The organism is Winslowiella sp. 2C04, from assembly GCF_050037805.1.
Taxonomy (GTDB): Bacteria; Pseudomonadota; Gammaproteobacteria; order Enterobacterales; family Enterobacteriaceae; genus Erwinia; species Erwinia toletana_A.
On record NZ_CP188300.1, the window covers coordinates 4,086,371 to 4,144,041 of the forward strand.

At 51.6% G+C, this 57,671-nt stretch carries 50 protein-coding genes, 3 tRNA genes and 1 pseudogene (2 of these 54 running past the window's edge); 15 read left to right on the forward strand and 39 right to left on the reverse strand.

What is annotated here, in order from left to right; genetic code table 11:
- From tssI to ACP3TC_RS18660, 28 genes are all read right to left on the reverse strand, one after another.
- Nucleotides 1–2,146 carry the 5' portion of a type VI secretion system tip protein TssI/VgrG gene (gene tssI / locus ACP3TC_RS18525; protein WP_426817007.1) on the reverse strand. The gene continues 413 nt to the left of window position 1, outside the view, so 2,146 of the gene's 2,559 nt are visible here — the first part of the coding sequence; the start codon lies at nucleotides 2,144–2,146; its stop codon lies off the left edge, out of view.
- Between the two features lie 40 nt (nucleotides 2,147–2,186).
- On the reverse strand, nucleotides 2,187–3,605 hold the full coding sequence (locus ACP3TC_RS18530; RefSeq protein ID WP_313855528.1) for a serine/threonine protein kinase: 1,419 nt from the start codon (nucleotides 3,603–3,605) through the stop codon (nucleotides 2,187–2,189).
- Between the two features lie 29 nt (nucleotides 3,606–3,634).
- On the reverse strand, nucleotides 3,635–6,244 hold the full coding sequence (gene tssH / locus ACP3TC_RS18535; RefSeq protein WP_426817008.1) for a type VI secretion system ATPase TssH: 2,610 nt from the start codon (nucleotides 6,242–6,244) through the stop codon (nucleotides 3,635–3,637).
- A 79-nt stretch (nucleotides 6,245–6,323) separates the two neighbouring features.
- Nucleotides 6,324–7,379, reverse strand: a complete 1,056-nt coding sequence (gene tssG / locus ACP3TC_RS18540) for a type VI secretion system baseplate subunit TssG (RefSeq protein ID WP_426817009.1) — start codon at nucleotides 7,377–7,379, stop codon at nucleotides 6,324–6,326.
- A complete protein-coding gene (gene tssF, locus ACP3TC_RS18545) occupies nucleotides 7,376–9,250 on the reverse strand; it encodes a type VI secretion system baseplate subunit TssF (protein ID WP_426817010.1) in 1,875 nt (624 codons plus the stop codon). The genes tssG and tssF overlap by 4 nt, the downstream gene beginning before the upstream one ends.
- Before the next feature lie 2 nt (nucleotides 9,251–9,252).
- On the reverse strand, nucleotides 9,253–9,834 hold the full coding sequence (gene tssE, locus ACP3TC_RS18550) for a type VI secretion system baseplate subunit TssE (RefSeq protein ID WP_426817011.1): 582 nt from the start codon (nucleotides 9,832–9,834) through the stop codon (nucleotides 9,253–9,255).
- Nucleotides 9,835–9,858: 24 nt separating this feature from the next.
- On the reverse strand, nucleotides 9,859–10,830 hold the full coding sequence (locus tag ACP3TC_RS18555) for a hypothetical protein (protein ID WP_426817012.1): 972 nt from the start codon (nucleotides 10,828–10,830) through the stop codon (nucleotides 9,859–9,861).
- A 13-nt stretch (nucleotides 10,831–10,843) separates the two neighbouring features.
- Nucleotides 10,844–11,638, reverse strand: coding sequence for a PP2C family protein-serine/threonine phosphatase (locus ACP3TC_RS18560; protein WP_426818301.1), 795 nt, complete (start codon nucleotides 11,636–11,638; stop codon nucleotides 10,844–10,846).
- Nucleotides 11,638–13,266: a type VI secretion system-associated FHA domain protein TagH gene (gene tagH / locus ACP3TC_RS18565; protein WP_426817013.1), complete on the reverse strand. Its 1,629-nt coding sequence runs from the start codon at nucleotides 13,264–13,266 to the stop codon at nucleotides 11,638–11,640. Before tagH ends, ACP3TC_RS18560 begins: the two co-directional genes overlap by 1 nt.
- 79 nt (nucleotides 13,267–13,345) lie before the next feature.
- Nucleotides 13,346–13,714, reverse strand: coding sequence for a hypothetical protein (locus ACP3TC_RS18570; RefSeq protein ID WP_426817014.1), 369 nt, complete (start codon nucleotides 13,712–13,714; stop codon nucleotides 13,346–13,348).
- A 244-nt stretch (nucleotides 13,715–13,958) separates the two neighbouring features.
- Nucleotides 13,959–14,333, reverse strand: coding sequence for a T6SS amidase immunity protein Tai4 family protein (locus ACP3TC_RS18575; RefSeq protein WP_426817015.1), 375 nt, complete (start codon nucleotides 14,331–14,333; stop codon nucleotides 13,959–13,961).
- A gap of 71 nt (nucleotides 14,334–14,404) precedes the next feature.
- Nucleotides 14,405–14,731: a T6SS amidase immunity protein Tai4 family protein gene (locus ACP3TC_RS18580; RefSeq protein ID WP_313857572.1), complete on the reverse strand. Its 327-nt coding sequence runs from the start codon at nucleotides 14,729–14,731 to the stop codon at nucleotides 14,405–14,407.
- Nucleotides 14,732–14,751: 20 nt separating this feature from the next.
- Nucleotides 14,752–15,228, reverse strand: a complete 477-nt coding sequence (locus ACP3TC_RS18585) for a type VI secretion system amidase effector protein Tae4 (RefSeq protein WP_313855518.1) — start codon at nucleotides 15,226–15,228, stop codon at nucleotides 14,752–14,754.
- A 144-nt stretch (nucleotides 15,229–15,372) separates the two neighbouring features.
- On the reverse strand, nucleotides 15,373–15,843 hold the full coding sequence (locus tag ACP3TC_RS18590) for an Hcp family type VI secretion system effector (RefSeq protein WP_313855517.1): 471 nt from the start codon (nucleotides 15,841–15,843) through the stop codon (nucleotides 15,373–15,375).
- A 17-nt stretch (nucleotides 15,844–15,860) separates the two neighbouring features.
- On the reverse strand, nucleotides 15,861–15,983 hold the full coding sequence (locus ACP3TC_RS18595; RefSeq protein WP_426817016.1) for a hypothetical protein: 123 nt from the start codon (nucleotides 15,981–15,983) through the stop codon (nucleotides 15,861–15,863).
- Nucleotides 15,984–16,066: 83 nt separating this feature from the next.
- Nucleotides 16,067–16,504, reverse strand: coding sequence for a T6SS amidase immunity protein Tai4 family protein (locus ACP3TC_RS18600; RefSeq protein ID WP_426817017.1), 438 nt, complete (start codon nucleotides 16,502–16,504; stop codon nucleotides 16,067–16,069).
- Nucleotides 16,505–16,587: 83 nt separating this feature from the next.
- Complete coding sequence (gene tssC, locus ACP3TC_RS18605; protein ID WP_426817018.1) at nucleotides 16,588–18,081, reverse strand: type VI secretion system contractile sheath large subunit; 1,494 nt, start codon at nucleotides 18,079–18,081, stop codon at nucleotides 16,588–16,590.
- A gap of 3 nt (nucleotides 18,082–18,084) precedes the next feature.
- Nucleotides 18,085–18,633, reverse strand: coding sequence for a type VI secretion system contractile sheath small subunit (gene tssB / locus ACP3TC_RS18610; protein ID WP_390902496.1), 549 nt, complete (start codon nucleotides 18,631–18,633; stop codon nucleotides 18,085–18,087).
- Between the two features lie 47 nt (nucleotides 18,634–18,680).
- Complete coding sequence (gene tssA, locus ACP3TC_RS18615; protein WP_426817019.1) at nucleotides 18,681–19,697, reverse strand: type VI secretion system protein TssA; 1,017 nt, start codon at nucleotides 19,695–19,697, stop codon at nucleotides 18,681–18,683.
- A 20-nt stretch (nucleotides 19,698–19,717) separates the two neighbouring features.
- Nucleotides 19,718–20,428, reverse strand: a complete 711-nt coding sequence (gene tagF / locus ACP3TC_RS18620) for a type VI secretion system-associated protein TagF (RefSeq protein WP_313855507.1) — start codon at nucleotides 20,426–20,428, stop codon at nucleotides 19,718–19,720.
- 16 nt (nucleotides 20,429–20,444) lie between these two features.
- A complete protein-coding gene (tssM, locus tag ACP3TC_RS18625) occupies nucleotides 20,445–24,083 on the reverse strand; it encodes a type VI secretion system membrane subunit TssM (RefSeq protein ID WP_426817020.1) in 3,639 nt (1,212 codons plus the stop codon).
- A gap of 3 nt (nucleotides 24,084–24,086) precedes the next feature.
- Nucleotides 24,087–25,328: a DotU family type VI secretion system protein gene (locus tag ACP3TC_RS18630; protein WP_426817021.1), complete on the reverse strand. Its 1,242-nt coding sequence runs from the start codon at nucleotides 25,326–25,328 to the stop codon at nucleotides 24,087–24,089.
- Between the two features lie 20 nt (nucleotides 25,329–25,348).
- Nucleotides 25,349–26,692, reverse strand: a complete 1,344-nt coding sequence (gene tssK, locus ACP3TC_RS18635; RefSeq protein ID WP_426817022.1) for a type VI secretion system baseplate subunit TssK — start codon at nucleotides 26,690–26,692, stop codon at nucleotides 25,349–25,351.
- Between the two features lie 30 nt (nucleotides 26,693–26,722).
- Nucleotides 26,723–27,226, reverse strand: a complete 504-nt coding sequence (tssJ, locus tag ACP3TC_RS18640) for a type VI secretion system lipoprotein TssJ (RefSeq protein ID WP_426817023.1) — start codon at nucleotides 27,224–27,226, stop codon at nucleotides 26,723–26,725.
- Between the two features lie 24 nt (nucleotides 27,227–27,250).
- Nucleotides 27,251–27,754: an SH3 domain-containing protein gene (locus ACP3TC_RS18645; protein ID WP_313855500.1), complete on the reverse strand. Its 504-nt coding sequence runs from the start codon at nucleotides 27,752–27,754 to the stop codon at nucleotides 27,251–27,253.
- A gap of 849 nt (nucleotides 27,755–28,603) precedes the next feature.
- The gene (gene yjjG, locus ACP3TC_RS18650) at nucleotides 28,604–29,284 is read right to left on the reverse strand and encodes a pyrimidine 5'-nucleotidase (protein WP_313855499.1); all 681 of its coding nucleotides are present in this window, start codon (nucleotides 29,282–29,284) and stop codon (nucleotides 28,604–28,606) included.
- A 41-nt stretch (nucleotides 29,285–29,325) separates the two neighbouring features.
- A complete protein-coding gene (rimI, locus tag ACP3TC_RS18655) occupies nucleotides 29,326–29,766 on the reverse strand; it encodes a ribosomal protein S18-alanine N-acetyltransferase (RefSeq protein WP_313855497.1) in 441 nt (146 codons plus the stop codon).
- Nucleotides 29,729–30,148, reverse strand: a complete 420-nt coding sequence (locus ACP3TC_RS18660) for a DNA polymerase III subunit psi (RefSeq protein WP_426817024.1) — start codon at nucleotides 30,146–30,148, stop codon at nucleotides 29,729–29,731. The genes rimI and ACP3TC_RS18660 overlap by 38 nt, the downstream gene beginning before the upstream one ends.
- Before the next feature lie 178 nt (nucleotides 30,149–30,326).
- On the opposite strand from ACP3TC_RS18660, the gene rsmC reads away from it, so the two are divergent.
- From rsmC to ACP3TC_RS18680, 4 genes are all read left to right on the forward strand, one after another.
- Nucleotides 30,327–31,361, forward strand: coding sequence for a 16S rRNA (guanine(1207)-N(2))-methyltransferase RsmC (gene rsmC, locus ACP3TC_RS18665; protein ID WP_313855494.1), 1,035 nt, complete (start codon nucleotides 30,327–30,329; stop codon nucleotides 31,359–31,361).
- A 174-nt stretch (nucleotides 31,362–31,535) separates the two neighbouring features.
- Nucleotides 31,536–31,622: transfer RNA gene (locus ACP3TC_RS18670), tRNA-Leu, on the forward strand.
- A 27-nt stretch (nucleotides 31,623–31,649) separates the two neighbouring features.
- Nucleotides 31,650–31,736, forward strand: a tRNA-Leu gene (locus tag ACP3TC_RS18675).
- A 33-nt stretch (nucleotides 31,737–31,769) separates the two neighbouring features.
- Nucleotides 31,770–31,856, forward strand: a tRNA-Leu gene (locus ACP3TC_RS18680).
- A 68-nt stretch (nucleotides 31,857–31,924) separates the two neighbouring features.
- On the opposite strand, the gene ACP3TC_RS18685 is transcribed toward ACP3TC_RS18680, so the two are convergent.
- Entirely contained in the window at nucleotides 31,925–32,161 is a 237-nt protein-coding gene (locus ACP3TC_RS18685; RefSeq protein ID WP_313855493.1) for a DUF1435 domain-containing protein, read from the reverse strand.
- 310 nt (nucleotides 32,162–32,471) lie between these two features.
- Between ACP3TC_RS18685 and ACP3TC_RS18690 the strand changes: the two genes are divergently transcribed.
- The 5 genes and pseudogenes from ACP3TC_RS18690 (at nucleotide 32,472) to ACP3TC_RS18710 (ending at nucleotide 36,967) form a co-directional block, all read left to right on the forward strand.
- Nucleotides 32,472–33,569, forward strand: coding sequence for a GGDEF domain-containing protein (locus ACP3TC_RS18690; RefSeq protein ID WP_426817025.1), 1,098 nt, complete (start codon nucleotides 32,472–32,474; stop codon nucleotides 33,567–33,569).
- Between the two features lie 317 nt (nucleotides 33,570–33,886).
- Nucleotides 33,887–34,681 (forward strand): siderophore-iron reductase FhuF, encoded by a 795-nt coding sequence (gene fhuF / locus ACP3TC_RS18695; RefSeq protein WP_313855491.1) that lies wholly within the window; start codon nucleotides 33,887–33,889, stop codon nucleotides 34,679–34,681.
- Nucleotides 34,682–34,707: 26 nt separating this feature from the next.
- A pseudogene (locus ACP3TC_RS18700) lies at nucleotides 34,708–34,881 on the forward strand (YbaK/EbsC family protein); the annotation flags it as partial.
- A 153-nt stretch (nucleotides 34,882–35,034) separates the two neighbouring features.
- Nucleotides 35,035–35,466 carry a DUF2946 domain-containing protein gene (locus ACP3TC_RS18705; RefSeq protein WP_426817026.1) on the forward strand — a complete coding sequence of 144 codons (432 nt, stop codon included), beginning with the start codon at nucleotides 35,035–35,037 and terminating at the stop codon, nucleotides 35,464–35,466.
- Between the two features lie 73 nt (nucleotides 35,467–35,539).
- Nucleotides 35,540–36,967, forward strand: a complete 1,428-nt coding sequence (locus ACP3TC_RS18710; RefSeq protein WP_426817027.1) for a PepSY-associated TM helix domain-containing protein — start codon at nucleotides 35,540–35,542, stop codon at nucleotides 36,965–36,967.
- A 49-nt stretch (nucleotides 36,968–37,016) separates the two neighbouring features.
- Here ACP3TC_RS18710 and ACP3TC_RS18715 read toward each other — a convergent pair whose 3' ends face one another.
- The 3 genes from ACP3TC_RS18715 to ACP3TC_RS18725 all read right to left on the reverse strand — a co-directional run bounded on the left by ACP3TC_RS18715 (nucleotide 37,017) and on the right by ACP3TC_RS18725 (nucleotide 40,533).
- Nucleotides 37,017–38,003: a nucleoside hydrolase gene (locus tag ACP3TC_RS18715; protein ID WP_313855487.1), complete on the reverse strand. Its 987-nt coding sequence runs from the start codon at nucleotides 38,001–38,003 to the stop codon at nucleotides 37,017–37,019.
- A gap of 11 nt (nucleotides 38,004–38,014) precedes the next feature.
- Nucleotides 38,015–39,049: a LacI family DNA-binding transcriptional regulator gene (locus ACP3TC_RS18720; protein WP_426817028.1), complete on the reverse strand. Its 1,035-nt coding sequence runs from the start codon at nucleotides 39,047–39,049 to the stop codon at nucleotides 38,015–38,017.
- Nucleotides 39,050–39,138: 89 nt separating this feature from the next.
- Nucleotides 39,139–40,533: an MFS transporter gene (locus ACP3TC_RS18725; RefSeq protein ID WP_426817029.1), complete on the reverse strand. Its 1,395-nt coding sequence runs from the start codon at nucleotides 40,531–40,533 to the stop codon at nucleotides 39,139–39,141.
- Between the two features lie 612 nt (nucleotides 40,534–41,145).
- Here ACP3TC_RS18725 and ACP3TC_RS18730 point away from each other — a divergent pair.
- The gene (locus ACP3TC_RS18730) at nucleotides 41,146–41,700 is read left to right on the forward strand and encodes a histidine phosphatase family protein (RefSeq protein ID WP_313855483.1); all 555 of its coding nucleotides are present in this window, start codon (nucleotides 41,146–41,148) and stop codon (nucleotides 41,698–41,700) included.
- On the opposite strand, the gene ACP3TC_RS18735 is transcribed toward ACP3TC_RS18730, so the two are convergent.
- The 4 genes from ACP3TC_RS18735 to ACP3TC_RS18750 all read right to left on the reverse strand — a co-directional run bounded on the left by ACP3TC_RS18735 (nucleotide 41,697) and on the right by ACP3TC_RS18750 (nucleotide 45,388).
- Entirely contained in the window at nucleotides 41,697–42,329 is a 633-nt protein-coding gene (locus ACP3TC_RS18735) for a Vat family streptogramin A O-acetyltransferase (RefSeq protein WP_313855482.1), read from the reverse strand. The two genes, ACP3TC_RS18730 and ACP3TC_RS18735, sit on opposite strands and share 4 nt — an antisense overlap.
- A 53-nt stretch (nucleotides 42,330–42,382) precedes the next feature.
- Nucleotides 42,383–43,417: a tartrate dehydrogenase gene (locus ACP3TC_RS18740; RefSeq protein ID WP_426817030.1), complete on the reverse strand. Its 1,035-nt coding sequence runs from the start codon at nucleotides 43,415–43,417 to the stop codon at nucleotides 42,383–42,385.
- 20 nt (nucleotides 43,418–43,437) lie between these two features.
- Nucleotides 43,438–44,388 carry a WD40 repeat domain-containing protein gene (locus tag ACP3TC_RS18745; protein ID WP_313855480.1) on the reverse strand — a complete coding sequence of 317 codons (951 nt, stop codon included), beginning with the start codon at nucleotides 44,386–44,388 and terminating at the stop codon, nucleotides 43,438–43,440.
- A 73-nt stretch (nucleotides 44,389–44,461) separates the two neighbouring features.
- The gene (locus tag ACP3TC_RS18750) at nucleotides 44,462–45,388 is read right to left on the reverse strand and encodes a LysR family transcriptional regulator (RefSeq protein WP_426817031.1); all 927 of its coding nucleotides are present in this window, start codon (nucleotides 45,386–45,388) and stop codon (nucleotides 44,462–44,464) included.
- Nucleotides 45,389–45,503: 115 nt separating this feature from the next.
- Here ACP3TC_RS18750 and ACP3TC_RS18755 point away from each other — a divergent pair, with 115 nt between their 5' ends.
- The 4 genes from ACP3TC_RS18755 to ACP3TC_RS18770 all read left to right on the forward strand — a co-directional run bounded on the left by ACP3TC_RS18755 (nucleotide 45,504) and on the right by ACP3TC_RS18770 (nucleotide 50,022).
- Entirely contained in the window at nucleotides 45,504–45,893 is a 390-nt protein-coding gene (locus ACP3TC_RS18755; RefSeq protein WP_313855476.1) for a tautomerase family protein, read from the forward strand.
- Between the two features lie 196 nt (nucleotides 45,894–46,089).
- Nucleotides 46,090–48,393 carry a phosphatidylglycerol--membrane-oligosaccharide glycerophosphotransferase gene (opgB, locus tag ACP3TC_RS18760; protein ID WP_426817032.1) on the forward strand — a complete coding sequence of 768 codons (2,304 nt, stop codon included), beginning with the start codon at nucleotides 46,090–46,092 and terminating at the stop codon, nucleotides 48,391–48,393.
- A 262-nt stretch (nucleotides 48,394–48,655) separates the two neighbouring features.
- Nucleotides 48,656–49,582, forward strand: coding sequence for a peptidoglycan-binding protein (locus ACP3TC_RS18765; RefSeq protein WP_313855474.1), 927 nt, complete (start codon nucleotides 48,656–48,658; stop codon nucleotides 49,580–49,582).
- Nucleotides 49,579–50,022: a lysozyme inhibitor LprI family protein gene (locus ACP3TC_RS18770; RefSeq protein WP_426817033.1), complete on the forward strand. Its 444-nt coding sequence runs from the start codon at nucleotides 49,579–49,581 to the stop codon at nucleotides 50,020–50,022. Before ACP3TC_RS18765 ends, ACP3TC_RS18770 begins: the two co-directional genes overlap by 4 nt.
- A 256-nt stretch (nucleotides 50,023–50,278) precedes the next feature.
- Here ACP3TC_RS18770 and ACP3TC_RS18775 read toward each other — a convergent pair whose 3' ends face one another.
- On the reverse strand, nucleotides 50,279–50,953 hold the full coding sequence (locus tag ACP3TC_RS18775; RefSeq protein WP_426817034.1) for a hypothetical protein: 675 nt from the start codon (nucleotides 50,951–50,953) through the stop codon (nucleotides 50,279–50,281).
- Nucleotides 50,954–51,939: 986 nt separating this feature from the next.
- Here ACP3TC_RS18775 and ACP3TC_RS18780 point away from each other — a divergent pair.
- Nucleotides 51,940–52,269 (forward strand): hypothetical protein, encoded by a 330-nt coding sequence (locus ACP3TC_RS18780; protein WP_426818302.1) that lies wholly within the window; start codon nucleotides 51,940–51,942, stop codon nucleotides 52,267–52,269.
- A 49-nt stretch (nucleotides 52,270–52,318) separates the two neighbouring features.
- Here ACP3TC_RS18780 and ACP3TC_RS18785 read toward each other — a convergent pair whose 3' ends face one another.
- Complete coding sequence (locus tag ACP3TC_RS18785; protein ID WP_426817035.1) at nucleotides 52,319–52,798, reverse strand: hypothetical protein; 480 nt, start codon at nucleotides 52,796–52,798, stop codon at nucleotides 52,319–52,321.
- Nucleotides 52,795–57,671, reverse strand: the final stretch of a protein-coding gene (locus ACP3TC_RS18790; protein WP_426817036.1) for a hemagglutinin repeat-containing protein. The gene runs 5,704 nt beyond the window's last position; 4,877 of the gene's 10,581 nt are visible here — the last part of the coding sequence; its start codon lies beyond the right edge, outside the window; it ends in the stop codon at nucleotides 52,795–52,797. The genes ACP3TC_RS18785 and ACP3TC_RS18790 overlap by 4 nt, the downstream gene beginning before the upstream one ends.

Here is a 57,671-nt window from a genome sequence, read left to right on the forward strand (position 1 = left end):
CTTTAGCAAACTTCCTCCATGTTTTCCAGGATATTCCCTTATTGGTTGCCCCTCCAGAATCATTAGGATCATTAACATACCCACCTTCATTTTTAAAAACTACCGCGGATATTTTATGAAAAATTTCATTATCAGAAGCGACTATAATGGAGTTAACTTTATCAGAAGTTAATTTTTTATGAACTTGATTTCCTCTTAAGCTTGGCTTCCTGCTCTTCTGCTCCTTCTCCGGAAAAAACTTCTCCTCTACCGCCTGCAAAATAAGATCACGATGTCCATCGCCAGGCGCATTAATAGCCGAAATACTGCCGGCAACATTCAGCGCTAACTCACCGCCACTGGTAGTAATTTGACCATCCCCCTCAACGAAAATATTAAATCCCGTGCCCACCAGATTAATGTTTCCCGCTGCGGTTAATTCTATCGCGCTTTTGCCACATTCCAGCCTCAGCAACCTTCCGGATGCCAGCACATGCTCGTCGACCACTGCGTCCAGCTTCGCTTTACCGGTCAATAGTTCCCTTGTGCCTTTTACCGCCTGCATCTGATTCTCTGCCACCCGCCGCTGTTCGCTGGCTCCGACAAAGTGGCTATGATTGCTGCCAATATGGTTGCTGGCGTCATGCTTAATATGCGTATCCATATTGCGCTCGGCCTGGACCCATACCTGCTCGGCACCGGCTTTGTCTTCAAAACGCAGTGCATTAGCGTTGTCTGGCGTGCCGTCTTTCGAGCGGCTGATAAATCCCATTTGCGTTGCCGCCGCCGGCAGCGACCACGGCGGCATGCTGGCTTCGTTATACACCCGGCCAATCACCATCGGGCGATCGGGATCGCCGTTGATAAAGTCAATCACCACTTCATCATTCACCCGCGGGATCTGCACGCCGCCGAACCCCTGCCCGGCCCAGGCACTGGAAACACGTACCCAACAAGAGCTGCTGTCGTCGCCCTTCGCCTGCCGATCCCAGTGGAATTTCACCTTAATGCGGCCATATTTATCCGTCCAGATCGACTCGCCTTGCGGCCCAACCACTTTCGCCGTTTGTGGCCCACAGGTTTTCGGCCATGGGCTTTTCGGCGGCGCACGAAAGGGGCAGTCAGCCGGAATGACGCTAAACGTAATCCGCTTTTCACTTAGGTTATCACTGCCGCTGGCGTAGCGATTTTCCGCAAATTGATACTCTGCTTTAATCGTCAGATATTCCCCGTTATCGCTCAGCCAGGGCGCGTTATGCAGCAGAAAGGTGTGGCCCGGCGCAATACCCAACGCCGTGCCGCTGCCGCTGATTTTCTGATGTCCGGCCTGCCAGACCTGCTGGCGAATGCGGGCATAGTTTTCACCATGCTGGTGTTCGACAAAATGTCCCGGCCAGTCATAAACATCGATTTCACCCGGCACTGGAGATACCGGATTCTGCCGGGCCTGGAACAGCCACGCATTAGGCTGGCGAAAATCATAGTCATCCAGGCTGTATATTCCCGGCGTGACGTGATCCTCAAGCGCCCACTGGCTGACTCCTTCCTCACTGGTAACGCCGCCGGAAGCAGTAACGTGGTAGGGGATAAATTCATAGCCGGGAACAGGCTGATGCTGACTCACCGTGTCCATCAGCACCATCGCATGCTGATCCTGTTGATGGCGGAAAAAGTAGTAAATACCCTCCAGTTCCATCAGGCGGCTGATAAAATTAAAGCTGCTTTCCTGGTACTGAACACAGTATTCCCACAGGCGATAGTTGCCGCTAAGTTTGTCTTCTATCGTTACGTTGTATTCCTGCAGCAAACTTTTGATAATTTGCGGCACCGTCTGGTTCTGAAAAATGCGCAGATTTCTGTCACGCTTCATCGGCCAGAGATCAGGCTCCATCGTCAGTGAATAAACCGCATAGCGCGTTCCATTCAGGTCCTCGCTGTGCACTTTTATCCGGGTGATTTTGCCATTCAGATAGCGTGTCGCCAGTAGCCCCTGGACGGGGATCGATAAGGTGATTGGTTGGCCCAACAGCGCGTGGCGCTCAATGCGCGCATCGGTGCTGAGTAAGGTCACCTGTAAAGTAAATGCCTCCGAAAGCGCCTCTTCTCCTTCAAGCTTCCAGAAAAGCAGGCCATCCATTGGCAGTGTTGCTGTAATCCTTTCAGTCATAGCTATTCCCTAAATAAGCGAATTTACGCAGTAAGTCGCATCAGAGTTGTGGGCTGAGCAGCCAGGTTCCTTCGCGATCAATATTGATTTTTTGCTCGCGCTTCTGGCCCTGATTATCAATGCTGAACTGATACTCACCTGCCGGCAGTTGCAAGCGGGCAAAACCATTGGCGGCCGGTACCAGCGCCTGCCGACTGCCGTTTAGCCATACCTCATCACCAGCCAGCAGTTTGATATAGATCTGCGCAATCGGTGGTGTTGGCTCTTTCTCTGGTTCAGGCGGCGCGGCAACGTTTTCACTGATAAGCGCCGGGGGATTCACCACCTCACTGCTTTCACCGGCCACCGCTGACGCTGGCAAGGCTGGCGGATGACTGCCGCTACCTCGGATCACTCCGCCTAATATCGCCCCCACCAGTACCCCTGCGGCAATCATGGCCGGCACCCAAAAGCGACGTGGAAGAAACCATCGCGGTTTGTCGTCTGTTGCAGACTCGATCAATGCCACCGGCAACAGCGGCGCTCCGGCAGCTTTTTCCTCCGATAACTGGGGCAACGTCTCAGGCGGCAGCACCATTATTGCCGCCATCTGTTCGGTACTCTGCGGGCGTTCTTCCGGCTTTAACGCCAGCGCGCAATCAATCGCGTGCAGCATCGGCAGCGAATAGCCAGCCGGACGCCGTTCGGTCAGTGGCTGATAGCTATCCTCAATACTGCGTACCACACTGACTGGCGGTGGTGAGCCGGTGATTAAGGTATGCAGCACCGCACCAAGCGCATAGATATCGGTCCATGGTCCCTGCTCACTCTCATTGTTGTCGCTGTACTGTTCAATTGGCGCAAAACCCGGCTTCAACATGGTTTCGGTTTCATCGGAGAGATTACTGATGGTTTTACGCGCCGAACCAAAGTCGAGTAATACTGGCGTCATATCTTCCTGAATCTGGATATTATCCAGCGAGATATCGCGATGCAGATAACCCGCCTGATGTATGGTGTTAATGGCACCAAATAGCGGAGCGAGCAGGTTGCGAATCCAGGTTTCATTAATTAATTCAGGATGCTGAGCCTGCATCTGGGAAAGGGTGGTGCCACTGTAATACTGTGTCCCCATATAAGCCGTGTCGTTCTGCACCCAAAACCTCAGCACATGCAGCAAGTTCGGATGATTAAATCGCGCCAGCAAACGCGCCTCCTGAATAAAGCTGTTAAGCCCGGCGTGGAACGTTTTACTGAAACGTTCGCTGCGCAATACCAGTTTTAACTCTTCATTACGCACCGCCAGCGAAGCTGGCATAAACTCCTTAATGGCAATGTTGCGTTTTAATTGATGGTCCCAGGCGCGGTAGACAATTCCGAAACCTCCACCGCCAAGTACCTGCTGAATTTCAAACTCATTAAAACGGTAGCCAACCGGTAACGCATGCGCGACTACCCGGTTATTATCTTGTTGCGACATAATAGATAACTCTCTGATAGCGAATAGCTTTAAACCTGAAACTGACAGTGAAACTCATCGTGTTCGAAGCCAATATGCAGACGTCGAAATTGCTCGCCGCGGGCGCAGGCAGACAGCAGTAGTTGGCTGATTTGTGGTAACAGAGTGTTGGTAAGAATGGCGTCAACCGTACGGCCCCCTGATTCCACTTCGCTGCAACGCTGCACAATCCTGGAGATAACACCGTCATCGACTTGCGAGCTGATGTTATGGTTTTGTCGCAAACGCTGCTGAATACGGCTCAGTTGCAGCTGGACGATGCTGGCCATCACCGCATCGTTTAACGGGTAATAAGGCACCACCAGTAAGCGTCCCAGCAATGCTGCCGGGAACACCTCCAGTAACGGAGCGCGCAACGCAGCACATAGCGTGTCAGGCGTGGGAGGTTGCTGCTGGTCAGCACACAGCGTGCTGATGGCGCGGCTGCCGGTATTGGAGGTTAAAATAATAATGGTGTTACGAAAGTCGATATGCCGCCCTTCGCCGTCTTCCATCCAGCCCTTATCAAAAACCTGAAAAAATATTTCATGCACGTCCGGATGCGCTTTTTCAATCTCATCCAGCAACAGCACGCTGTAAGGGCGGCGCCGTACCGCTTCAGTTAATACCCCACCCTCGCCATATCCGATATAGCCGGGTGGTGCGCCTTTCAGCGTTGAAACGCTGTGCGCCTCCTGAAACTCGCTCATATTGATGGTGATCAGGTTCTGTTCGCCACCGTACAGCGACTCTGCCAGCGCCAGTGCGGTTTCGGTTTTTCCGACGCCGGATGGGCCACACAGCAGAAAAACACCAACCGGCTTATGCGGATCATCAAGGCGCGCGCGCGAAGTTCTCACCCGTTTAGCTATCATCTCCAGCGCGTGGCGCTGACCGACCACCCGTTGGCTGAGGGTGTCGGTGAGATTCAGCACCGCTTCAATCTCGTTTTTCACCATACGGCCCAGCGGAATACCGGTCCAGTCAGAGACTACGGCGGCCACGACACTGGCATCTACTGCAGCAAACAGCAGCGGTGTATCACCCTGCATTTCGTGCAGTTGCAGTTGTATATCCGTTAGTTGCTGATGGAGTGCGCCGCTTTCAGCGATATGTTTCTGCTGCAACTGAGCGCGCAGCGCCATCAGCGTTTCGATCAGCGTACGCTCCTGCTGCCAGCGCGCAGTTAACTGCTGACATTCAACATTCAGCGCGCTGAGTTCATCATCAATGGCAGCCAGACGCGCAATATCCCCCAGTGCCACTCTGGCTTCGCGTTCGGCGATCTGTCGCTCAATCTGTAACGCCGCAATACGATGAAAACAATCCTCAAGAGGTGCCGGTCTGACCGCCTGACCGATAGCAACACGGGCGCAGGCAGTATCCAGCAGCGCTATGGCTTTATCCGGCAATTGACGGGCAGGTATATAGCGGTGCGACAACCGTACCGCCGCCTGAACGGCGTCATCCAGCAGCAGTATCCGATGATGTTTCTCCAGCGCCGCCACGGTACTGCGCAGCATCAGCACCGCCGTGCTCTCGTCCGGCTCACTCACCTGTACCGTCTGAAAACGACGCGTCAGCGCCGGGTCTTTCTCAATATATTTCTTGTACTCTGCCCAGGTGGTGGCACCGATGGTTCGCAGTTGCCCACGCGCCAGCGCCGGTTTTAATAAATTAGCCGCATCGCCAGTGCCTTGCTGTCCTCCTGCTCCCACCAGGCTATGAATTTCGTCGATAAAAAGGATAACCGGCAATGCACTAGCATGAACTTCGCCAATTAACGCCTGCAAACGCGATTCAAACTCGCCTTTTACCCCGGCTCCCGCCTGCAACCGTCCGATATCCAGCAGCCAGAGTTGCACCTGCCGCAAAGGTTCCGGTACTTCACCGGCGGCGATGCGCAGCGCCAGTCCTTCCACTACCGCGGTCTTACCCACGCCCGCTTCGCCGGTAAGTAACGGGTTGTTCTGGCGGCGACGTAACAGAATGTCGATCAGCTGGCGAATCTCGTCATCGCGCCCGACTACCGCGTCAATCTCGCCCTGACGCGCGCTGGCAGTGAGATTCTGCGCATACTGTGCCAGCGTGCTCGCACCTGCTGGCGTTGCTATCTGCCCCGGTTCGGCGTGCGTGGCAATATCCCCCTGAGTCACATCAGGAAAGATCTGCGTGAACTGTTCAATTAACGCTTCCGCACCGATGACGCTGAACTGTGGTGAAATGCTTTTTAACAGATTGGCAAGATTGAAGGTTTTCAGAATGCCGATCAGCAAATGACCGCCCCGAATCTCCGCCGCGTTAAATTTCAGTGAGGTATAAACCCAGGCGCGCTCAACGGCGCTGTCGATATGTTCAGAGAGATCGGAAACCGCACTTGCACCTCTCGGCAAGCGATCCAGCGCAGCGACGATATCGCGCATCAGGGCGGCTTCATCCAGTGAAAAATGACGGATAAGCCGCTGAAGATCGCCATCATGTTGCATCAGCTGATGCAGCCAGTGAACGATCTCAACATAAGGATTGCCGCGCAGTTTGCAAAACGCGGTAGCGCTTTCCAGCGAGGTCAATAGTGGCTTATCCAGTTTACCGAAAAGCACGGCACGGCTGATTTCTGACATAGTGTGTCCCGATAGAATAATGAGGAGAAAGGGGAAAACTGAAATAGTGAGCAGGAGGTTTAATGACTTACTGGCACGATTAGTTGATCGAGGTTTTTTGTTCCTCAGGGATAAAGATAAAATCTCCGCGTGGCTGCGCTTTGTCAGGCAGACCCAGCCAGCAGTCAAAGCCAAGACGACTTTGCCCACCCAGCGTCACACCATGCAGCGCATCCGCAGCAAGGATCAGGCGTAGTTCCCAGACAAATTCAATACCGAGATATTGCCGGACCCATGCGCTTAACTGCTGTGCGCCACGCCGATCCGGCAAAAAGTGGCGATAAGACACCAGCGTTAGCGGACCCAGTTCAATGCGAAATTTATGCTGCACATCACGCGTCGCAATCCCGAGAAAGGTACTTTTTCCGAGGCGAGGTGCCGCCCGACCCGCCGCCAGACGCGTGCGATCGCGACGATCAATCGGCTGCCAGTGAGCCACGTTTTCCACCAGCTGTACCGGGATGTCAAAGTAGTGACGTAATATTTTCACCATTCCCTGCGCATCACGGCCGTGACGGCTGAGATGACCAGCCAGCGCATAGCGTGCATGGGCATACAGCCCACCGGCATTAAGCTGAGCAGGCTGCCCCATTCCGGTCAGACTGGCGAGGTAGCGCTCGAAGTACTGGTGATCCTGCCTGTCGAGCGAAACGGTAGGTTGCGCATCAGCCCAGGCGCGATAAAACAACAGCGTCAGACGATGGTGAAACAGATCTACGAATGAGGCGAGGCCAGGATCCTGATGATGATCAATACGCTCACGGGCATATTCAGTCAGATGCAAAGGCAACGGACCATTCGGCCCGAACAGGCCAAAGCTGTAAATTGATACATCGTGCAGCGGCGAGTTTTTCCGTGCTGCCACGCCAGCCAGCGTTGATGGCGCAAATGCCAGCGAAGGCCGCTGACCAATACGCAGGGGTTCATGATGGGGAAGCGGTGCTCGTCCGAGTGGATAGCGCTCACCACCCTGGGCATCAATCCGGCGCAGCAGCTGGAACAGGTCATAGCGCCAGGGCGTAGCAATTAATAACGGCCAAAAGTCCTCAGATAAACGCCGGGACGGGCTTTGCCTGGCATCCGCTGGCTGGCTCATATCAGCGACCTTTTGCCGAGGCGCGGCGGCCAGTAACCCACTTCACCACGCTGCTGGCTGGTCAGCGTCAATTCCGTAAAGCTGTTAATTGCCACCAGACGAGAGAAGACACGCTCCAGCACACTGCCCAGCAGCCATGGGCTGGAGCCGGAAAACGCCTGCTCATCAACATTCAGCTCAATGGCGATGCCACGTGCCGAAACCATGGGCCCCGGTTGCGGCACTCGCCGGTAGACAGCCTGAAGCTGACAGTGGCGAATACCCTCGATCTGTCGGGCAACCGCGGCTTCAGCAAGATTGGCGTACAAACCCAGCAGCTGACGTAACGCCGCAGCGCCCTGCCCGTCATCACCATCCATCAGGCTGAGATAATTCATCTGTAAATGGCTGATTAACCGCCAGGTTATTTCTCCTTCCGCTAATGCCGGACGTGGTGATGTCGGCCCTTTACACAGGCTAAGCTGGCATATCGGCACCGAATCAGACATGACAAAATTTGCTTGATCCTGTTGCAGAAATAACAGGGGCAAATCACGACTGGTACAGGTGACTTCGGCAGTCAGATAGCGCAGATCCTGATGCCACGGTGAGTGATGCGCATCAACCAGTGACAGAAACACTTCGGAGCCGATATAGCCGGTGCGCGTGCCATAGCGTCCGGCATTTTCCGACAAGGTGCGTGGCTCACGGCGCAGCGAAAAATAAGCGCCATAATCACCATTATCCTGACTGAAAGTGTGCCAGAACGGGCGGAAAACTTGCTCTTCACGCTGGCTGCTACTGCTGGCAAATAACTTCTGAACTGAAAAAATTTCGTAGTCCAGTGGGCGAATATTATCGACCACCAGATGGTATTCATTGAGGCTTTCGCTGATGTTTTGCCGCTCGGTAAGTTTCGGAAAAAGATTGATCACCGGCGTACAGTGCAGCGCCAGATAACTGGTATCGACTATCCGCTCGAGGGCAATATCACTCTTATCCAGCAGGACAATAATTTCGAATCCGCGCATTCCGCTACTGCACTTCACTACCTGCTGCAGTTGGTTCACGCTGATAAACTGGTAGCGCGCCGGAAAAGCAAAATACTCCTGCAACAGACGGTAGCCGTCGAAGTTACGTAAGTCATCGGGTAACAGCGCCTGATGGGCGGCAAATCCCTCATGCACCAACGCCTCATCATCCAGTATGATGTGCTGCGGTTGCACGCCATCGATCCGGCAAAACAGGCCAACCCGATGCTGTATGACCAGCTCAAGTAATTGCTGTGCCTGAATATCCGGGCCGCTCAGGAAAAACATCAGATGGTCAAAGCTGAGGTGGCTCAGCACGACGTTATCGAAACATTCAAGCTGAATACGTAATGCACTTACGGCACCACGCTGGTTAAGCCCCAACTGACCCAGCGGAATATCTGCCGGCACGCCACCCAACTCGACATTTTTGACCCGCAGTGGCTGCAATATCACTTCCTGAGCGGTGGTATAGCTACAGGTTATCCCCTCTTTTTTCAACGTCAGGCTTTCCATCATGCTACCGCGCGGTACGCGAAACCCATTGCTGAGATCGCCCTTACGACTGTCAGGATGCAGCTGTGCAATCGCCATTGAAGGAGTCGGAGCCAGATAATTAGGGGCGATCATTTCCAGTAAATATTGGGAAAAGCGCGGGAACTGCGCATCCATTTTGAGCTGCACCCGTGAGGTCAGAAAGGCAAAACCTTCCATTAAACGCTCGACATATGGGTCAGCGACGTCAATTCCCTGCATCCCCAGCCTGCCGGCCACTTTGGGGAAGCGTTCAGCAAACTCGGCACCCATCTCACGTAAATAGGCCAGTTCACGGTTGTAATATTCGAGCAGTTTACTGTCCATAGTTAACCCACATCCTGCAGCTCGAAATGACCATTTTCCAGATCGACTTCACTGCGAAACAGAAACTCAAGCGGGTATGGCACACACCAGAGTCGACCACGAATTTCAATCGATAACTGATTATGCAATTCGCATGGCTTACCGCTGGACAGACAATCGACCAGCAGTTCCTGCGGTATTATTCTGGGTTCAAAATGCAGAATTGCCGCCGTAATTTTGCGTTGTAAATCGGGCCATTGAATATCACTCATTCGCTTGCCAGCCAGTGGCGCGAGGCCAAAATTAAAGGTGGAACGCTGAATATGGATAAAAGGATGCAGGTTAAGCTGGCTTTCACTGCTTACCGCATTAAACAGCCACTGCAAGTCGCGCAGTACGTTGCGGCGCAATTCACTTTGGGTAATCAATCGGTTGCCGGGCAATTCCTGCTGTTTGTCGGGCTGGTTATCGGTAAGTCGATCCAGTAATGAGGGTTGCATAGTGTCGCGCGCGTTCAGCGACTGCTTTTTATTACGCGCCTGATACCCCGCATACAGTATTTCGCGGCTACTCAGTGCATTACGTCCGTTGAAAAGGTCACTCATCCTGAGTCTCTTTGCTGCCGAAAGTTATTTGATGGTGCGCCAGGCACCGACGGTAGGATCTTTAAGTTGGGGCTGTAATGTCTCAACCAGCACCAGGGTCAATGCCGTCTCATCGGCAATGTGCGGCGACCAGACTTTTCGCACCTCACCGAGCAGCGCTTGCAAATGCTCTTCATCTTTAACCTCTGCCTGAGCAAGCTGAATCGCAATAGTGCCATCTGTCTGCCAGCCGCTGAGCTGGCTGATATAAGGTAAAATCATCCAGCTGTCAGGCGACTCGCTGTGATGCAGCACCATCCGTTGATTATTAACGGTGGTAATTGTCAGGTTATCGTCGATGGCCGTGCTCTTCAGTCCCTGCACCTGAAAACCTTGCAGAAAGATAGCGTTAAGATTTTTGGCCGCGCCCTGCTCAATTTGCGTCACCTGGCTCTGACCACTCAGCCAGCCATCACTGCCACATTGCGCACCCTGTTTCGCTGGCACAAACAACGCGCTGGCGGTGCTGTTTTCCCCCCAATAACCCCGAAAATGGCATCCTTCAATCAAACTAAACTGAAGCCACGGTGTGGTATCTGCAGCAACAGCCGCAGGCAGCACCTCGATTGATGGGCTCACCGGTGGGGCCGTGGTTTCGCTGGCGGTAGTCTCAACACGCAGCCCCCAGCTTTCCGCTTTCGACGCGCTTCCCTGCGCCAGCTTTTTGCCATCGCCATCATTCATTTGCCATTTCAGTTGAGTAAGAGCAGGACACTGTTTTTCCAGCAGACTGCCCACGCGCGGCAAGAAGTCATTGAGCACGGCGGGCTGTTCAGAGCCGGTAGACACAATGCGCACCGGCAGCTCTGCCGCACACCAGCCTGCCGGGCTGGTATCCGCCTGGTCGTCAATCCACACCTCCAGCTTTAATGAGGGAGAAAAGACCACGCGATAATCCTGTGCACTGACGTTAAACGCGGCCAGCAGCGTTAACATTAATAACATACTGAATTTCATAGCTTTCCTTAGCTCAATCGCGAATGGGAAAAAACTGTGCCGTCTCTGACAGCGAGTGCAGCAGCGTGGTGTCCTGTGGCGATCCTATCCAGACGGCGATGGCACTGTAGTTGTCCTGCCTGACGTCGATGCGTTCATCAGTTTTCTTTACTATCTGATGCATCAAAGTCAGCCACTCTTGCGGGGTATTCACCATATGTAATGCCTGCTGCATATGCTGCCGGGAGACTTCATGCCAGAAGCCATCCGTACAGAGCAGGAACACATCACCATCTTCAATCGGCACTACATCGCTGTAACTGGCATCGCGTTCCTCATCGCCCATGCCAAGTGCAAAATAGAGCAGATTGCTGTTAATACCCTCGGTTTGATGCCCGGCATCCTTCATCTGCTGCACCAGACTGTGATCGAGGGTGATATGAACAAGGTAACCACGGCGAAAAAGATACAGGCGGCTGTCGCCTGCGTGTGCCCAGTAAGCCAGCTGATAATCGCGGTCAATAAATAAACTGACCATAGTGGTGCCCATGCGGCAGTACTGCGGTTGTGCTTTCTGCTGCTGGCGTATCGCGTGATTAGCCTCCGTCACATACTGACGAATATGCTGGGCATCGAGATGCTGCTGGCCGTCAAAGCCATTAACCAGCGTATTGCAGGCCAGTTTTGCCGCCACCTCCCCACCGGGAAAACCCGCCACGCCGTCGCACACCACAAAGCAAGCGGAGCGCTCACCAATAATTTCTCCCGTCTGATCCTGATTAGATTCGCGATCGCCCTGATTCGACATTGATGCAACGGTGATATTCATCATTTATCCAATCGATCCTGAGAGTCTTTAAACTGGTTAACTTCCATGTCGTAGGCATGTAAGAAGGCCTCACCAAACAACGTGTGAAAGTCATCTTCGATTTCGCCGGCAATTTGCTGGTAGCGCCTGCTGTACTGCTCCCACAACGTCGCTTTCCGGCTGCGCGGAAATGACAGGCGCGACGTTATTCCCTCGCTGCGCGCCTCCTGCTCGAGCTGTTCAGGATTAAAAGATTGCAGCATTGAGGCGATGATGGCGCGGATCCCGGCGATCATGCCAAGCTGGTGCGCCTGCAGATCAACCAGCGCATCACGCACCGATTGGGTAGGCGGCATAAAACCTGGCATCCTGCTGCCGAACATCTGCATCAACACCGTTTTGCCCGACGGTAACAGCTTGAAAGGATTATTCGCTTCATCAAGGATCACCGTCATTTCTGCTTTGACACCACGCTTGAGAATTGAGCGGGAAGAGAGTAGCGCCACCGTGCCCTGTGAAAACATACTGAGCATCTGCCCGAGCTGCTCCATATTATGGGGTTCAAAACGCGGCGTCGGCTGCATATCGTTTAATCCCATACCATTTATCAATGCCTGCAATAACTCCCCTTGCAACGCTTCGCTGCTGTCCGGCTGTGACGACTGATGCGCAACATTATTTGCTACCGGGTCGATGCGCAGACGCCCTTTTGGCGCCGGCGTTACCGTCCGCGCTACCGCCTGCGGCGTGGGTAAGGTAATACCGTCATACTGCGGATCGCTGTGAGGTGGAACAACGGCAGTTGGCACCAGCGGCGATGAATTCGGCAAACCAACCGCATCATCGCTCAGCGCCGTCTCCGCCATCATCAATCCAAGCGGATCGAGGCTAAGCTGCGTCGAGCCAAATAGCGCCAGCGGATCCTGTTGCTCCTGATAGGTATTAAGTGACCGTTCAACCTTCGTTTGATCAGAGGGTTGCAGCAAAGTGCTGGGCGTGGGATCGGCAAACAGGCTGTCAGTTTGAAACAGCGGATCGTTACAGAATAACTCTTCTGGCAAGCGCTGCCGCTGTTCTGGAATCAGCGTCACGCTCTGATCTGCCAGCAGCGACAGCGGATCAAGAGGATTACGATCAATGCAGACAGGTTCGGTGAACGGATTCGCCTCTCTCTCCACTGACGATACCTTCGGGCCGGAAATGTTGCCAGCGGCTGCAAACTCCTGCACCAGATCGTCCCAAATCTCACCGGGAACAGACGTGGATGCGCATATTTTCACGGGTGGCGGCGATGCCATTGCTGGCCTGTCCGCGACAGTTACCGGCACATCCACTTTGAGATCGTTTACCTGCAAACGATAATCATCAATTCCAATAATATCGCCATCCTGCAAATCGACCTGTCGGCCGCGCTCCAGAGGAATATCGTTGAGTATGACGCGAGTAACATTACCGCGATTAGTAATACGGCAATCCCCTTCGGCAGTGATATGAACAATGGCCTGCAAACGGGATATTGTGCGCTCATCATCTGGCAGTACCAGATTATTATCGATTCCCCGGCCAATCGTGCCGCCAGGCGGCAGAAAATCACAACGGCTCTGCGGCGGCTGATGACCATTTTTGATGGTTATAATCGTAAATCGCATAACGTTTTCCTGCGGTTGAGGTGTTCACCTTTCCAGCCATAAATCCGCAACCTTCAGGTGAGAGCGGTCTTGTTAAGAACTACTTCATTATTCCGGAGTCTTCTGCCACTAACTTATTCTGATTTAATACCATCAGGTGCCAATAGTTAATATTGGTAATAGCAGGAGATAACAGATAACTATATTCACCATGATTAAAATGGTAACCAATCACAGGTTTATCACCTGATAGTTTTACCGCCCGCCCCTGCAAATAAAGCGAACCACCGGTAGCCAGGCTCACCGAGTGAAACCTGACGTTTTCACAATTTTCAGTGGTAATATCACATTGCGACTCAATCTCGATAGTAAAATGGCGACCATTAAAGATTGAGGAAATTTCCGCCATACTGTTAAAAGACGATAAAATCATAAAAATAAAAATCGATATTTTCGATAAAAACCTCATGTTAATCCCTTAATTTTGAATAATATCCTTAGTTCATTGCTGGTTTATGCAATTAATACTCTCTGTATATTGCGAAGCATAGTTTTATAGATTATCAATCTAAATGATAGATTTTTACTTGTAACGGTCAGGAAGTTATCGCGAATATATAAAAACAATACCTAAACATTTAAAAATTTAGTTAAACTGAAAAAAGCTCAAACTGCCAGATAATTAATTGACGGATACATTATCACTTGTTTAATCAGGGCATATAATATTTATCGAAAATAGAAATTGCCTCACCACTACTTAAAAGCAAGGTACACTTGAGTACGTTGTAATTACTTTTTACCGAACCGTCTAATTTTAATCTTAGATACTCCTCAATAAGAATATCACCTTCATTAAATGCCTCGACTGGCAACTTACTGAGTTCTAACCAAACTGCGGCGCTTTTAAAGGCGTCATCCATTAATTTACTTTCAGAATCAATCTTACCAATACAGCGATCAATCAACCAGTTATTAAAAATAGCTTTCTGTGACAAACCTTCAGGGGAAGGAGGAGTAACAGAAATTGCGGGTAACGAGATGGCACATAAAAAAATGATAATAAATATGTTCATTTTAAATTTCATAGCGCAGTAATCTCACTGATAAAATGCTGCGCATTGAGGTTGAGAAAATTTCCGTCATATTTTCTGATTGTCTAATTATCCTGTTTATCCCGATACTCCATAATTAAATCATTCAGTTCGCTGCTATGGAAAAAATCTAAACATTTCGCCATTGTCATCGGTTGTCCTGATTCACTTAAATAGTTTTTAGCTAAAAATTTTTTTCCCAACTCTCTGGCAGCAGTGTAAGCAGATAGTGAGTAATCGCCAAACTCCAGATAGCCTCTTGCAGCAGCAGCAGCATCATCTTTTACCTCACGACTCTTATAACCCTGAGCAATGCAGGTACTGAATGCATAGTTTTTGATATATTGCTGTGCCGAGTCGTTGATTTTTGCGGGTAGCTGAAGTGAGATCATCGAGATGAAGATCAAAATAATCAGTCTAATAACCATAATGATGCCTCACTGGATACCGGAAAGTAACATCTGTCAGAACATAATGATCCATTCCACAATGTCACGTGTCCGCTGGCATCCCGCCAACCATTAACCGAGAAAATCAATATTCCTTTTACCCCCTGAAAGTCTGCTCCTGTAGGGTATTGTATTACAATTTCTGGAGGCCCATACTCTTCAATAAGATATGCAATAAGGTCTTTTACACGATATATATACCAGTTCCTGTCAGCACCAGAAACAGTTTTCCATACACCTCTTTTTATTCTATTATTAGAGTAATTTAATGCATAACTCATTCTAATAGCGCATGCATTTGTAAAACCTGCAACAGGATCATTAACACCCAATCTTATATTTACCCCTACACTTCCACCAATTATCTCTCCAACCTTATCAACTGATACATTGATCTCACTAAACCGCTGCCAGACATTTAAAAATAAAGGTCTTTCCATATCAAATACCTCTATTACGCTTTAGAAAACCCAAACCATAGAGATTATGAATTTCTAAGATGTCATTAATATAGTCAAATAATATCAATACTGCTCAAGCCATAGTAAAATAGCAATCTCCCAATTTGAGAGATTGCCAGTTACTTACATCTCTCTGTTCCCTTTAATATCCCATCCCATACTGGTTTCCGCACCTCGACCGCCAGAGCTGGTTTGCTCCCAATACTGTTGTCTTACTCTGGCACCCTGAAAACTATAGGTGATACCAAGCGTATCGTTCTTGGTTGCACCGCTATAATCAACTGAAGTGACCAGCACATCCTCCAGCGTAATCTTCGCATATTCAACCTGTTGCCCTCCGGCTTTACACAGCGAAAGCTCAATGTTCTTCACCCTTTTTCCGTTAGAGCAAAACTGCAGTAGTGCCGTAACAGATTTATCAATCAATGTTGTAATATGAAGATTAGTGAAACTGACTTTTCCCGCTGCATCACCTGAACTGCCTTGTTGTGATGCTCCCCAGGAAAAAGAGCTAATATCTGTCCAGCCGACGTGATTGGCATCTTTCGATTCACCGGTCACACCGTCAACTTTCATAAACATATCAATAGGCATAATTATCTACTCTTAAGTTAATTTTGCTTTACCCTTGCACCTGAAACTGCTGATGCTTCAGCAGTTACTTCAGATATCGGGTAGAGATAAAGCACTGATATGGCATGCAGAAAATCATGGGGTAAAATAAAACGTTCCATGTTTTACCTTTGCCGCGATCCTGAATATCGCTGCTACATGTGATTATTCAGAGGGTATGACCATAGAGATAGGGTCAAATTAGTTACTTAGCGTTGTCCTGATACCAATTGCTGAAAGGATCATTATCGATAACCTCTTTGGATAACTTATCCAGTTCAGCGCTATGATAAAGCCTCAGGCAATTGATAATATATCCGTTTGATATTACTCCCGAGTCATTATAGAAATAATTCTCTTTCGATTTAAAGGAGTTAATAATTGCATTTATCTTTATATCTCCTGAATCAATGTTATATGGCATCCATTCACGCATAGCGTTTGCCGTTCTCGCCGCATCATCTGAAAATATTTTATTTTCAGATGATAACTGAGCAATACATCGGGTGAGAGTTAAATCTTTTACCACCTGATAGTAAGGCATGCGTTTTATAAAGCTAACAGAATTCTTGATTCCTTCAGCACAAGGTTGAAAAGAAACGAGTATACGTTTTAAGTGAATTAATCTGTTCTTGCTGCACATCTTACTGCAAAAAAAAAATTCTTCTGGACATAACTGTCTTCGTACTTAGCCCGCTTATTTTCAAATAATATGGCGCATAACGGTTAACCCATATCACCCGATTTTAGCGATGGCAATTTAGAAACCAGCCGCAAAGAAACCGTTAAGCCTTCCAGCTGATAATGCGGACGCAGAAAGAATTTCGCCGCGTAATACCCAGGCGTGTCTTCACTTTCTTCCACCACCACTTCTGCTGCCGCCAGTGGTTTACGCGCTTTAGTCTCCTGTGAGGAATTTTTCGGATCGCCATCGACATAATTCATCACCCAGTTATTCAACCAGTGCTGCATTTCGTCACGCTCGCGAAAAGAGCCGATTTTGTCGCGGACAATACACTTCAGATAATGAGCAAAACGGCAGCAGGCGAACAGATAGGGTAAACGTACCGCGAGACGAGCGTTGGCGGTGGCATCGCTATCGTGATACTCCGCGGGCTTCTGCAATGACTGTGCACCGATAAAGGCGGCAAAGTCAGAGTTCTTGCGGTGTACCAGCGGTATAAATCCGTTTTTCGCCAGCTCCGCTTCACGGCGATCGCTGATAGCGATTTCCGTCGGGCACTTTAAATCAACCCCACCATCATCACCCGGAAATGTATGTGCTGGCAGATTCTCGACTGCACCGCCGGATTCCACTCCGCGTATTGAGGTGCACCAGCCATACTGTTTAAACGATCGATTAATGTTTGCCGCCATCGCATAGGCCGCATTGCTCCAGGTGTAATTACTGTGGTCAGCGCCGTCACACTGCTCTTCAAAATTAAAGTTATCAACCGGATTGGTGCGAATACCGTAGGGCAGGCGTGAAAGAAAACGCGGCATCACCAGACCGAGGTAACGCGCATCCTCAGATTCACGCAGGCTGCGCCACGCGGCATACTCGGTGTTCTGAAAAATTTTGCTCAGATCACGTGGATTAGCCAGCTCCTGCCAGGACTCCATCTGCATAATACCTGCCGCCGTTCCGCTGATAAACGGGCAGTGAGAAGCCGCACCAATACGTGCCATTTCGCCGAGTAACTCCACGTCCTGCGGGCTGTGATCGAAATAGTAATCTCCCACCAGACAGCCGAAAGGCTCGCCGCCGAACTGGCCATACTCCTCTTCATAGACCTTTTTAAAAATTGGGCTTTGGTCCCAACTGACACCTTTATAACGCTTCAGCGTGCGCCCCAGCTCACGCTTTGAGATGCTGATAAAGCGCACTTTGAGCATTTCATCACTCTCGGTGTTATTCACCAGATAGCTCAGCCCGCGCCATGCACCTTCCAGCTGGCGAAAATCCGGGTGATGAATAATCTGGTTGATCTGCTGAGACAGCTTTTGATCAATTTCGGCTATTAACGCCTGGATAGTTCGGTAAGCATCATTGGATAGCGTCAGGCTGTGTTCGAGAGCCTGCTGTGCCAGAGTCTTTACCGCGCTTTCAACGGCTGCCCGTGCCTGATCGCTTTTCGGTCGAAACTCTTTGTTTAACAGGGCGCTAAATTGGTCTTCACTAAACTGCTGCACAGATTGCTCGGGCTGTAGTTGATTCATCAGTTACCCCTCTTTATCCGGGCTGTTGGCCGCTTGATCCGCCGACTGCGGTACATAGCTCAACGATTTTAGTAAGCCAGGATCCTGCAGAATATTCGCTATCAGCTGCTCGGCACCATTTTTGCCATCCATATAAGTCAGCAAATTTGACAGCTGAGTCCGGGCATCAAGCAGCTGGCTCAGCGGCGCGACTTTACGGGCCACGGCGTCTGGTGAAAAATCATTGAGGCCATGAAAAGTCAGGTCGATATTCAATCCTTCCTCTCCGGTCAGGGTGTTTTCGGTACGGAACGTCACCCGAGGCTCAAGAGCTTTCATACGATCGTCAAAATTATCGACATCAATATCGATAAATTTGCGATCGCCGATTTCCGGCTGATTTTCACCTGACTTACCGACCAAATCCGCCATTACGCCCATGACAAAAGGCAGTTGTACTTTGCGATCGGCACCATAAACTTCCACGTCGTATTCAATTTGCACGCGTGGCGCACGATTTTGGGCAATAAACTTCTGCCCGCCAGCTTTGTTGTTATGCATAGTTCGCTCCATCTGTTAGGCGATACAGGAAAGAAAGGGACGACTGAGGCCAGTGGCATTCAGTTAGCACGTCGGCCAAAGATATTTTCCAGCTGATTAACGCCGTCTGGTGCCAGCTCGCGCACCATATCCATAAAATCCAGTCCAATAACCCGCTGCACACGCTCGATCATTAGCGGAGCAGGATGTCCCGGCTCGTATTCGGTAAAATACTGTTTAACCTGCTCCAGCATCAGCAGAGCGTCACCACGTGACTGAGGACCGGAAGCTCTCCAGATCGGCTCCTTTGACTGCGGCAGAATTATGGCAGCGGTGGTCTGCTTTATTTCATCTGCGCTGCTGGCTGACGTAATCATCATTGCAACAGGGGTTATACGGCAGGCCTGCTCGACCGTGCTGACTGTTTTCATCAGCTGATTCATTGCAGGAACGCCCGCTTCCCCTAGCTGTTCTGTCAGCATCAGCTTGATAGTTTGCAAGCACTCACTTATTGTTTTGATCGCATCAATATTGGGATGCTCACTGCGTGACAGTTCATCCATCAATCGTACGCGGCCGCCGGGATAATCAGGAAAGTCAGTTTTGCTGCCTTCCAGTAGCGCGAAGGCATCACGCAAACTGATTTCATCAGCCACTGAACGCAACAGCGGCGCCTGACGGACCGCCAGGGTTAAGGCTGATTTATCACTCAGTCCCGCCAGCACGTTAATACGATAGTGAGGACTCACTTCGCCCCACTCTTCCAGCGCCGGATAAAGCGATTGCCAGAATTGTTGTAGTGACTGTGTAATCAGCTGCAAACCTTTGGCATAACCGCTCAGGCCTTTAAGCTGTGTCCATGCACGAGTCAGAGCCAGCATTGCACGCAGATCTTTACTACGAAGCAGCAGCCCGGATGCCAGCGCTTCAACTTTGTTCCAGTCGGCCGGTTCGGCGGGGATCAGGGTGTCGCCAAATTGCTGTTCAGCCTTGCCGGCGCAGGCAAGCTCCATCGCGATAAAATCAGCGTCATATTCAAGGTTTTCTCCACAAGGTCGCTCGGCACTAAGCGGCGCTAATAATGCATCGAGATCCATATCGATTCCTTTCTTCAGGTTTAGTCGAACATTGGCGGATAGAGGCCATGGCGTCCCGGCCTTGCACCTCCAGCCGGATCAAACAGCAGCGAAAACAGCTGGCCGGTCAGATTGCCGCTATGAACATGGGTATAAAGAGGGAAACCATCGGTCTGATTACTCCACCAGAAACTGGTGTAATGCTGCGGATCAAAACAGTCGGAAACCTGCTTCCAGCTCAGGGTGCTGATATTGTCGCCATAGCCGATCACATCAAAAATATCCGAGCGTTGGTCTGCTGCCGGATCCGGTGGTGCGGGAATAGCCAGCAGCGCCTGGTCAAGTTGTTCAGCGGAGTAGCAATGGTGTACAGCATGCTTCAGAGCGCTACCCAGCTGCTGATACCATTCACCGGCCATTGACAGCATCTGCGGTGACCACTGCGTTGAGGTAAAGGTGCGTTGCGCGCAAACCGGATAGTGACGACCGACACTGTCAGATGCCGGCAGCAGGCACCCCATCTGTATCAGCTGACTGTCCAGCATCGGCGGCACAACAAAATTCCATACCGGCGCGTGGCTAAAATGACGTCCATTCGCCTGCCGCTCGCCAGCATTTTTTTGCCAGTTAACCAGCCCGACCTGAAACCAGTGGGTCCATTGATTGATCAACGCGTCAGGGAAGCGTCGCTGCAAAAAGTCTCCGGCACTGGGTAATTTTCCGTACCAGCCAATCACAGTGGAATTACTCATTATCATTTCCTTACAGCTATGGGCATGAGAAGCCGGGAAGTTGAAACGGATTGCGGATACTGTTTGGCGTAAACTCCAGAGTGACCTGATGACCATCCAGATTAAAGCTGGCCTGACGGCTCAGATTGCTGCTGCCGTTGGCCAGACGTGCACGATCAAAAAAGCGGTTAAGCGCCCATGGGCCACTGGTCACCAGCGTTGACGTCTTACCGTTAGCCAGCCCCAGCTGCATACGCACCTGACTGGTACCACCCGTGCCGGGCCAGCTCACCAGCTGTACCACCTGCGGTCCATGGCTGTAGCGCAGGATCTGACCATCAACATCCAGCGTAAGAGTTAAGATGTCGTTGTCCATGCTCACCGTGCGCACCGTGGTACGAAAAGAGGGAGCACTGGCTCCATTGGCAAAAAAAGCATCGCGAATGCTCTGCGCCTGCTGAAACGGTCGCAGGATGGCCTCCCCGCCGGGTAATGTTTTTCCGTCAATACCTGGCATAAAACGCCAGCTGGCTTGGGTGGTATCAACTTTATTGGCCAGGTTATCGCGAAAAAAACTGTCCATCAGCCCACTGCCGGGAGCAAACATTCGTGCCAAATCGTCCGGCGTCACCTCTGAACGGCCCGAACGCGCCAGCGGATAGCGACCGGCAATGGCCTGACGGCAAAAACTGCCAACTTCAACATTGATACGCTTGCTGACGTTTTCCAGGTCACGCCGCTGGGTATCGCTGCTGGCTCCCACCGCCAGACTGCTCAGCATGGTTTGTAATGGACCCGGCAGACGCCCTGCACTGGCCTGCAAGCGGCTGATTGACTCCGCGGCGGGCGGTGGCATACCACTATTCGCCGCATCCTGAACCGCGGTCAGATAGCGATAAAGATCATCAATTTGATGGAGAATATCGTCGAAAACCAGGGCGCTGCCGCCTTTTTCCAGCGGTTGTGCCAGCTCAATCAACGCGGCAAAGTGATGGTTTACCGCCTGCTCGGGCGACGGCGGCGAATCGACCCGTGCTGTCGGCTGCGGCGCACGAAACAGTGCCTGTAAGGTTTGTGCCGCACGACCAGATGGTACTTCCGGAAGCGGCTTCACCTCGCCGCCCTGCTCTGGTAAGCGTTCCAGCATCAGATAATGGCTGAGATTAACCACCAGCCTGCGCAGCGGTGAATTGTTGCCGGAGAGCAGACGCGCGGTATTAATGCGCTGCGCCAGGTTGGCGCTGTTGTTCAGCTGGATATCCTGCATCAATCCTTCCCACTGAGCGATATAGTCAGTGAGATAGAGCTGACGCACTGCACTGTCGATTTGCTGCTGGTCCTCGTTCTGGCTGTGGCCACCCAGCACCCATATGTCGTCCTTATGCAACTCGGCGGTGACGCCATCGATGTTTTTATTAAAATTGTTCCAGTATCCCTCTGGAGTAAACAATCCGTTAATTCCCTCAATGGCAGAAGCGCCGCTCTTGCGCGAAAACACCAGCTCACTTTGTGGCCCGCCAAGAGATGACAGAGAGGCTGGTTTTAAGTTTGCGTTAGGCTCCAGTAGCCGTTTCAGGCGTCCATAAACACGCTGTGATAAAGGAACCTGATTAATGAGTGCCTGCTGGCGGGTAATCAGATTGTCATCACGTGCATAAGGAGACGTCTGTCGCTGAGGTTCCAGTAACTGCGTCAGATGGTCTTCAAGCTGTTTAATCTGCTGCTGGGTTATCCCCGATGACAGATTTCGCTGCACATTCAACATCAGCCAGGCGTGCAAAAACTTACCGTCGTAGCGTTCAGGCAGATAAAGCATTTGATAAGCCTTTAATGCTTCATAACTGTAATCCGCATCGCTGCCGTTATCATTGCGCAACCAGTGCGTCATCGCCTGTGCCGCCAGCGGCAATAACAGCTGGCGTAGTGACTTCTGATATAACGTCATGGAGGCATCGCTGACCTCAACGCCGCGATACAGCCCCATGCGCCACGTCAGCGGTGGCGCGGTAATATCAACACTCTGGCTTTGCGGCAAATATCTCAGCTGGTTGAGAAACGGAAGCAGTGTAAACAGATCGTTCTCGCCGCTAATTTGTAGCTGCTTGCTTTGCTGCTCAATCGGCGGCACTTTTTGCTGTACTTCGTGCAGCCAGCGCTGATTGTGGTGATAACTGGTCAGCCAGAGGACAGCAGCGATAACCAGTAACGTCGCCAGCAACAAATAGCCAGACCACAACACCGCACGGTTACGCAGCTCCCACCAGCGGTTACTGCTTGCCAGTCCCGACTCCTGAAAAATCACATCCTGCAGCAGATTTTTCAGAAAGAAACTCTGGCCTTTATTTGCCGGAACCGGCGCAGCTTTATTAACCCGCTTCCAGGCGTTATCGGTATTTACATGCGGCTCTTTGTCCGCAACCGGCTGCAACTGCATGGCCCGATGCAGTTCGCCCATTACTCGATCAAAGGGCAGCCCCTCCTGAGTTCCGCTGGCAAAATAAATTCCTCGAGGGAAAAAAGGCGCTTCAAAGTCAGAACGAGAAAACACATTGCCAAGCATCTCAATCAGCAGATGACGTAATGCGGCAAACTGTTGAGGAAACAGATAACTTTCGGCGCGAGCCTGAGTATTTTGTTCCTGTAGCAGAGTATCCGGCAGCCCGGCCTCCAGCCTTTGTTGCAGCTGCGAATAGTGATAACTGCATGTCTCAGCCAGATCAAAATCCGCCTGTTCAACCCGCTCGCGAGGGAAAGTAAAGCCCCAGATCTGATCGCGCTGCGCTTTATCAAAGCCGGCAAAATAGGCGTTAAAGCCTTTCAGTAAGTCGGTTTTGGTTACCAGCACATATACCGGGAATCCAATGCCTAACTGTTGATGCAGCTCGGCCAGTCGCTGATGCAGTGAGCGAGCGTGCTGCTGCGCAACCTGCGGATCCTGCGTCAGCAGATCGGCCACGCTGATCGTCAGGATGACGCCATTAATTGGCTGGCGAGCGCGATATTTACGCAGTAATGTAATAAAACGCTGCCACTCTCCGGCATCTTGCGCCTGCTGGCTCTGTTGCAGAGCGTAACGCCCGGCGGTGTCTATCAATACCGCTTCACTGGTGAACCACCAGTCGCAGTTGCGCGTTCCCCCGACTCCGCGCAATGCGGCTTTGCCAAAACTGTCGGCAAGTGGAAAGTGCAAGCCAGAGTTGAGCAGCGCCGTCGTTTTACCTGCGCCCGGCGCGCCAATAATCAGATACCATGGCAGTTGATAAAGATACTGGCGACTTAACGCCTGGATCCAGCGCGGCTGGAACTTACTTTCGGCGCGGATGAAATGCGCTTTTTTCAACAGCTGAGATGCTTCATTAAAACGCTCCGCCAGCTGCTGCTCTTCGCTGGTGAGCCTCTTAGGCTGGTCCGTACCGGGCGGGGACACGCGGCTGAGGCTTCCGATGAGTTTGCGGTTAAGCCAGGCGTTATATAAACGGGGTATAACGCGGCTGATTGCCCACAGCAGGTAGAGCAAGCCAATCAGTATCTGGCGATTAACTTCGGGCTCGAGTGGCCGGGCGTCAGCAACAGAGAGCAGTGGGCCGACCGTCCAGATGATAAAAGCCAGCGCGGAAATGCCGATAAATCCCCACATCAATCGGCTGGTCATGATAGCGAAAAGTCTGTTCAGCATGCGTTAATTTCCTTGCGACCGGCGATTCAGCTCTGCCCGGGTATTCTCGGGTGCAACCAACAGCGTTATTTCAACCCGTCGATTGCGGGCGCGGTTCTCTGAGCTATCATTGGCTACCAGCGGACTGTTCTCACCGCGCCCTTCAGCTGTTACGCGCTCTGGTTGCGTCAGGTGTGACTGTAATATCTGACGCACCGACTCCGCCCGTGCCAGCGACAGCTCATAATTCGATGCAAAGCGCACGCTGCGTATCGGCAGATTATCGCTGTAGCCCGCCACCTGAATCTGACCACTGACGCTGTTCATCGCCTGGGCGATGCGATCCAGCACCGCCCGATAATTACTGCGTACCGTGGTTGATGCCGAGGCGAACAGACCGTCACCATTGATCGTCACTACGCTCTGATCGGCCTCATCTCGCACGCTGACCAGCCCCTGTTCGATTTCCGTCCGCAGAAACCCCCGCAGGTTAAGTGCCGGTGGCGGTGGTGGTGCCGGATGAGGAATAGTGACGTCAGGCAGAGCAATCTGATAGATCGCCGCCAGTACCGGGCTGACACGATCGCTTAGCCGCCAGTTAAGCGCGATATAAAACAGGCAGGCCAGAAAACCGGCCAGTGCAGTCATCGTCCAGAGCGGCACTACCGGTCGCCACAGCTTGCTGATTTGGGGTTGATCCAGCGGATGTGGCGATAACGGCAATGAATAACTACCGCGCACGCCGTGAATCATCTGCAATAATCGCCGTTTAATGGTTTCCAGCTGTGAGCGCCCGTTGTCCAGCACGCGATAGCGCCCTTCGAAGCCCAGCTGCAGGCAGAAGTTGATCAGCTCCAATAACCAGAGATGTTCCCGCGGGCTTTGCGACAGCTTAGCCAGCAGCTGGAAGAACTTTTCACCGCCCCAGGTTTCATTATGAAAAGTCACCAGCAAACCGCTGCCAGGCCAGACACCTCTGCTACCCCACGGGGTCAGCGCGGCAGCCTCATCCAGCGCGGTGCACAAGCAATAGCGCGCGCCAACGATCATTTCATAGGGCAATCCTGTGCGCTGGCAATGCATCTCAAATTGACGGATCTCGTCGATCAGCTGCTGACGTAATCCCGCTGGATCAGCGTGCGTGACGCAATGGCGAATATCAGGAATGGCATTGAGTAACGAATTAGCCGCAACCACCAACAGGTTGCTGCTGTGCGCGCCAGGGTAAATGGTATTACTGCCGGTGGATTGTCGTTCCTGCATCATGATTGCTCATTGACCGTTATTCAGACTGAATGACTGCGTATTGCCCAGAACTGCATCTCCAGGCCGGGAAAATCTCCCGCCAGATGCAGGGCAAAAGCGCCGGACTTTTCCATTTCCTTCCACAGTTCACCGCCCTTCTCCAGCTCAAAATAGCTGTAGCCAGCATGCCAGGGAATTTGTGGTGGTGGTGTTGGCATTACGCGCAGCACCAGGCCGGGCAACTGCAGATGCACCAGGTCACGAATTTTTGCCACTGGCGCGATTTTCATTTGCGCCGGAAAATGGATATGCAGTGTTTCGCCAGGAATATCGGCACGCACCGCCAGCACAAAGCCAAACTCACGAAGCATTGCATTGTCGGTTACTGTCGCCACGCTGAGGCCGTGAGAACGCTCGGTGAGCACCAGCTGAATAGCATGCTCTTCCAGCACCTGCGATAAGCCGTGGCGCAGCATCAGCATCAGCTCAGCGAAACAACCCGCCAGATCATCCTGGCGGTATTCAGGCAGGGCATGTTCAGGAAAACGTCGGGAAGTATAGGTCGTCAGTTCACAGGCAAAGGCCAGCCAGTGGCGCCAAAGCTGTTCGGGATGCAGTACGGGAAGGTTTTTGAAGTGGCTGATCTGGCCAACATGGTAATTGAGTAATGCCAGCAGCATAAAATCAACGGTATCAGCCTGGTTAAAACGGCCTGGTTGCTGCAGCCGCAGGCCCAGCTGCTGACAGCGCTGTGTCAGTATATTCTGGAGATCATGAAGGTAATCACGCAGCGGGGCGCAGGCTTTGCAGTTAAGCAGCGGAGGAATGTAATGGGTGTCGAGGCGCAACTGATTTTCGCTACGAGTATCATTGAACTGCGCTACGCCTATTGCCGTCCACTCTGCCGACAGCTCACTTTCCAGCATCAGTTTCAGCCGCAATCTGCCAAACTGAATCGCGGTCTGCCCCATTGAGACTGCATTAAAATCCTCAACATCCTGTTCAAAACTCACGAAACGCGCCAGTGAGTCCGTAGCGTCGTCAAAGATCAGCTCTTCGCGACCGCCACGACGCGCAGGCAATGCCAGTACCACTTTTGCCCCGCCGGAAGGGTCTGTAAGGGATAATGGAGTCGGCGCATTGCGTCCGTCGCGAAAGGAAAAGTAGGTTCCGTCTGGCAGCAGGCCGCTGGCAGAGTTAAGGGCTACTTGCCCCTGCCGCAGCAAAGTCAGATTGATGTCAAAATCGAAAAAACCCCACAGCCAGGGGTGCTGAACCTCTGCCCTGGCGTGAATAAGATGATGAAAATAGCTTTCCGATTGCTGAAAATGGTGTGGGCGCAGAAACATCCCTTCGCTCCACACCACTTTTGCTGTGTGATTCATAATGACTTCCTTTTCATAGAATTAACTTTTTCAGCGAATGACGCGAATGCCGTTAATATCAGCAATAATCTCTGCATCTGACTCCACTGACGATCCTTGCCAGATGGATTTAAAAAAGCCCTCACCAGAGGCCGGAAGCGGCAGTGACAGCCGCCATATCTTGCCATCAAGCGACTGGTACTCAGCCAGGATGCCAAGGTAACGCGCTTCCCCCTCGCCCTGACCGCTGATTTTTTTATTTAACTGCCCGGGCCGCAGAAAAAACTGCTCGCTGTTAAGCAAATTGGCCCCCAGTAAAGCCCGGGTATCGCTTTGCAGCGACCAGAAATCTGCCGCCATAAAATCCGCATCTGATTTAAGTAACAGCACTCTCACCTTGAGCGGTGCTGAATCATTGATTTGCGGGTGCGCCTGAAAAGACAGGTTGTAACGCACCTGCGAACTGGTTGAAGGCGAAATACAGCCAAATAACAGCGGCAGCGCCGCCAGTATTAAGATCGGAAAACTCAGACGCAGCCAGTGAAATCCCTGCATAGCGATGATTCCATTAGGGCGATGTTAATCAATGATCCAGGTACCGTTATTTGCGCTCTGGCAAGCTTTACTCTCGCCATCAACGGCCACACAGGTCGGCTTAGCGGGCTGATTGCTCCTGACACGTTTACGCCGGGAGTCGGCTTTGACGGTCTTATCCCAGAGTTCACTTTTCACTCCGGCACGCAAAGGAACATAGCCAATTAACTCTTGCTGATCTCCGGCAATCGCAAACCAGCCATTTTCTACCTTGCCTGCAACGGTGTAGGTTTCACCGTTATTCAGATAGCGTATTAGTTTGCCGCCAAAATCAGGACGACTCATGACTGACGCGTTATACAGCGCACGATACTCTTCATTCAGCGGTGTGAACTGTGCCGGTGGCACAATGGCGTACCGGTAGTTCAGCTTCACGCCGTCGACAGTGGTGGAAACTATCGTCTCATCCGTTAATGGCGGGGTGGGAGCGATACAACCGACAAGGCTTAAAACCCCAATCAGGCTTAGTGCGACACGAATTTTCACCATGATCCTCATAAATTTTCTTAACAATAATGACGTCACGCCAGGATCGCTGGCGAGGTAAACACGCTCTTAAAAAAACTTCCGACTAGCTGAAAAACGCCATCGGCTCCGCTCTGGCCAACAGATAAAAATGCCAGTTAATTTAATTAAACTTATTAATAATCAAAAAATATTTATGGACTAAAAACAAAGCAATATCAGAATAATTGATAAGCGAACGAGTAAATAGACACTGCACTCCTGTGCTGGAATGATGAACGCCAGGGGATAACGCTCATCATGCCCTAAAACTTCCTTGATTCGATTCTCTACTATCGTAGGGAGAGAGACTTTCACTGAGATGATGGTTTAATAGCTAAGCATGTGCATTAATTTCTGATATTAATCATTTAAATCAGAATATTAATCAAACATCACCAATCCATGGCTACCGCACGAGTTTGCACCCGGTAACGCCCAACTGCGTTTCACTGCGGCCTGAAAGATCATAATTTGCGCAGTTTATCGTGTCCCGACAAAAATTCAACGGTTTGTTAACCAACCGATAATCATTAATTATTCTTAAACCTGAAAATAATCACAAATCTTCGATATTTTGCGCCGCGGCTGTAGGAAGCAGCTGACAAACATTGATAAAATTTATGATACACCGCACAAAAAAACGCCAACACTGAGGAGTTGAGTAGTGAAAAAAACTTTTCGGATTTTTTTATCGCTGCCTCGCGGGGCACAAACGGATGATGAAATCAGCAAGTAAGATTATTTTTAGCGGAACGGCTAAGAGGAGTGCGGTTACCAGTAAGATAATGCTCTGGCTGGTAACCGGACAGCAGGAAAAGCAGAAGCGATCGATTAAGCGCTGAGAATTTCAGCCAGCTGTTTCAGTGAAGAGACCTGCCAGGTAGGCTCAATCCCTTCAGGCCTGGCGCGGTTATCAGCATTCAGCCAGCAGGTTGCCAGACCCGCATTGATGCCGCCCAGAATATCTGAATCCGGGTTATCTCCCACCATCATGACGCGCTCGCGCGGTGGATTGCCCATTTTCTCCAGCGCATAGTCAAAGATCGCCGGATGGGGTTTCGCGTAACCCACTTGTTCCGAAATCACCAGCAGATCAAAGTATTCAAGGAAACCGGTACGCTGTAAACGCGCCTGCTGTAGCGCAGTAAAGCCATTAGTGATGATGCCCATTTTGACCTGGCCTTTCAGCAGGTTCATCAGGCCAACAGCACCTTCCAGTGGAATACAGATCTCCGCCATCGCCGCCAGAAAGCCGCTGTTAAGCTCGTGTGGCTCAACACTAAGTTTATCCGCCCAGCCCTGAAAACGTTGGTGCTGAAGCTGTAGTGCATTGATTACACCGTTTTGATAATCCACCCACAACGGTTTGTTTACCGCCTGATATTCATCATAATCTGCGGTGGTAAACTGCACATCATATTGCTCAAACAGGCGCTGCAAGCCGGCATAGGCATCAAAGTGAAATAGGGTGTCGTCAGCGTCGAATAAGATCCAATCCCAATCTTTTAACATCTTGTCGTTAAATCCTGTTTTATCTGCACCGGCATTGTCCGCTACAGGGTGAGAGCCATTATCAGTGCGTCTTCACGTCCCTCTGCTGTCGGGTAATAATTTCTGCGCACCGATACCTCATTAAATTCCAGCTGTTCATAAAGCGCTATTGCCCCGAGGTTTGAGGCGCGCACTTCCAGCCATAGCGTTAACACCTCGCGCTGTGTCAGCTCGGTGATGATGTGTTCCAGCAACTGACGCCCCAGTCCACGCCGCTGAAAAGCTGGATCAACCGCTATATTGAATAGCGTGGCCTCATCAAGCACAACCTGTGTTACGGCAAAGGCAGCCATCACGCCATCGACATCAAGCCGATAATTGAGATAACGCTCACCCTGATTGCTGGCAAAGGTTTTTTCCGTCCACGGAAAAGCATGGCTACGCTGCTCGATGGCAAATGCGTGGCTAAGGTCGTTCGGGGTGAGTAAAGAAATCTGATTCATGTTCACAGATCTGCTGCCACAGTGCGCGTTTGGCGCTGGCATTATGATAGAGCTCATCAAGAGCAGGAGAAGCAAGCTGGGTGCCCTGTACCGCCAACGGCGCATCAATGCCTAAACGCCAGCTGGCACAATGATTATCATCCGGCAACATCGCCAGTTGATCCGGTGTTAATGCGAAAACATCATGCGGATTGATCGCCAGCGCGCGCAACACGTCGCTGACTAACGGATCCTCAGTAGAGGGCGGCACATCGGCGATAATCAGCAAGCGCGTATGCGTCGGCAAGGAGACAGCAATTTCCCCTTGTAAGGCACGCGGACGCCGCAGTACATACTGCGTAATGCCCATTTGCTGTAATAACCAGTCACGTCTGGAAGACATATTTTTTCCTGTCTGGTCGCCCGATTGCGTCGCTATGCTAACAAACCCATCGAATATGCGCCAACAAACCACGCTATCGCTGCACAATCCCTTACCCGACATTCATTCTGCTGCTGCCTTGCTGCAACATGGACGACTTCAGGTATAATCGCGGTTCTGATTTAAAAGGAGCCATCCGATGTCCGCTTTTACCCCGGCCAGTGAAGTTATTCTGCGCCACAGTGATGAATTTATTGAACGCCGCGTGCTGTTTGCCGGTGACCTGCAGGATGACCTGCCCGCTCAACTGGAGACTGCACACAGCAAAGTTCATACCCAGCAATATCATCACTGGCAGACCCTGAGCCGTGCGATGGGCGAAAATGCGCAATACAGCCTGGTGGCCAGCGCCGCGATGGTCAGTGAATGCGATACCTTAATTTACTACTGGCCGAAAAATAAGCCGGAAGCGCTGTTCCAGTTGCAGAACCTGCTGTCGCTGTTACCTGTGGGTAGCGATATCTTTGTTATCGGCGAAAACCGCAGCGGCGTTCGCAGTGCAGAAGAGATGGTCAGCAAGTGGGCATCGCTGAATAAAATTGACAGCGCGCGCCGCTGCGGCCTGTATCACGGCCGTCTCGACACGACCCCGGCGTTTAATGCCGAAAGCTTCTGGGGCGAATATGCTCTCGGCGACTTCACCATCAAAACGCTGCCGGGCGTATTCAGCCGTGACGGACTGGATATTGGCAGCGAGCTGTTGTTGTCGACCTTTACCGCTCATACCAAAGGTAAAGTTCTGGATGTCGGTTGTGGCGCTGGAGTGCTTTCTACCCTGCTGGCCAGCCACTCACCCAAGGTACGCCTGTGGCTGACCGATGTCAGCGCCGCCGCAATTGAAGCGAGTAAGGCTACTCTGGCGGCTAATCAGCTGGAAGGCGAAGTATTTGCCAGCAACGTTTACTCTGACGTGAACGGCCGCTTCGATATGATTATCTCCAATCCGCCGTTTCATGATGGGATGCAGACCAGCCTTGACGCCGCACACACCCTGATTCGCGGTGCAGCAAAACACCTTAATATGGGCGGTGAACTGCGCATAGTTGCCAACGCCTTCCTGCCGTATCCGACGATTCTTGATGAGACGTTTGGCAGCCATGAAGTGCTGGCGCAGACCGGGCGTTTTAAGGTTTATCGTGCAGTGTTAAGTCGTGCGGCGAAAGCAAAACGCTAATCAGTGATTTGTTGCCGCTGCCGGTTTTCGCAACTTACTGATTCAGCTAATCGTCATGGAGATGTTGCTTTTTAACGCAATCATTCCATGACGATGAAATATCTGTTGACGTCCCGGTGAAAATCTCTAGAATGCGCCTCCGTGGTTGCAATACTAATAAAGTATTGTCGGTATGCGAAGGTGGCGGAATTGGTAGACGCGCTAGCTTCAGGTGTTAGTGTCTTAACGGACGTGAGGGTTCAAGTCCCTCTCTTCGCACCAACAACCATGATATTGCTTTGCATTTGCGCGAAGGTGGCGGAATTGGTAGACGCGCTAGCTTCAGGTGTTAGTGTCTTAACGGACGTGAGGGTTCAAGTCCCTCTCTTCGCACCAATGCAGCAGTGATACAAAATTTACAACGACGATGCGAAGGTGGCGGAATTGGTAGACGCGCTAGCTTCAGGTGTTAGTGTCTTAACGGACGTGAGGGTTCAAGTCCCTCTCTTCGCACCAAGTTGTAAACTCTTCCTGTTGTCCCTTCCCCTCTGATTTAAATTACTTCCCTGTTTTTGTGACTTCCCTTACCAGACGGTAAATTTCAACGAAATCGCGACCAGACATCCGGCCAGTGCTACGCATGAAGGCAGCAGCAGATAATGACGCAGCTTTTTATGATAGAGCATACTGACGGTCGCCAGCAGCGCGATAACCATCACCAGACGCCACTGATTAAATGAGAGTTCCATCATTGCCATTACCGGCATAATGGCACAAGGTAACAGCACGCCCCAGGCGCTATCCAGTCGTTTTCCTGACATCCAACCCACTCCCCCTGTTCACCTGCCATTGCTACCCGTTAACCTTCAGGTTGCAGATAGCTGGCTACACTCTTCGCTACGCATAGATGATAATGATTACCAATAGCATATGATAATTTTTTTCATTATGCAGCAAGAATTGTTGAAACTTTGACCCTGAGGATGACAGGCCATTGCTAAAGTGATAAATTGCGCACGATCAATATCTATAAAATCAAAATAATAACAGCTAAAAACTATTCCTGTTCGAATAATAAATTCGAATTCAGGCGTAGTGCTTTGATATTTCAGGGCTGCAGCGAGTATATATATGAAATTACAAACTTATGACGAATTGCTTCACAGCAAATATCGGCTAACTGTGATGTTATTTCTTTTTTTAAACACAGCCACATCACTGTTCTTTTTACTCAATAACCATTATCAATCGGCGTCGCAGATACTGTTGCCAACGGCACTGATCCCGTTACTGAGCACGGTGCTTTTAGGCTGGATGTTCTTAAAGCCACAAGCCAAATTCCCGCTATTAAATATTGTCGCGCTGATAACAGGAATACTTTGGGCCTGGCATATCGCCCTGAGGTATGAGCTGGTATTTTATTTTGATGGCAGTTACCTGATGATCAGTTTAATCAGTATTTTCTTTATCAGCTCGATTGCCCTGAGCGATCATCTGCTGGCATTTTGCCTGCATACCGCGCCCGCCGTGGTGACCGTACTGATACTCGACAACGGTAATAACTTGCTGATGATTCTGTTCACCATTGCGCTACCGCTGACCGGATTTACCCTGCACCACTTTATGCGGCGGCGCAGCGACAGCTTTACCCGCCGGCTGATGTCTCAGCTTTACGAAGAAAAACAGACCTATAGCGATCTCAGCATGCTCGATCCGTTGACCGGTTTATATAATCGTCGCGGCTTAAACAATCGTCTTCAGAACGTGCTGGAGAACCACTCCGGCAGTCATTTCGTGCTGCTGCTGGATATTGATCATTTCAAAGCTTATAACGACAATTACGGCCATGCTATGGGCGATCAGGCACTGGCACGCGTCTCAGTCGCGATCCGCGATGCGGTGCGCTCGCGCGATATTGTCACACGCTACGGTGGTGAAGAGTTTCTGGTGCTGCTGACCAATGTTAATGCCTCAATTGCCCTGAAACTGGCTGAGCGTATTCGTCAGTACGTAATGGATTTAGATATTCCGCACCGGTTTAATGAACGGGTCGCCACGCACGTTACTATCAGCGCGGGTATCGCTCCCCTGTTTGACGATGACTTTGAGCAGGCGCTGGCGAATGCCGATCGCGCACTGTACGTGGCTAAAAATCAGGGGCGCAATACTATTCTTTGCTGGGATACGCTGGCGGCAGCCACTTCCAACGTGCCCGCCGATATTCACTGATCGCAGCCCTGTCACGGGGCTGCTTATTTCCCACCAGACTTTCTGCCAAATAAAATTCAAAACTATAATGCCTGTTAATCGGTTATTTATCGTTTTGAGATCGCTTTACACGCTGAATTGCTACCCGCGACGCTAATTATCTGAGCATCAGAAAAAACTGATTCAGCGCTTCAGGGGTTCGCAGAGATCGGGTGGCGAGAAATGCTATCGACGAAAGAGTGCCGTTGATCAGCTTGCCTGCGTTTTACATCCTGGATAGAATCAAGAACGATTATCATTTGTTTTCGTATCACGGTAACGCTGCACACAGGATGCCCATGGCAATCATTACGCGTCAGGCTTATGAGTATGGTTCGAGTCCACTGATCTTTCTGCAAAGTGACAGATCGCTGAGCAGTGCGCTGCATGCGCTGTTTACTGAACATCGTGCTCATTTCCTCGACAGCGTTAAGCTGGGTGAAGAAGCTCCGGCTGGCTGTATGCCGCTGGCAAACTGGTCGCAAGCTGATACGTTTTTACCGCTCACTCAGCGGTACAGCGACTACCTCTATCGCGATCATCCGGATACGCCACGCGAAGCCAAACCGCTACAGTCACTGTGGGCGCAATGGTATTTCGGCCTGATTGTGCCACCGATGATGATGGCGCTGTTGCTGGAGCCGCGCGCGCTCGACTGTTCGGCAGAGCATTTCCATATTGAGTTCCATGAGACTGGCCGCCCGGCCTGTTACTGGCTCGACGTGCGTGAAGATGACGACGCCCGCTATCTCAGCGCCCGCCAGCGCATCGACCGCATGATCCAGCGCCATCTGCTGCCGGTGGTGCAGGGGATTGAGCAACATGGCGACATCAATGCCAAACTTATCTGGAATAACACCGGTTACCTGATGCACTGGTTTCTCGGTGAACTGAAACCTTTCCTCGATGAAGATACGCTGGTCACTCTCGAGCATGCGCTGTTCTTCTCGCGTGAGCTGCTGAACGGTGCAGATAATCCACTGTATCGCACCATGATCCCACGCGACGGCGCCATGCAGCGCCGCAGCTGCTGCCAGCGCTATCGTATTCCTGATGTGCAACGCTGCGGTGACTGCACGTTAAAGTGCGCCTGATCTCAGCGGCTTGCTGACAAATTTTTTGCCCGTTTGGCCTTGAGAATCCGCTGCCGGTTTATTGTGATGTATCACTGCAAACCTTTGCTGAAGTGCTGCCCGCCGCCGGAGCGATTCACAGCGCGGTGCGCATCTCGCCGCAGCAGATGGCCGAGCTGACCGCCGCAGAATGGTTTGATGTGTGTCAGCCCGCTGACTAGCCTGCAATTGTTGACAGCGGCCTGTTGCCGCTGCCCGCACGGCACAAAGCACAATGTTCTGCATTGGATGCGGGAAATTTCTGCATCGAACGTTATCAACATCCCTGGTGGTTTCAGCTACAATCCCCCGCGTTGAAAAGTTATGGATTTAACGTGTCTCTGATTCAGATTCATGCTTCGCGCAGCCGCCTGCCCGCCTGGTTGGGACTGTTCGCGATTCTGCTGCTGTTTATTGCGCCGGTGATCTCAAAATCACTGGCACATGCCCATGGCGCAGAGATGCCGATGATGATGATGTCGCACCATGGCGAGATGGCGATGGCAGAGATGCCGCATCATATGTCGTCATCTGAGCGGGTGCGGCCAGCGCCGGTGCACCACATGTCGATGATGGATGATAGCGCCTGCGGCTACTGTGTGCTGCTGATCCATCTGCCACTGAATCTGAGCAACCTGCCTCAACTCTGGAGTATGCTACAGGCGGCGACGCGCCCGATGGCGCGCCCTGAGCCACTGCATATCGCTATCTTTGTTCCCATCCACTTCCGCTCGCGTGCCCCACCGTTTCCGACACTGACTTCCTGAAACGCTAATTTATAAACCTGTCGCGTAAGCAGACAGGCACCTGCACATGCCTGCTATGGGCAAAGGAACTTTTATGTCGGAAAAAATCATCCCGGCCGCGTCATCCGCGCGCGCCGAAAATGCACAAAGCACCCAGGCGATCATGCATCTGTTGCGTCGTCTGCACTTCTATATTGGCCTGTTTATCGGCCCATTTATTTTCGTCGCCGCGCTGACCGGCACACTGTATGTCCTCACGCCGCAGCTGGAAAATAAGCTGTATGCGCAACAGTTATTTACCAGCGCCAGTGGTGAAGATCGACCACTGTCGCAACAGGTAGCCAGCGCGCTTCATCATATGGGCGCTGAAGCCCATATCGTCGCGGTACGGCCTGCACCCTCTGCCGGGGAAACCACCCGCGTGATGTTTCGCGATACGAAAGCTGGCCCATCGGAAACTCATGCGGTGTTTATTGACCCTAAAACGCTGGAGATTCGCGGTGAGCTGACGGCCTATGGCACCAGCGGTATCCTGCCATTCCGCACCTGGCTGGACTATCTGCATCGCAATTTATTGCTGGGTGAGTTTGGCCGTAACTACAGTGAGCTGGCCGCCAGCTGGCTGTGGGTTGCCGCGCTGGGTGGCGCGGCGTTGTGGGCGATGAGCCGCGCGCCGCGCCGTAAAGCATCATCCCAGCGCGTTTCACGCACTGCCCGCTTCCTGCGTCAGCGCCACTGGCACACCACGCTTGGTCTGGTACTGCTGGTTGGGCTGGTGTTCTTCTCGGCCACCGGCTTAACCTGGTCGAACTGGGCGGGAAATAATATTTCGCAGATGCGCGCGCATTTTGGCTGGCTGACACCAGCGGTTAATACCCAGCTGGGTGGCACGCAGCACGCAATGCCAGCAGATGAGCATGCAGAGCACCATGGTCACGATATGGCGATGATGACGCACCACGCCGAACATGAGCCGCTGTCACCGGCGCAGTTCGATGCGGTAATGGCCGCTGCCCGTGCGGCCAATATTGATGCCGGTAAGGTGGAAATTCGTCCGGCCTATACGGCGGATAAAGCCTGGGTAGTGTCTGAAATCGATCGTCGCTGGCCAACGCAGGTCGATGCTGTAGCCGTCAATCCCCACAATTTCCAGGTCACCGATAAGGTCGAGTTTGCCAGTTTTGGCCTGTTAGCCAAACTGACGCGCTGGGGCGTCGATGCGCATATGGGCGTGCTGTTTGGGCTGGCAAACCAGCTGGTGCTGGCACTGTTTGGCGCCGGATTGTGCCTGATGGTGGTGTTAGGTTATCGCATGTGGTGGCTGCGTCGTCCGGCGCTGAAACAGCAGGCGAATCCGGCGGATACCCTGATTTACGGCTGGCGTAAGCTGAATCTCAGCGGACGTTTTTTAATGTCAGTGCTGGTTATCGCGCTGGCATTCAGCCTGCCATTAATGGGCATCAGCCTGCTGCTGTTTTTACTGATTGATTTCGTGCGCTGGAAGAGAAGTGCTAACGCCTGACGCGGAATAGTCTGTCAGCGGGGCGGCATTTCTCGCCGCCCCATTCCTCTCAGTATTCTGACGCTGCCAGCGCCTGCTCCAGCATAGTTAACAGCAGCGGGTTATCTACCGTTTGCAACACATGCACCAACCCACCCGCCGGCTGCGGAATGCCAACATTCACTCGCAGCGGCTGACGATAACGCCACGACTTGCCACGCGTTGGGCCAGCATGCAGTTCCACATCCGCATAATAATCGCTCGCAGTGGCGACCCGCTGATTTAACAGCCAGGCAACCACCAGCGCGTCGTGGATCCAGCAGCCGGGCAAGTTACGCGTTGTGATCGAGTAATCAATCCACGGTCGAAAAGTTTCGCTGACAAAACGCGCCAGTGGCTTATCGATTTGGGCAATCCTGTCAAGATCCTGATGGGTCATTAATGTCTGAGTCGTAACGTCCATCGGCACCAGAGTGATATTCGCACCGCTGGTCAGCACCTGATGGGCCGCTTCCGGATCGAGACCAAAATTGGTGTCCTTCAGATAATCATCTAAGGCAAATACGCCGCCCATAATTGCAATCTCGGCTACCGACTCAGCCAGCTGCGGATAGCGTTGCATCGCCCGCGCCACGTTAGTCAGCGGGCCAATTGCCACCAGCGTAATTTCACCCGGATTATCGCAAATTAGCTGGCCGATGGCGTCTACTGCAGCGTGCGTCGGCGTATCCTGCGCTGACGGCTGGCGTACGCCTTGCCACAAATGCGTCAGATTCAGCTGATGTACCCGCTGATCCAGTACCTGTCGCCATGGCTCAGGAGGTTCCTGAAGCGCCTGGCTTTCCCCTTTATACACCGGGATAGTCAGCCCGAGGCGGTTCAGCAGATCCTGCGCCACGCGATAGCCCACGTCTACCGGCGTATTACCGGCAACGGTGGTGATCATCTCCAGCGAAATATCCGGTGAGGCGATGGCCAGTGCTAAAGCCAGGCCATCATCAACATTTGCTCCTGCGATGCCATTCCCCGGATCGCAATCAATAATTACTCTTTTCATCTTTATTATCTTTATTTGCTGGCGCTTTCCGGCCTGACTGACTGGCAGCCACAGGATTCGCCGATTTCCAGCTGATGAGAAAACTCACGCAGCATCGCTTCGCCATTCCATGCTTTCAGCATCTCAATGGCCGTTTTTGCCATCTCCCTGATGGGCTGGCGCACGGTCGTCAGCGCAGGCACATGATACGCTGACTGATCGGTTCCGTTAAAACACACCAGAGCAATCTGTTCTGGTACGCGGATATTGTGTTGCTGCAATGCGCGAATACAGCCTATTGCCTGTGCTTCATTACTGGTAAACAGCGCACGCGGCAGCTTTTCGCCCTGCAGCATCTTTTCTGTCGCCTGATAACCGCCTTCGCGGGTATAGCTGGCCGGGAAGATCCACTGTGGATTGACCGTTAAACCATAGTGTTCCATCGCGTCACGCCAGCCGTTGATACGGTCCTGAGCATTCAGCATCTCGCTCGGGCCAGAGATAATGCCGACATCCTGATAGCCGTGGCTGAGTAAGTGCCCGGTGACCTGCCGTGAGGCGGCGCGTTCGTCAACCCGTAGCATGCTGACCTGTAATTCCGGGTCGACGCGATCCAGCATCACAAAAGGCGTACCGCTGGTTTTGATCAGGTCTATATACGGATGTCGGTCGACGCTATTGTAAAACAGACCATCGACCTGACGATTCAACAGGCTGTGAATCAGTTCCCGTTCACGTTTGCGGTCGTCGCCTGCGTCACCCAGCAAAATCACCAGCCCTTCGTTTAGCGCCTCCTGAATCAGCGCATGCGCCATTGACGCAATAAACGGATTGGAAATATTGGGCACCACTAAGCCATAGGTTTTCGTGCTGCCGGATGCCAGCGCGCGGGCGATACCATTTGGTCGGTAGCCGGTTTGTTTAATCGCATCAAGCACCCGCTGGCGCGTCGCCTCTGCCACCGGCCGTGGGCCATTGTTAATCACATAGCTCACCACCGCCACGGAAGTTCCTGCCAGCCTGGCAACGTCAGAACGGGTAACACGATCGGGATGCTGTTTAGCCAAACCTTTTACCTGCAGAGTAATCGATAAAAGAGAAAATGCCGGCCAGGCAACGCCCGGCCAGCCTGTTTACATCCCGGCGGCAACGCGGCTCAGATGGCATCCTCTGGAAGATTGAGATCGCGTCCGCGGGTTTCCGGTGCCACAAAGGTGGTGAGAAAACCGATGGCGGCCATCGCAGAGAAATAGACCGCAATCGGCCACCAGTGGCCAGTAAATGACAGCATCGCCGCAGCAATCAGCGGTGCAGTACCACCGGATAAAATCGACCCCAGCTCTTTTGCCACCGCCATTTTGGTGTAGCGATGCGTCACACCAAACATCTCGACGCCCCACGCGGCCTGCACACCGAAAATACCCAGCGAGGCCAGCGCCATACCGGTAACAATGGTCGCTATCACCAAAGCAGGCTCACGCGTATCAAGCAGCATAAAGGTGGGCCAGGCATAAATAATCAGTAACAGGCAGAACCAGCGATAGGTAATACGACGACCAAAACGATCGGACAGCCAGCCCGCCAGCGGGATAATCAGGAAACCTAACAGTGAAGCGATAAATACGGCGGTGGTCGGTACCGATTTATCCACCATCAGCACTTTCGCCACATAGCCGACAATAAAGCCCTGCGCCAGATAGGAAGGGCCGTTCTCACCAATACGCAGGCCAACCATAATCCAGAACGCCTTACTGCGCTGCCAGAAACTCCGGCTGTCTTGTGTCGGCGGATGCGCGTCAATCATTTCGGCGCGTTGCGCCTCTAACTGCGCTTTCTTGCGCTCAAAAACCGGCGTTTCACGCAGGTTGCGGCGAATCCACAGTGCCGTCAGAGCAATCAGCGAACTACAAAGGAAGGGAATACGCCAGCCCCACTCCTGTAACTGTTGCTGGTCCATCTGTACCACCAGCAGCCACACCAGCGCAGCCAGCAGGGTGCCGCTGTTGGAACCCAGCGCGATAATTGAGGATACCAGCCCACGTCGTGCCACCGGCGCATATTCGCCGAGCATGACGGTACCGCCGGAAAGCTCCGCGCCAGCACCAAATCCCTGTGAGAAACGCAGGATCACCAGACAAACCGGTGCCCAGATGCCAATCGAGGCATAGCTGGGAATTAAACCAATCAGCGTAGTGGAAGCGCCCATCAGAATGATGGTGGTGACCATGACGACCTTACGGCCTTTGCGATCGCCCAGCCAGCCAAAAAACAGTGCGCCGATGGGGCGGGCAATAAACCCGACGGACCAGGTGGCAAAACTGGAGAGGAGTGCCATCTCAGGAGTGGCTTCCGGGAAAAAGATATCGCCAAAGATAATTCCGGCGGCAAGTCCGTAGAGCGCAAAGTCGGCGTATTCCATCGCAGTACCCAACCAGCATGAGAAGGTGGCGCGCCAGAAATCTTTGCGTCCTTCTTCAGTGGTGAGTCGTTCATCAGCCGCGGAGTTTGCCGCTGGCGAAGCCTTTTGCACTACAGATTGAGGTGCGGTCATTCAAAAAATTCCCTGATGTTAGGAGATCTTAAGAGCGCCCTTCCGTGGGTCATCGTCCCTGTTTACGAAGAGATAACTCCCCGGTGAAGACGCTCAGTTTCTGAGCCATGATGAAAGGTCATTAAAGGATTCCCTGGTGTCAGGATCTTATGTTTGTTGCGCGCCTGTCGGTTTTTAATTAACCGATCGCTTAAGTAACGCGAAACAAATGCGACCATCACTTAGCAGCCAGAACAACCAGCGCTGTGAGTTATCACTACCCTTTAATTGTATCTACGCGCGTAGATAAATCAATAGCAAACCCAACTAATTATTAGATTACCTTCACATTCGATCGCCGTATTAAGATCGATGACTCATAAAATCAGAGGGTTAAACAATCATCAATGGGTATAAAAACAGTAATTTTTATTCAACTGTTTAGTGCTAACCTTTGCTGCTGAGTCTGATACGCTGCTGAACGTTCAACTGACCACTGTTTGTCGCATGGCAAGATGTCATTAAGATGAATCCCGTCGCAAAAGACGGACTGATTCTGAAAGTATCTGTCAGAGATACTGGCGGCAGAAACAATCGGCTACCCTGCATGGACGGCAACACAGGCTGGATAACATGGCTATTATTTTGATGCGGCACGGGAAACCCGATCACGCATTTCCGGCACGAATTTCTGCGCTGGCGATGGCGCAATGGTGTGAAGAATATAACCTCTCGCGGGTCAGCGATCTGCCACCGCAGCGTAGTCTGATGATCGCCAAAAAGGCCAACGTGATTGTTACCAGCACCCTGCCGCGCGCCCTGTCGTCACTGGAAAAACTCGGTATGCAGGCGCACAGCAGCGATGCACTGTACAGTGAAGTCGACATCCCGATTCTGCCACTGACGCGCTTGCACCTGCCGCCGGCAATTTGGCTGTCACTGTGGCGCTTAATGTGGTTCTGTGGCTATTCAGGCTCGGTAGAGTCATTTAAATCGGCCACCGCACGCGCCCGGCAGGCGGCGAAACAGCTGATTCGCTTGTCAGAACAGGGCACGGTTCTGCTGGTTGGCCACGGCATTATGAATAAAATGATCGCCCGTGAGTTACGCAAGCAGGGCTGGCAAGGGGAAAAACATGCCAGCAGCCGTCACTGGAGCACGGCGATTTATAACCGGCCATTTATTTAACTGTCACGCGCCAGCGCGTCGATATCCCCGGCGACTATGTGCGGCAAGCGGGCGGTGATTTTATCTACCGGCCAGTCCCACCAGCGCAGCGCTTCTAAGCGCGCAATCTGCTCCGGCTCAAAACGCATTTTAATCACCGCAGCCGGGTTACCGCCGACGACGCTGTAAGCGGGCACATCACGCGTCACCACCGCGCGCGAAGAGATAATCGCGCCATTGCCGATGTTCACCCCCGGCATAATCAGTGCGTCATAACCTATCCACACGTCATTGCCAACGCGCGTATCACCTTTAAACGGTAACTCGCTTTTAGGCGGCATACTGTTTTCCCAGCCGCCGCCAAAGATCCAGAAAGGATAGGTCGATAGTCCGGAAAGCGGATGATTGGCACCGTTCATAATAAATTTAACCCCGCGTGCCAGAGCACAAAACTTGCCGATTACCAGCTTATCGCCGATAAACGGAAACAGATAAAGCACATTTCGTTCGAAATTTTCTGCACCGTCAGGATCGTCATAATAGCTGTAATCACCCACCTCAATTTGCGGATTCTGCACCACATTTTTCAGATAGCAAACCTGTGGGAAACCGGCCATCGGATACGGATTATTGGGATTAGGTCCCTGCATTATTCACTCCTTGCGGTGATTAATCTGACGTAATCACCGCATGACCATCACAATTAAATATGACCTAATACCGCGTCAGTTATCGCAGCGGTAGTTTGCGTCTGGTTTAGCTGACCTTCGGCAGTCACGCGCGCCAGCGCCTGCATTATGCCTCGTGCTGCCGCCTGCTCACCAAGATGCTCCAGCATCAGCGCCCCTGACCAGATGGCAGCCATCGGATTGGCAATATTCTGCCCGGCAATATCCGGGGCCGAGCCGTGTACCGGTTCAAACATCGACGGTAGCGCTGGGTTCGGGTTGAGATTGGCCGAGGCGGCATAGCCCAGCCCGCCCTGAATCGCCGCCCCCAGGTCGGTCAGAATATCGCCGAACAGATTCGATGCCACCACCACATCCAGTGAGTCGGGCTGCATCACAAAGCGCGCCGCAATGGCATCAATGTGATAGCGCGTGACGCTGACATCCGGATACTCTTTGGCTATCTCGTCAGTGATTTCATCCCACATCACCATCGTGTATTTCTGCGCATTGGATTTGGTTACCGACGCCAGACGCCCGCTGCGCTGACGTGCCGCCTCAAAGCCAAACCGTAAAATACGCTCGACACCCTGACGGGTGAAAATCGAGGTTTCAACCGCCACTTCCTGCGGTGAGCCCTGATGTACCCGGCCACCGGCGCCGCTATACTCCCCTTCGGTATTTTCACGAATACAGAGAATATCGAAGTTTTCCTGACGCAGCGGGCCGCGAACGCCCGGCAATAGCCGATGCGGGCGCACATTGGCGAACAGATCGAACTGTTTACGGATTGGCAGCAATAAACCGTGCAGCGAGATATTATCAGGCACCCGCTGTGGCCAGCCCACAGCGCCAAGCAGAATGGCATTAAACTGGCGCAGTGTGGCGATGCCGTCTTTCGGCATCATCTCGCCGTGCTCCAGATAGTAGTTGCATGACCACGGAAACCACTCGCCTTCAAGAGTAAACTGATGCACTTTTGCGCTCTGTTCCAGCACCTGCCATGCCGCTTTAATCACATCGACGCCAATGCCGTCGCCCGGAATTACGGCCACTTTATAGTTGTTCATTCACTCCCTCTCAAACGGTTTCAGGCCAGGGTAAAATAACTCAGCACTTCACATCCGCGTCCGACCGACGGCGTGGCGATCACTTTGCCTTCCACCACGTCGATCACGCTCAGGGTGCCATCCTCTTCATTGGCTATCAGTAAAGTGCGATTATCCGGACTGAAGCAGCCATCCATCGGCTTGTTGCCGACTTTTATCTGCTTCAGCGGCGTCAGCATCTCATCGAACAGCGTAATAATCGGTTCGCCAGCGCCAATCACCACCAGCAGCGCGCCATCTTCACTAAAGCGAACAATCTGCGCGGCTTTTTTATGGCCCGGTAAAGGCAGATAATGACGGATACGATGGCTTTCAGCATCAAGCACATACAACAATGGCCGTTCGGCATCGGTGGCAACCAAATAGGGATAGCGCGACGAAGCGGCAATACCGTTGATGGCACGCGGCATCAAAATATTCTCCACCACTTCACCATGCGTGGTGCAGAGATCGATCACCGTGATGCTGGCATCCTCTTCGTTCTCGGTAAACAATTTGCGGCCTGAGGGCAGAATCGTCAGGCGATGGCTGTTATGCGAAGGCAGCGCGATCTTATCGATCGGCAGATCGGTTTCAGGATCGATCACCAGGATGGTGGCACTGTTCTCGCAGCAAATATACACCCGGCCATCTTTGCCAAGGCGCGCAGTATGCGGCGACACCAGCGGGCGAATATCAATAAAATCCTTTAGCTGGCGCGTCACCAGATCGATAACCGCGATTTTATGCCCGGGATGCGGGTTATCACCGTGAACACCGTCACCGAAAATCGGTACGTAAGCTTTATTTTGCTGCGGCAGAATCAGCAGCTCATGGGGTCGTGGAGGAAAGGCGTTAAGCTGCTGCTCAACGGCAAAAGTCTGCGGATTCAGAAACAGTACGTTGCTACCCTGCTTATCAACGGCGATCAGGCCGAATGGCGCATGAGTCATATTGTTCTCCTTGCTGACAAGTGAGAATTCACTACTTTAAGCGTAGTTCATTGACTGATGCCGTTGAAAAACGTCAGGAATCGCGCTGAAAAGCCGCGCGCAGCCAGTGGCTGAACTCGGTTACCGCACGGGGCACCTGCGCCGCATACGGCCGCACAATATACAGCTTATCGGCAAACGCACCGACGGTGCGCCACTGTGGCAAAACTTCTCGTAAACCGCCATTTTCCAGCGCCGCCCGGGCACTAAAGTCCGGCAGCATGGCGATACCTAAACCGTCCAGCGCCGCATCACGAATCGACTCACTATTATTGGTGGCAAATGGCCCACTGACGCTGACCGTCACCTGCTCGCTGGCCGCCTCGTGACGGGCAAATGTCCAGCACGGCAGTTCGACTCCACGTGGGTAATAGAGGCACTGATGCTGATGCAGATCCTGCGGTGTGCCCGGTTCGCCATACTCAGCCAGATAAGCCGGTGAGGCGACTAACAGCGCGCGCGTCTCACACAGCGGCAGCGCGACGTGAGTTTCCGGCAGATTATTACTGTGGCGGATCGCCAGATCAAAGCCTTCACTGGACAGTGAAATCAGACGGTCGGACACTTCCAGCTGCACGCGCACCTGCGGATGCTGGCGCAGAAAGCCGGTGATATGCGGCACCAGCTGCTGACGGGCAAACGCCACCGGCGCGGTTACGCGTACCATTCCACGCAGTGGCCCACTGGAATCTCTGACGCTGAAAAAACTTTGGGCGATCTGCGAAAAAGGCGCGCGCAGATCCTCCACCAGCTTTTCACCGGCGCTGGTCAGCCGCACGCTGCGCGTGGTGCGCTGCACCAGCGCCACGCCGGCCATCTCTTCCAGCTGTTTGATTTTTTGGCTCATCGCCGCCTTGCTGACCTCCAGCCGCTCAGCCGCACGGGTAAAACTTCCCTGCTCGGCCAGCACCGTCAGCCAGTGCAGATGAATCCACAACGCATCGGTTTTCAGTTCTTTCATCAGAATTGTTCAAAATAATAAATAATCATTTCAAGTATAGCGCTTTTTCTTCGCCGCCAGCAGGTGCAGGATAACCCCGGTGAGTTTCCCCTTTTATGCCATGCCAGGAGCCGATATGCCGTTACTACAATTCGATGTAATTCAGGGCCGTTCAGAATCTGAAATGAAAACTCTGCTGGATGCGGCGCATCGCGCGGTACTGGCGGCGTTTCAGGTTCCGGCGCGTGACCGGTATCAGATTGTTCACGAAAATAAAAGATACCAGATGGTTTTCGAGGATACCGGCCTTGGGCTGCAACGCAGCGATAATCTGGTGATGGTTCGGGTGTTTACCAGCCCACGTAGCGACCAGCAGAAACAGTTTTTTATGGCCGAACTGGCGCGCGAATTTAAACAGAGTTGCGGCATTGCCGGCAGCGATCTGATGATCACGTTTATTAGCAACGACAAGGGTGACTGGAGTTTTGGCAACGGCGTTGCCCAGTATATTACCGGCGAACTCTGAACCCTCTCGCCTGATTTCCGGCCAACAGATCCGCCTTCCCTGAGCGGATCTCTTTTTGCCTGATTCAGAGCCAGCCCGCATTTCTGCCAGCTCCAGTTGCCTGCCTGCGCCTCTCAGGCTAAATTGGACGCGCGTATCGCTACCGGGAGGAAGGGTAAGCGCAAAGGAAAGCGGGTTTAGAACAAGAGAGGAATTGATGTCGTCGGAACTACTTTCAGTTATTTTATTTTTAACTGCTATTTTGCTTTATGCGTTTAAAGCCGGGCGTAATAATATTTGGTTTAGCGTTATTCTCATCACATCAGGCTTGTTTGTTATTCTGAATGCGACGCTGTTCGCCAGCAACTATTTCACCGGCGACGGCATCAATGACGCGGTCATTTACACCCTGACTAACAGCCTGGAAGGTGCCGGATTCGGCAAATATATCCTGCCCGCCATCGGTCTGTTCGCCGGGCTGCTGCTGATATTCTGTCTGCTCTCATGGATTCTCCGGCGGCGTAATCATCTGCCCCACCATTTTGGCTATAGCCTGCTGGCATTACTGCTTTCACTCGCCTCAATTAAGACCACTCCCGCGTTTCAGCAGGTGTACGATCTGGTGCGCTCACAGACGCGCCAGGGCGAATCAGACTTTAGCGCACACTATCAAGTGCCGCATAAATCCATGAACGGCAGCAAACCCAATCTGGTGTACATCTACGCTGAGAGCCTCGAACGCACCTATTTTAACTCAGAAGCTTTTCCAGGCCTGACCGAAGAGTTGAGTACGTTAAAAGACGACGCGATTGATTTCAGCCAGACCGAGCAGCTGCCCGGCACGGATTACACCATCGCCGGTATGGTAGCTTCACAATGCGGCATACCGCTATTTGCGCCGTTTAATGGCAATGCATCCTCTGCCCTGTCGAGTTTTTACCCGGAAAACATCTGCCTCGGCGATATCCTTAAGGCTTCCGGCTATACCAACTACTTTATCCAGGGTGCCGATTTACGCTTCGCGGGTAAAGATCTGTTTCTGAAATCCCATGGCTTCGACAGTCAGAATCTGTATGGTGCGCGTGAGCTGGAAACGCTCGTCACCGATGCGAAATACCGCAACAACTGGGGATATTACGACGACACGGTGATGGATGAGGTGTATCAGAAGTTTAGCGAACTGTCACAGCAGAACACGCGCTTCGCGCTATTTACCCTGACGGTCGATACACATCATCCTGACGGTTTTATCTCACGCAGCTGCCAGCGCAAAACTTACAGCATCGAGGGTAAGGCGAATCAGTCCCTAAGCGCCGTTACCTGTAGCCAGCAGCACATTGCGCGTCTGATAGAGAGAATTAAGGCATCACCTTACTTTAACAATACCGTGATTGTGGTCTCCAGCGACCATCTGGCGATGAATAACAGCGCCTATAAATATCTCACAAAGCAGGATCGCAAAAACCTGTTCTTTATTATTCGTGGCGATCGGCCAGAAAGCGATGTAATCACCGTCAAACGCAGCTCGCTGGATAACGGTGCGACGGTGCTGGATATTTTAGGTGGCGATAACTATATCGGCCTTGGCCGCAGCAGCCTGTCTGGCATTTCGCTTTCGTCTTCATTTCTGAATATGAAAGAGAAGATCATCGAGTGGAAGCCGGACATTATACGCCTGTGGAACTTCCCGAAAACGCTGACTGATTTCACTATCGATAAGAAAAATGGCACCTTCAGTTTCTCCGGCGCTAACTTTAAACTACCGCTGCTGCTTCGCGTGAGCGAAGGTAAGGTCGAGCCATTCCCGGAAGGGGAATACTCTACTCCATTGCGCTATCAGCTGGCGGAATTTGCCGCTGACGACAAGTTTGTCTGGGTGGATACCTGCTTCAAAATGGCGCGACTCTGGCAGCCAGAACTGGCGCTTTCCCGTCAGCTTTGCCTGTCCAGCGGCCAGCTAAACGGCCAGCCGCAGGTTATGCAGATTGACGGTGACAATTATCACGGCACCGCCGACTTTAAGCCGGTACAGGGCGATGATAAAAAGTTCAGGCAGAATATCGACGAGCTTAAAATTGAAGATAACGCTATCCGCTACCAGGCCGACAGCTTTATTTTCAATCTGCCTGGCGCACCGCAAACGGTGAAAAGTTTTAGCGGTATTTCGCGTCCGGAGCCGTGGGGGCGCTGGTCAAATGCCAATCTGGCGCCGGAGGTTAAAATCGAATATCGCGAACCTCTGCCGCAAAGCTTTGATCTGGTGATTACCGCGCGCGCCATTGGCCCGAATATCCATCGCCCGATTCCGGTGAGCGTTGGTGAGGATATTCAGCAGCTGAACCTGACTGAACAGGCCACTACCACCACCTTGCATTTCAGCAACCCACAGCAGGCCAGCACGCTGGTAATTACACCGCCAGAGCCGATTGTCTCAGATGAAGGCAATATCATCGGCCACGACCCGCGTAAACTGGGAATTGGTATGATAGATATTAAGATTGTACCGACCCGGCAAAATTAACGGAATGATTAACGACGTAGCCTGAAAGCTACGTCGTTAATTCCCATTAGTCAAATAAAGCTATTGATAAATTGAACCGCTTTATGCTTTACTTTATTTATCCTCAGAAAGACATTAATCATTACCCTCACAATATAATTCAACAAATCATTAATAGCATGATTTTTATTTTCATATTAATAATTATATTAATATATCCGTCTTGCAGATAAAAAAGAAGTTAAAGGAAAACGCAATTACCGGGTGCAGAAAAGGAGTTCTGATGAATCAAAAGCGCTATCACGATCCGATGGTGTTACAGCCGGATTCACTGTTTAGTTCAGTGGGAAACTGCGGCACTAACCAGCCGGAAGAGGTAAAAAAACTCCAGCGAATGATAATGAACGCTGGCTATCAGCAGGCAACCGGCCGCGAACTGGAGATAAACGGCAAATGCGCACAGGATACGACGGAAGCGCTGGTCTGGTATCAGCGGCTATTGAACCTGTCACCCAGCGGACTGGTTGGCCCTACCGACAGCTGGTTTATCGCCGCATTAAAAGAGATGTCTCCCCACTGGCGGCCACGGCAGCAGAATGGCCCGCTGCATGTGCGCGAGGGGCAAATAACCTTTGATGCCGAAGGGCATGACTATCTCACGGTGGTTGAGCCATTCCGGCCACATCGCACTCCCTATTTCTCTCGGGTACTGCACTGGCCGGGGTACAGTTCAGGCGTTACGCTGGGCCGAGGCTATGATATGGGTAGCCGCAGTCGTGGAGAAGTCTATTCGACGTTACGGCAGGCGGGCCTCGAGGAGTTTAAAGCAGTTATCTGCTCCAAAGCCGCCGGATTAAAAGGTCATCAGGCCGGTCAGTTTGTGCAGGTCTATGGCCCGATGGTGGGAGAGATTAGCCATCAGCAACAGATAAGGTTGTTTGAGATTGCTTACAGAATTAAACGAGATGAGACCGAAAGATCTTATTTAAGGAACACAAAAAATCAGCACGAAGCAATCCCCTGGCACTCATTGAATCAAAAAATTCGTGATGTTCTTGTAGATATATATTATCAAGGCACTACTGAAGCTGAAAGCTTATGTCTGTCTGCAATGGATAATGATGAAAGTAAGCTAATTGCACACATTAGCGCTAATGCTCATTACATGACATTTGAATCAAGTCGAAACAGAATCAGGTACCTGAAATGAAAAAAAAAGCCATCCTATTTTTCACCTTAATCATTTTTCCATCAATTTCTCTGTCCATCACTTCTCTAATGGATGGAAGCGAAAAAAATGCATGCTATGCAGATGTAGACGATCGTCATAAAGGTGAAAACTGCATTGAATTACAATGGAAAAAAAGTAATAAAGAAGTAGACCATATCTTTAATAAAAAACTATCCTCTATAATTAGCGATCCTAATCTTATGGATCCATTTAATAGTAAAAGTGAAGAAACAAAAGGGAGTGTGTTTCAAAAAGAGCTATTGAAATCTCACAAAGCCTGGAAAGAATATAAAAAAGTGTTATGCCTGACGGTCGCATCTCAGGTTGGTGAGGAAGGCTTTGATTATCAGCCTACTATTGAGCAGTGCGAAATAAACATGAACAACCGTCGTATTGAGGAGATTAATCTTATGAACTAATTACTATTATCTCGGTAACTATACCACCGGATTAAAAACAGAGATCTTGATGAGTCAGGAGTGCTGTTACGATTTAAGGATGTGTAGAAAATTCTGAATGCGGTATCAACTTAAGTGCAGTAACAGGAATTTGGAATATGAAAGAGTATTTTAGCTTAGACGAATGGTGCCTTAGCAACATAGTAATAATTGAGATTTATAAAATCCCACTTAATACAGTGGGATTTTAAATCTGTTTAAGATGATAATTTAATACTTATTTTTTAAGTAATCGAGGGAGCTGATTATTCAACTCCAGCAGACAACTATCCATATACTTTTGTGTTTCTACGGTCACTTTTTTATAATTTTCCACATGCCACTCACTTAATTTTGCCTCTATCGGTGCAGGAGTACATCCAGCCAGTATGAATTTTGAGAACAAACTTCCGTCTTCAGGGCGTTTATAAAATATTACTTTATATTTAAGCTGATAGTCAGGATCAGATGCTGCTGCATCTTTGAATATCAAAGCCCAAGTGGCATAGCCAATATAAAGCGGCTCCTTATAAACATACCCGTTGGCATTATCTGACAACCACTGACTGATATTTTCTTTAGCCTTTGGCACAAAATAATCATTGGTCGGATTCTTTAAGGACTCAATACTGGTCCCTTTGTAGTTATCTTTATCAAAGCTGCGACTATCGAAACTCCCGGTCAGCACTGATAATACCGCCAGGCTTTTTTGCATGGTATTATGAGCCGTTGTGACCTCTCGCAATCGATGGTCAGCATAAAGATTATTATTTAGCTCTGGCATAGCAGACAAACTAATAATATCGACAGAACTGCCATTAGCTGCTTTAACCGCCTCAGGCTTAATGTTGCCAGAGCAGCCTGATAAGAAAACCACTGATGCCAATGCGGTTATTATTATTTTTGTTTTCATTCTTCCTCTCCTTGAGAATGCGTTATCCTCTTAATATTAATTTTCATGATGGAAACTCTTAACACCATGAAAAATTTCACTACACCATAATGTTTTACATAACATAATGATGGGTATTAAATAGAAAAGTAACTATGATGCCTGACAAGTAAAAAACAAGATTATAAAATAATACATTGGAATGTATTAGTATATGAATTATTACGTTATGAACACAGTCTCTTCAATAGGCACAGGGAATTGTTTTGATATCCCCCCTAAACAGTACTAAACTTTAATATGAATATAATAAATATATCTTAAAATATTATTAAAAGGTGAAATCTTTAATCTTAACTTATTGATTATAAAGAGTTAGACAGTATGTTAAAACAGTATTAAATGCTGAGCAGTTTATAACTAATAAACTGTTTCTAAAAAATAGAATATCATTCCTAAGCAGCTTGTTATAATTGATACTATAACGCATGCCTTATCAACTAAGGTGTCAATTATATCAGGCCCCTGGAGTTGAAGACAAGGTTTTTTCACACGCTAAACGGACATAGCTGAAGAAAAACATCTCACTAAAATGCGATTAAAAGGTATTTATAGGACACAAAAGTAAAACGTCCAGCCAGATAATCTGGCATTTAAATTTTTATTATGAAAAGGATGTGAATTTTATTGTCATTTAATACTATCAGCATAATTACAGTCATCAGAGGAATCAGTGACATTTCATTTTCAGTTAGCATAAACGTGCTTCCTTTTATTATCTTTATGTCGATAAACATTTCCTACTATCTCAATCCATTTAACTTTTGCAAATAACTCCGGCCCATGATTCGCGCATCAATAATGCCATAATACAGAAAAGATTTTTTCCACAGCGCGAAAAATTCTAAAATTTTATTTATCATCCAGGTGCAGGGCCAACAGGTGAGCATTACCGCCGAACACGGCCAACTAATTGTCCGCACCGCGCCCGCCACGTAGGGGAACCTATAAACATCACCTTTACCCCTCAACCGATCCCGGAACTGACGCTGACAGGCAGCGCGTTAGCCGCATTGGGATTTACCTCCGGCACCCCGTTGCAACTGACGCTACAGCATCACCGGCTCTGGATCACTGTCGTCACCGACGACGCCACCTGGGAAGCGCTGTGCGAGGCCAGTCAAGACCGGCAAGATTTGGGGGCGGATTGGGTGAGAGATAACGGCGAGGTGATTATCGGCGGCGACTGGCTCACCGAGTCCGGCATTGCCAACGCTGAACAACTGGAACTCACCGCCTCACCCAATGTGTCCCGGTTGCAGCGGCGGGAAGATTAGGTTTTAAGGGCAAAAAAGCACCCCCCGATTAATAGGGGGCTATATATGCTTAGGTAGATATTTCTAGATAATCAATACATTCTTCTTGTACATACTGTAATGGAAGAGTGTTAAAAACATTTAACTCATCACCTAAGTTGATGATAATTAAATTAAGGCCATCATCAAAAACCAACTTTAATCCTATAAGGGCCTTATCAATATCAGAGTAAATCGCAAAAACTTTCGACACTACTCTTCCAATATACCGGTAAAATGAGCATGAGTCTGACATGTCCATGATCACCTCCTTCCCATACTCACCAAGATCACTTTCTTGCATGGGCAATTCAGTCAACGCAAGAGTTGCTCCATCTTTTCCGCAGCGAAAGCTCCCCCCCCGATTGATACCAGAGAAAATAAGCTGTAACTGTTGAGGGTGCTCTAAGTCAGCAGTTTCATAGATATACACTAATCCATTAACACTACAGAGCTTGCTCCCGATAACATTACGTCCCCACTCCTGATATATTTCTGGAAGATCAATCATTGTGGACTCCCCTTCAGTGCATTTATTACTGAGGTATTATTAGTGACTCCATCCTTGAGAATAGTAACAAAACTACCATCAGGCTTAGTAACGACTACGTCATTCCCCTTTATTCTGAAGAATACATCTCCACGACTGGCCCCTGCACCGATACCTTGTCCCGCAAACTTACCATGTATGATTTTTTCCGGGTTAGAACCTATATCATTTATAATTCCTAACACACGCTGCCTATCCGCTGCATTTGATGGGTTCCCGCCAAAATCTTCAACATGCTTTCCTAATTTTTTCCCTACCTGCGCATTAGTTACGGAGAATGCTGCATTCGAACCAACACCAGAACTTGGCAGGGATATATTGCCCGGGCTTGGCAGATGACCCGCTATTTCATCACTGGCCTTATTAATCAGCTTCGATGCTTCAGCGATATCACCTTTCTTCAGCGCTACATCAGCCGCCTTGATAATCTTACCCGCACTATCTCCTAGTACAGGCACCAAACCTACTGTAGCTATCAGGTAATCCAACGCCGACTGGGCTTCCGCAAAGCCTTTGATATCACCAACTATCGGCACAAAATCAGCACCAAACGATGCCGTATCTTTCAGCGCCTCACGCCGCTCCGTGTACATCTTCACCGAGCAGGCTTCGGCGCTCATGCCGCCGCAGTTTGCCTTTTTATAACGCTCGTTTTCGGCCTCAACGTATTCGCCCGCCTTCTGTTCCAGCGTCTTGCCTTCAGACTGCGCCTGCGCAATATCACTCAGCGCATTATTCTCCACCGCATTCTTACCCGCCTGCGCACCCGCTACTGCATCCGCCGCGCTGTCTCCGGCTAATCCACCCGCCAGGCCAGCAGCCAGTGTACCTAATGCACTGACAGATTGTCTCTGCTCTTCAGTAAGATCTTCGCGGTTTACTCCAGGATACAGCTGCTGAGCAATATATTCACCCGCGACCGCTCCGGACGCACCTGCAAGCGCACCGTTGCCGTTTATCTGCGCAATTACCGCGCCTACTACCGCGTGAGCCATCAGGTTAGCCTCGGTGTTTACCTTACCCGAAGCATCGGTAGTCATCTTGTGGATTTGCTCCGCCAGATAAGGCGCTGAACCGCCCGCCAGCGCCTTCGCGATATCACCGCCTGCCAGCCCCTGCACCACGGCTGTCACCGCCTGGATTGCCTGTTGTACCCTGCCGCCCGTGCCAAAACCGCTATCTTTAAACGCCTGGTTATAAAAAGTCTGATAAGCCTGTTCGCTGATTTGCTCTGCCGTCGGTATTTTATCCGGATTCGCCTTCCGCCAGTCATCCTCAGCCGCTTTCAGCTGAGCCGCCGTCACGCCTTTCATCTTCTCTTTGGCGGCTTTGGTCGCCGCTAACTCGCCCTGCGTCCGCGCAATATCCCCGACCTGCATGCCAATTTCACCAATCAGCTGCGCTTCTTTCAGTCGGTTCTGCTCTTTCTCTTTGTCAAAGATCGGGTTAATGCTGCCGTCATTGGCATGGTCGGTATCGCGATTCAGCTCAGCCACGTCCTGCTGCTGGTTGTCCTGGTCGCGGATCACCAGGTTGCCTTCGCTGACGGCGGATTGCGTGCTGCCTGATGCATGTCCACTGTTGTTGGCACCGGACAGCGCGGAACCCGCCAGGTTGGTCAGCAGGTCGCTGCCCACCGGGCCGCCGCTGCTGAATGAACCGCCGCTGTGCTCGGCGCTGAAGTCCGCCTGATTGTGAATATCGCTCCAGCCCAGCGTGCCGGTATCAAGGGTATTTTTATCCTTGTCGGCGGTGCTGGCTATCACCGCACCTTCCAGCTGGGTGTGCTGCTTCACGGTAATATCGTAGCCGCCTTTACCGGCGTACAGCCCGGTCTGGTCGGTGACGCTGTCGTAGTTGCTGTGCAGTTTATCCTTGCTGACGCTCAGGTTTGCCGAACCGCTGCCCGCACCAATCGGGATGCTGAAGCCGCCGCTGACGCTGGTCTGCTTGCTGTCGTAGCGGTCGCTGTCCTGCAGGCTTTGCAGCGTCAGGTCGCGCCCGACATCAGCGGTAATCTGTTCGCCGCTGACCTGCGCGCCCGTCAGCGTGGTGTCGCGGCCACTGTGAAGCGTAACGTTGCCTCCGCTGTCCAGCGTGGTCTCGTTCCAGCTGGTGCCGTCGCCATTCTCACTGCCGCGGCTCGAGTTGGCATTGGCAAATACGCTGAACCCGGAATTTTTACCCAGTCCGATGCTCATGCCGACGTTACCGCCGCTGCTTTTGTTGCTGCCCTCGGTTTTTTGCGTATCAGCCGCCGCAGAGAGCATCAAATCGCGCTGCGCATCAAGCGTAGTATCACCCCCGGCCTTCAGCTGGCTGCCGGTGATGGCGATATCGCCGCTGTTGGCCCCGCCTTTTTTACCGGTAGCCGTGATATTGAGGTTATTGCCCGCGTTCAGCGTCGATCCACTGGAGATCGCCTGTTCCTGTCGCTGGGTTGACGAAGATTTCTGGCTGCCCGCCGACACACTGATGCTGATACCGCTCATCTCGCTTTTATTGTCGTTGAGGTTCACCGCTTCCTGCGCCTGTGCCGCCTGCACACCGGACAGCACCGCCTTGGTGTTTTGCAACGCGCTGAGTCGGCTGTCACTCTCTTTTCTTGCCTGCTGCGCAGTGTTGACGGCAGTATTAAGTGCGCTGCCCACCGCTCCCGACAGCGCCAGCGTCAGGCCACTCTGTTTCGATTCAAAAGTCTCGACGCGGGTGCGCTGATCGTAGCCGGGATCGATTTGCACGCTGTCGCCGCTAAGACTAAGATCCTTACCGGCTACCAGATCGGCACCGCCGATATGCATCTGGTTGCCCGCCGTGATGCTGACGTTGCCCTGGCTGCTGCCGACCGTGCTGACGCTCTGACTCTGGGTCGTGCCGTTTTCATCAATCTGATGACGGGTCGACTGGCTGCCAATGGTAAAGCCGAGGCCGCCGCCGCCAAGCAAGCCTTTCTTTTTCTTCTCTTCCAGCAGGTAATGATATTCAGTTTCCGTGGCAGCGCTGATATCAACATTGTTGCCCGCCTGCAGCGTGACATCCTGATCGGCGGCAATTGCCGAGCCGCTGACCGTCAGGTCTTTGCCCGCGCTGATACTGACGCTGTTGCCGCTAAGCAGCGATCCTGTCTGGCTGGTTACGCGATCGTCCTTCACCGTATGGGTGCTGCTTTTTTTCAGGAAGCCTTTCTTCTCGGTACGCTCTTCCATAAATAGCGACTCGCGTTCGGTCGCGCTGTTCAGCGTCACGTCCTTCTTCGCCTGCAGTGCAATCTCGCCCTGTTCGCTGTGCAGCGCACTGCCGGTTAAGGTGATATCGCCTTCGCGGGCGGTTACCGAGACGCCGTTCGCTCCGCTAAAGGTGCTGCCCACCGCCTGATCCTGCGAACTCTCCATTTCGCGATGGCTTTTGGTCTTGCCCTTGCGTTTATTTTCACTGTCGAGGTCGAGGCTTTGCTGATGCGCCTCTTTGATGGTCACATCTTTGGCACTGATATCAATACTGCCTTTCGTGCTGTCTACCTGCGCGCCCTCCGCGAGCAGTTTGTTGCCCGCCACCAGCGTCGCACCCTGGTCGCCGCTCAGGGTGCTGAGCTGTAAGCGCTGCTCCTCAAAGCTGTTGCTCACCGAAGAGGTGCTGCTGTTGGCCTCAAGATGAGTTTTATTGGTGGTGGTTTCCGCCAGCAGTTTGATATCGCCGCCCGCCTGCACGCCGAGTTCACCGCCCGCTTTCGCCTGGCTACCCTGCACGGTAATGTCTTTTCCGGCCTTCAGGCTAAGATTGCCACCGGCGCTAAGTTCGCTGCCCTGCGCCCTTTGCAGGTCGCCCTGTACCTGCGCCATACGCCAGCCAGCATCTTCTCTGCCGCCACTGGTGCGATTGCCCATCGCGCCTGAGATCACCTCAAGATTTATGCTGTTGCTGCTTTTCGCGCTGGTGATCTCAAGATTGTTGCGCGCACTCAGGCTGAGATTTTGCGTGGCCTCCAGCTTCGCACCTTGCAACAGAAGATTGCTGCCGCTCAGGCTGATATCGTTGGCGCTCATCGTCGCCTGACGCAGCGCATCCTGCAGGTTAGTGCTCAAGGTCAGGCTGTCCGCCTGCACATTGATGCTGTCGGCCTTGATGTCGCCGCCCTGATGCTGGAACTGTTTGGTATCGATACTCAGCGCCTGATCGGCAAACAGGTTGCCAGCATTGTTAATGCTGTCTGCAGAAAGCTGCAAATTGCCACCTGCGATCAGTGCGCCGTCAGCGGTCAGGCGCAGCGTGGACTGAGCCAGATAGACTTTCGGTACCCACACCGTCTGCGGGCCGTCGGCCGTCTCCACCGTCTCGCTTACCAACCAGACAATATCCTGTTGCAGCGCCGCAATCTGCTCAGGCGTCAGCGCAACCCCAGGCACCAGGTGGAAGTCCTCTGCCACTTTCGCGCCGTTGTCCATCAGCGTCTGGTACTGGGTCATCGCATCTTCGCCATGCACTGATGCTCTGCCAGTCAGTGACAGGACCTGTTCGCGCACCAGCCGCTGCTCATAGAAACCATCGCCCAACCGCTTGTGGACCTGCGCCGGGTCATACCCAACCTGCTGCATCAGGTAATCACTACTGATAAATTTGCTGCGGCTGGTAAAGCGCTCGTCGGTCACCACCAGGAACGGGCTGCCGACGGCCGGATGCTGGCTGAACAGGCCGTTATTGGGAATCGATGTTGCCACGCTACCCAGATGCTGTTTTTCCGTCAGCGCCTGCTCCGCCGGCAACAGAGGACGAACCGGCGAAGTGGCCGAACCGTCCGCGGCCTGCGATGGCTGGCTCCCCGGAGCCAGTTGGGTGC

Coding starts and splice junctions, on each gene's coding strand:
- ACP3TC_RS18740 (WP_426817030.1), bottom strand. CDS start 43,417: ATGAACAACTATAAAGTGGCCGTAATTCCGGGCGACGGCATTGGCGTC.
- ACP3TC_RS18685 (WP_313855493.1), bottom strand. CDS start 32,161: ATGTCAGGAAAACGACTGGATAGCGCCTGGGGCGTGCTGTTACCTTGT.
- ACP3TC_RS18750 (WP_426817031.1), bottom strand. CDS start 45,388: ATGAAAGAACTGAAAACCGATGCGTTGTGGATTCATCTGCACTGGCTG.
- opgB (WP_426817032.1), top strand. CDS start 46,090: ATGTCGTCGGAACTACTTTCAGTTATTTTATTTTTAACTGCTATTTTG.
- tssE (WP_426817011.1), bottom strand. CDS start 9,834: ATGAGTGACCTTTTCAACGGACGTAATGCACTGAGTAGCCGCGAAATA.
- ACP3TC_RS18575 (WP_426817015.1), bottom strand. CDS start 14,333: ATGAAATTTAAAATGAACATATTTATTATCATTTTTTTATGTGCCATC.
- ACP3TC_RS18660 (WP_426817024.1), bottom strand. CDS start 30,148: ATGTCTTCCAGACGTGACTGGTTATTACAGCAAATGGGCATTACGCAG.
- tssH (WP_426817008.1), bottom strand. CDS start 6,244: ATGTCAGAAATCAGCCGTGCCGTGCTTTTCGGTAAACTGGATAAGCCA.
- ACP3TC_RS18560 (WP_426818301.1), bottom strand. CDS start 11,638: ATGAATATCACCGTTGCATCAATGTCGAATCAGGGCGATCGCGAATCT.
- ACP3TC_RS18785 (WP_426817035.1), bottom strand. CDS start 52,798: ATGATTGATCTTCCAGAAATATATCAGGAGTGGGGACGTAATGTTATC.
- tssM (WP_426817020.1), bottom strand. CDS start 24,083: ATGCTGAACAGACTTTTCGCTATCATGACCAGCCGATTGATGTGGGGA.
- tssF (WP_426817010.1), bottom strand. CDS start 9,250: ATGGACAGTAAACTGCTCGAATATTACAACCGTGAACTGGCCTATTTA.
- tssA (WP_426817019.1), bottom strand. CDS start 19,697: ATGGATCTCGATGCATTATTAGCGCCGCTTAGTGCCGAGCGACCTTGT.
- ACP3TC_RS18745 (WP_313855480.1), bottom strand. CDS start 44,388: ATGACTCATGCGCCATTCGGCCTGATCGCCGTTGATAAGCAGGGTAGC.
- ACP3TC_RS18710 (WP_426817027.1), top strand. CDS start 35,540: ATGTCGGAAAAAATCATCCCGGCCGCGTCATCCGCGCGCGCCGAAAAT.
- rimI (WP_313855497.1), bottom strand. CDS start 29,766: ATGAATCAGATTTCTTTACTCACCCCGAACGACCTTAGCCACGCATTT.
- tagH (WP_426817013.1), bottom strand. CDS start 13,266: ATGCGATTTACGATTATAACCATCAAAAATGGTCATCAGCCGCCGCAG.
- ACP3TC_RS18570 (WP_426817014.1), bottom strand. CDS start 13,714: ATGAGGTTTTTATCGAAAATATCGATTTTTATTTTTATGATTTTATCG.
- ACP3TC_RS18595 (WP_426817016.1), bottom strand. CDS start 15,983: ATGGAACGTTTTATTTTACCCCATGATTTTCTGCATGCCATATCAGTG.
- ACP3TC_RS18735 (WP_313855482.1), bottom strand. CDS start 42,329: ATGCAGGGACCTAATCCCAATAATCCGTATCCGATGGCCGGTTTCCCA.
- ACP3TC_RS18715 (WP_313855487.1), bottom strand. CDS start 38,003: ATGAAAAGAGTAATTATTGATTGCGATCCGGGGAATGGCATCGCAGGA.
- ACP3TC_RS18770 (WP_426817033.1), top strand. CDS start 49,579: ATGAAAAAAAAAGCCATCCTATTTTTCACCTTAATCATTTTTCCATCA.
- yjjG (WP_313855499.1), bottom strand. CDS start 29,284: ATGTTAAAAGATTGGGATTGGATCTTATTCGACGCTGACGACACCCTA.
- tssC (WP_426817018.1), bottom strand. CDS start 18,081: ATGAATCAACTACAGCCCGAGCAATCTGTGCAGCAGTTTAGTGAAGAC.
- ACP3TC_RS18600 (WP_426817017.1), bottom strand. CDS start 16,504: ATGTGCAGCAAGAACAGATTAATTCACTTAAAACGTATACTCGTTTCT.
- ACP3TC_RS18585 (WP_313855518.1), bottom strand. CDS start 15,228: ATGGAAAGACCTTTATTTTTAAATGTCTGGCAGCGGTTTAGTGAGATC.
- ACP3TC_RS18730 (WP_313855483.1), top strand. CDS start 41,146: ATGGCTATTATTTTGATGCGGCACGGGAAACCCGATCACGCATTTCCG.
- tssJ (WP_426817023.1), bottom strand. CDS start 27,226: ATGCAGGGATTTCACTGGCTGCGTCTGAGTTTTCCGATCTTAATACTG.
- tssG (WP_426817009.1), bottom strand. CDS start 7,379: ATGAGCCAGCCAGCGGATGCCAGGCAAAGCCCGTCCCGGCGTTTATCT.
- ACP3TC_RS18725 (WP_426817029.1), bottom strand. CDS start 40,533: ATGACCGCACCTCAATCTGTAGTGCAAAAGGCTTCGCCAGCGGCAAAC.
- rsmC (WP_313855494.1), top strand. CDS start 30,327: ATGTCCGCTTTTACCCCGGCCAGTGAAGTTATTCTGCGCCACAGTGAT.
- tagF (WP_313855507.1), bottom strand. CDS start 20,428: ATGAGTAATTCCACTGTGATTGGCTGGTACGGAAAATTACCCAGTGCC.
- ACP3TC_RS18775 (WP_426817034.1), bottom strand. CDS start 50,953: ATGAAAACAAAAATAATAATAACCGCATTGGCATCAGTGGTTTTCTTA.
- ACP3TC_RS18765 (WP_313855474.1), top strand. CDS start 48,656: ATGAATCAAAAGCGCTATCACGATCCGATGGTGTTACAGCCGGATTCA.
- fhuF (WP_313855491.1), top strand. CDS start 33,887: ATGGCAATCATTACGCGTCAGGCTTATGAGTATGGTTCGAGTCCACTG.
- ACP3TC_RS18755 (WP_313855476.1), top strand. CDS start 45,504: ATGCCGTTACTACAATTCGATGTAATTCAGGGCCGTTCAGAATCTGAA.
- ACP3TC_RS18645 (WP_313855500.1), bottom strand. CDS start 27,754: ATGGTGAAAATTCGTGTCGCACTAAGCCTGATTGGGGTTTTAAGCCTT.
- ACP3TC_RS18630 (WP_426817021.1), bottom strand. CDS start 25,328: ATGATGCAGGAACGACAATCCACCGGCAGTAATACCATTTACCCTGGC.
- ACP3TC_RS18590 (WP_313855517.1), bottom strand. CDS start 15,843: ATGCCTATTGATATGTTTATGAAAGTTGACGGTGTGACCGGTGAATCG.
- ACP3TC_RS18530 (WP_313855528.1), bottom strand. CDS start 3,605: ATGTCGCAACAAGATAATAACCGGGTAGTCGCGCATGCGTTACCGGTT.
- tssB (WP_390902496.1), bottom strand. CDS start 18,633: ATGGAGCGAACTATGCATAACAACAAAGCTGGCGGGCAGAAGTTTATT.
- ACP3TC_RS18690 (WP_426817025.1), top strand. CDS start 32,472: ATGAAATTACAAACTTATGACGAATTGCTTCACAGCAAATATCGGCTA.
- tssK (WP_426817022.1), bottom strand. CDS start 26,692: ATGAATCACACAGCAAAAGTGGTGTGGAGCGAAGGGATGTTTCTGCGC.
- ACP3TC_RS18555 (WP_426817012.1), bottom strand. CDS start 10,830: ATGAAATTCAGTATGTTATTAATGTTAACGCTGCTGGCCGCGTTTAAC.
- ACP3TC_RS18580 (WP_313857572.1), bottom strand. CDS start 14,731: ATGATCTCACTTCAGCTACCCGCAAAAATCAACGACTCGGCACAGCAA.